Annotated in this window: 56 protein-coding genes (1 of these 56 cut by a window edge); 39 read left to right on the plus strand and 17 right to left on the minus strand. The window is 65.8% G+C overall.

The genetic code is table 11. The features are described 5' to 3' along the window. Both hemB and AC3WPZ_RS11740 read left to right on the plus strand, forming a co-directional pair. Positions 1–982: porphobilinogen synthase (hemB, locus tag AC3WPZ_RS11735; protein ID WP_492439662.1), on the plus strand; the 982-nt coding region annotated here is incomplete at its 5' end. 20 nt (positions 983–1,002) lie between these two features. Beyond that, entirely contained in the window at positions 1,003–2,112 is a 1,110-nt protein-coding gene (locus tag AC3WPZ_RS11740) for a magnesium transporter CorA family protein (protein WP_492439664.1), read from the plus strand. Between the two features lie 4 nt (positions 2,113–2,116). Here the strand turns inward: AC3WPZ_RS11740 and AC3WPZ_RS11745 are convergent, their stop codons facing one another. The 4 genes from AC3WPZ_RS11745 to AC3WPZ_RS11760 are packed head-to-tail and all read right to left on the minus strand — an operon-like array spanning position 2,117 to position 4,996. Then, on the minus strand, positions 2,117–2,767 hold the full coding sequence (locus tag AC3WPZ_RS11745; protein ID WP_382322834.1) for a glutathione S-transferase family protein: 651 nt from the start codon (positions 2,765–2,767) through the stop codon (positions 2,117–2,119). A 5-nt stretch (positions 2,768–2,772) separates the two neighbouring features. Beyond that, entirely contained in the window at positions 2,773–3,678 is a 906-nt protein-coding gene (locus AC3WPZ_RS11750) for an amidohydrolase family protein (protein ID WP_492439666.1), read from the minus strand. 4 nt (positions 3,679–3,682) lie between these two features. Further along, a complete protein-coding gene (locus tag AC3WPZ_RS11755; protein ID WP_382322832.1) occupies positions 3,683–4,366 on the minus strand; it encodes a dienelactone hydrolase family protein in 684 nt (227 codons plus the stop codon). A gap of 30 nt (positions 4,367–4,396) precedes the next feature. Further along, positions 4,397–4,996, minus strand: coding sequence for a 2-hydroxychromene-2-carboxylate isomerase (locus tag AC3WPZ_RS11760; RefSeq protein WP_382322831.1), 600 nt, complete (start codon positions 4,994–4,996; stop codon positions 4,397–4,399). 96 nt (positions 4,997–5,092) lie between these two features. On the opposite strand from AC3WPZ_RS11760, the gene AC3WPZ_RS11765 reads away from it, so the two are divergent. Then, complete coding sequence (locus tag AC3WPZ_RS11765) at positions 5,093–5,842, plus strand: SDR family oxidoreductase (RefSeq protein WP_492439740.1); 750 nt, start codon at positions 5,093–5,095, stop codon at positions 5,840–5,842. Position 5,843: 1 nt separating this feature from the next. Then, the gene (locus AC3WPZ_RS11770) at positions 5,844–6,335 is read left to right on the plus strand and encodes a MaoC family dehydratase (protein ID WP_492439669.1); all 492 of its coding nucleotides are present in this window, start codon (positions 5,844–5,846) and stop codon (positions 6,333–6,335) included. Between the two features lie 4 nt (positions 6,336–6,339). Here the strand turns inward: AC3WPZ_RS11770 and AC3WPZ_RS11775 are convergent, their stop codons facing one another. Then, entirely contained in the window at positions 6,340–8,361 is a 2,022-nt protein-coding gene (locus AC3WPZ_RS11775) for an acyltransferase family protein (protein WP_492439671.1), read from the minus strand. 191 nt (positions 8,362–8,552) lie between these two features. Between AC3WPZ_RS11775 and AC3WPZ_RS11780 the strand changes: the two genes are divergently transcribed. After that, positions 8,553–9,173: a MarC family protein gene (locus AC3WPZ_RS11780; RefSeq protein WP_382163174.1), complete on the plus strand. Its 621-nt coding sequence runs from the start codon at positions 8,553–8,555 to the stop codon at positions 9,171–9,173. On the opposite strand, the gene AC3WPZ_RS11785 is transcribed toward AC3WPZ_RS11780, so the two are convergent. From AC3WPZ_RS11785 to hpaR, 10 genes are all read right to left on the minus strand, one after another. Beyond that, complete coding sequence (locus AC3WPZ_RS11785) at positions 9,162–10,169, minus strand: 2-dehydropantoate 2-reductase (protein ID WP_492439673.1); 1,008 nt, start codon at positions 10,167–10,169, stop codon at positions 9,162–9,164. The two genes, AC3WPZ_RS11780 and AC3WPZ_RS11785, sit on opposite strands and share 12 nt — an antisense overlap. 4 nt (positions 10,170–10,173) lie before the next feature. Then, positions 10,174–10,968, minus strand: a complete 795-nt coding sequence (locus AC3WPZ_RS11790) for a class II aldolase/adducin family protein (RefSeq protein WP_492439675.1) — start codon at positions 10,966–10,968, stop codon at positions 10,174–10,176. A 12-nt stretch (positions 10,969–10,980) separates the two neighbouring features. After that, positions 10,981–11,799: an aldolase/citrate lyase family protein gene (locus AC3WPZ_RS11795; protein ID WP_492439677.1), complete on the minus strand. Its 819-nt coding sequence runs from the start codon at positions 11,797–11,799 to the stop codon at positions 10,981–10,983. Between the two features lie 17 nt (positions 11,800–11,816). Beyond that, the gene (gene hpaH, locus AC3WPZ_RS11800; RefSeq protein ID WP_382163182.1) at positions 11,817–12,644 is read right to left on the minus strand and encodes a 2-oxo-hept-4-ene-1,7-dioate hydratase; all 828 of its coding nucleotides are present in this window, start codon (positions 12,642–12,644) and stop codon (positions 11,817–11,819) included. A gap of 4 nt (positions 12,645–12,648) precedes the next feature. Then, positions 12,649–13,095: a 5-carboxymethyl-2-hydroxymuconate isomerase gene (locus AC3WPZ_RS11805; RefSeq protein WP_382163184.1), complete on the minus strand. Its 447-nt coding sequence runs from the start codon at positions 13,093–13,095 to the stop codon at positions 12,649–12,651. Positions 13,096–13,106: 11 nt separating this feature from the next. Continuing rightward, the gene (gene hpaD / locus AC3WPZ_RS11810) at positions 13,107–14,030 is read right to left on the minus strand and encodes a 3,4-dihydroxyphenylacetate 2,3-dioxygenase (RefSeq protein ID WP_382322824.1); all 924 of its coding nucleotides are present in this window, start codon (positions 14,028–14,030) and stop codon (positions 13,107–13,109) included. Positions 14,031–14,342: 312 nt separating this feature from the next. After that, positions 14,343–15,818, minus strand: coding sequence for a 5-carboxymethyl-2-hydroxymuconate semialdehyde dehydrogenase (hpaE, locus tag AC3WPZ_RS11815; protein WP_492439680.1), 1,476 nt, complete (start codon positions 15,816–15,818; stop codon positions 14,343–14,345). An 8-nt stretch (positions 15,819–15,826) separates the two neighbouring features. Continuing rightward, on the minus strand, positions 15,827–16,600 hold the full coding sequence (locus AC3WPZ_RS11820) for a fumarylacetoacetate hydrolase family protein (protein WP_382322823.1): 774 nt from the start codon (positions 16,598–16,600) through the stop codon (positions 15,827–15,829). Beyond that, entirely contained in the window at positions 16,597–17,247 is a 651-nt protein-coding gene (locus tag AC3WPZ_RS11825; protein WP_492439682.1) for a fumarylacetoacetate hydrolase family protein, read from the minus strand. Before AC3WPZ_RS11825 ends, AC3WPZ_RS11820 begins: the two co-directional genes overlap by 4 nt. Next, positions 17,244–17,735 carry a homoprotocatechuate degradation operon regulator HpaR gene (gene hpaR, locus AC3WPZ_RS11830; protein ID WP_291116086.1) on the minus strand — a complete coding sequence of 164 codons (492 nt, stop codon included), beginning with the start codon at positions 17,733–17,735 and terminating at the stop codon, positions 17,244–17,246. Before hpaR ends, AC3WPZ_RS11825 begins: the two co-directional genes overlap by 4 nt. Before the next feature lie 78 nt (positions 17,736–17,813). On the opposite strand from hpaR, the gene AC3WPZ_RS11835 reads away from it, so the two are divergent. Then, positions 17,814–18,875: an NAD(P)H-dependent flavin oxidoreductase gene (locus AC3WPZ_RS11835; protein ID WP_492439685.1), complete on the plus strand. Its 1,062-nt coding sequence runs from the start codon at positions 17,814–17,816 to the stop codon at positions 18,873–18,875. Here the strand turns inward: AC3WPZ_RS11835 and AC3WPZ_RS11840 are convergent. After that, complete coding sequence (locus tag AC3WPZ_RS11840) at positions 18,850–19,929, minus strand: hypothetical protein (RefSeq protein ID WP_492439687.1); 1,080 nt, start codon at positions 19,927–19,929, stop codon at positions 18,850–18,852. The genes AC3WPZ_RS11835 and AC3WPZ_RS11840 overlap by 26 nt on opposite strands. Positions 19,930–19,958: 29 nt before the next feature. Between AC3WPZ_RS11840 and radA the strand changes: the two genes are divergently transcribed. The 33 genes from radA to AC3WPZ_RS12005 all read left to right on the plus strand — a co-directional run bounded on the left by radA (position 19,959) and on the right by AC3WPZ_RS12005 (position 53,773). Continuing rightward, positions 19,959–21,335, plus strand: coding sequence for a DNA repair protein RadA (radA, locus tag AC3WPZ_RS11845; protein WP_492439689.1), 1,377 nt, complete (start codon positions 19,959–19,961; stop codon positions 21,333–21,335). Between the two features lie 60 nt (positions 21,336–21,395). Beyond that, positions 21,396–21,830: a glycerate kinase gene (locus AC3WPZ_RS11850; protein ID WP_492434703.1), complete on the plus strand. Its 435-nt coding sequence runs from the start codon at positions 21,396–21,398 to the stop codon at positions 21,828–21,830. 52 nt (positions 21,831–21,882) lie between these two features. Further along, the gene (locus AC3WPZ_RS11855) at positions 21,883–22,833 is read left to right on the plus strand and encodes a branched-chain amino acid transaminase (RefSeq protein WP_291116073.1); all 951 of its coding nucleotides are present in this window, start codon (positions 21,883–21,885) and stop codon (positions 22,831–22,833) included. Positions 22,834–22,843: 10 nt separating this feature from the next. Further along, positions 22,844–23,050 carry a zinc-finger domain-containing protein gene (locus AC3WPZ_RS11860; protein ID WP_382322817.1) on the plus strand — a complete coding sequence of 69 codons (207 nt, stop codon included), beginning with the start codon at positions 22,844–22,846 and terminating at the stop codon, positions 23,048–23,050. Between the two features lie 102 nt (positions 23,051–23,152). Beyond that, positions 23,153–24,253: a dTDP-glucose 4,6-dehydratase gene (rfbB, locus tag AC3WPZ_RS11865; RefSeq protein ID WP_492439691.1), complete on the plus strand. Its 1,101-nt coding sequence runs from the start codon at positions 23,153–23,155 to the stop codon at positions 24,251–24,253. Continuing rightward, positions 24,250–25,164: a Wzz/FepE/Etk N-terminal domain-containing protein gene (locus AC3WPZ_RS11870; RefSeq protein WP_492439693.1), complete on the plus strand. Its 915-nt coding sequence runs from the start codon at positions 24,250–24,252 to the stop codon at positions 25,162–25,164. Before rfbB ends, AC3WPZ_RS11870 begins: the two co-directional genes overlap by 4 nt. A gap of 6 nt (positions 25,165–25,170) precedes the next feature. Beyond that, complete coding sequence (gene rfbD, locus AC3WPZ_RS11875; RefSeq protein WP_492439695.1) at positions 25,171–26,052, plus strand: dTDP-4-dehydrorhamnose reductase; 882 nt, start codon at positions 25,171–25,173, stop codon at positions 26,050–26,052. Between the two features lie 7 nt (positions 26,053–26,059). Further along, a complete protein-coding gene (gene rfbA / locus AC3WPZ_RS11880) occupies positions 26,060–26,956 on the plus strand; it encodes a glucose-1-phosphate thymidylyltransferase RfbA (RefSeq protein ID WP_492439697.1) in 897 nt (298 codons plus the stop codon). 2 nt (positions 26,957–26,958) lie between these two features. Further along, positions 26,959–27,510 (plus strand): dTDP-4-dehydrorhamnose 3,5-epimerase, encoded by a 552-nt coding sequence (gene rfbC / locus AC3WPZ_RS11885; RefSeq protein ID WP_492439742.1) that lies wholly within the window; start codon positions 26,959–26,961, stop codon positions 27,508–27,510. A 38-nt stretch (positions 27,511–27,548) separates the two neighbouring features. Then, positions 27,549–28,556, plus strand: a complete 1,008-nt coding sequence (gene pseB / locus AC3WPZ_RS11890) for a UDP-N-acetylglucosamine 4,6-dehydratase (inverting) (RefSeq protein WP_492439699.1) — start codon at positions 27,549–27,551, stop codon at positions 28,554–28,556. A 3-nt stretch (positions 28,557–28,559) separates the two neighbouring features. Beyond that, on the plus strand, positions 28,560–29,732 hold the full coding sequence (gene pseC, locus AC3WPZ_RS11895; RefSeq protein ID WP_492439701.1) for a UDP-4-amino-4,6-dideoxy-N-acetyl-beta-L-altrosamine transaminase: 1,173 nt from the start codon (positions 28,560–28,562) through the stop codon (positions 29,730–29,732). 2 nt (positions 29,733–29,734) lie between these two features. Further along, on the plus strand, positions 29,735–30,583 hold the full coding sequence (locus AC3WPZ_RS11900) for an aldo/keto reductase (RefSeq protein WP_492439744.1): 849 nt from the start codon (positions 29,735–29,737) through the stop codon (positions 30,581–30,583). After that, positions 30,580–31,347: a cytidylyltransferase domain-containing protein gene (locus AC3WPZ_RS11905; protein WP_492439703.1), complete on the plus strand. Its 768-nt coding sequence runs from the start codon at positions 30,580–30,582 to the stop codon at positions 31,345–31,347. Before AC3WPZ_RS11900 ends, AC3WPZ_RS11905 begins: the two co-directional genes overlap by 4 nt. After that, positions 31,344–32,537: an N-acetyl sugar amidotransferase gene (locus tag AC3WPZ_RS11910; protein WP_492439705.1), complete on the plus strand. Its 1,194-nt coding sequence runs from the start codon at positions 31,344–31,346 to the stop codon at positions 32,535–32,537. The genes AC3WPZ_RS11905 and AC3WPZ_RS11910 overlap by 4 nt, the downstream gene beginning before the upstream one ends. Continuing rightward, positions 32,513–33,196, plus strand: a complete 684-nt coding sequence (gene hisH, locus AC3WPZ_RS11915; protein WP_492439707.1) for an imidazole glycerol phosphate synthase subunit HisH — start codon at positions 32,513–32,515, stop codon at positions 33,194–33,196. Before AC3WPZ_RS11910 ends, hisH (AC3WPZ_RS11915) begins: the two co-directional genes overlap by 25 nt. After that, a complete protein-coding gene (gene hisF / locus AC3WPZ_RS11920) occupies positions 33,190–33,981 on the plus strand; it encodes an imidazole glycerol phosphate synthase subunit HisF (protein WP_492439709.1) in 792 nt (263 codons plus the stop codon). The genes hisH (AC3WPZ_RS11915) and hisF overlap by 7 nt, the downstream gene beginning before the upstream one ends. Continuing rightward, positions 33,981–34,523: a GNAT family N-acetyltransferase gene (locus tag AC3WPZ_RS11925; protein WP_492439711.1), complete on the plus strand. Its 543-nt coding sequence runs from the start codon at positions 33,981–33,983 to the stop codon at positions 34,521–34,523. Before hisF ends, AC3WPZ_RS11925 begins: the two co-directional genes overlap by 1 nt. A 36-nt stretch (positions 34,524–34,559) precedes the next feature. Then, positions 34,560–35,846: an aminotransferase class III-fold pyridoxal phosphate-dependent enzyme gene (locus tag AC3WPZ_RS11930; protein WP_492439713.1), complete on the plus strand. Its 1,287-nt coding sequence runs from the start codon at positions 34,560–34,562 to the stop codon at positions 35,844–35,846. 4 nt (positions 35,847–35,850) lie between these two features. Beyond that, positions 35,851–36,897: a UDP-2,4-diacetamido-2,4,6-trideoxy-beta-L-altropyranose hydrolase gene (gene pseG / locus AC3WPZ_RS11935; RefSeq protein WP_492439715.1), complete on the plus strand. Its 1,047-nt coding sequence runs from the start codon at positions 35,851–35,853 to the stop codon at positions 36,895–36,897. After that, a complete protein-coding gene (gene pseH / locus AC3WPZ_RS11940; protein WP_492439717.1) occupies positions 36,894–37,409 on the plus strand; it encodes a UDP-4-amino-4,6-dideoxy-N-acetyl-beta-L-altrosamine N-acetyltransferase in 516 nt (171 codons plus the stop codon). The genes pseG and pseH overlap by 4 nt, the downstream gene beginning before the upstream one ends. Then, positions 37,406–38,470: a pseudaminic acid synthase gene (gene pseI / locus AC3WPZ_RS11945; protein ID WP_492439719.1), complete on the plus strand. Its 1,065-nt coding sequence runs from the start codon at positions 37,406–37,408 to the stop codon at positions 38,468–38,470. Before pseH ends, pseI begins: the two co-directional genes overlap by 4 nt. 100 nt (positions 38,471–38,570) lie before the next feature. Next, complete coding sequence (locus AC3WPZ_RS11950; RefSeq protein ID WP_492439721.1) at positions 38,571–39,803, plus strand: lipopolysaccharide biosynthesis protein; 1,233 nt, start codon at positions 38,571–38,573, stop codon at positions 39,801–39,803. Further along, positions 39,803–41,086, plus strand: coding sequence for a hypothetical protein (locus AC3WPZ_RS11955; RefSeq protein WP_492439723.1), 1,284 nt, complete (start codon positions 39,803–39,805; stop codon positions 41,084–41,086). The genes AC3WPZ_RS11950 and AC3WPZ_RS11955 overlap by 1 nt, the downstream gene beginning before the upstream one ends. A gap of 468 nt (positions 41,087–41,554) precedes the next feature. Continuing rightward, positions 41,555–42,781 (plus strand): hypothetical protein, encoded by a 1,227-nt coding sequence (locus AC3WPZ_RS11960; protein WP_492439725.1) that lies wholly within the window; start codon positions 41,555–41,557, stop codon positions 42,779–42,781. Then, on the plus strand, positions 42,778–43,908 hold the full coding sequence (locus AC3WPZ_RS11965; RefSeq protein WP_492439727.1) for an N-acetyl sugar amidotransferase: 1,131 nt from the start codon (positions 42,778–42,780) through the stop codon (positions 43,906–43,908). Before AC3WPZ_RS11960 ends, AC3WPZ_RS11965 begins: the two co-directional genes overlap by 4 nt. Further along, positions 43,905–44,519, plus strand: coding sequence for an imidazole glycerol phosphate synthase subunit HisH (hisH, locus tag AC3WPZ_RS11970; RefSeq protein ID WP_492434663.1), 615 nt, complete (start codon positions 43,905–43,907; stop codon positions 44,517–44,519). Before AC3WPZ_RS11965 ends, hisH (AC3WPZ_RS11970) begins: the two co-directional genes overlap by 4 nt. A gap of 4 nt (positions 44,520–44,523) precedes the next feature. After that, complete coding sequence (locus tag AC3WPZ_RS11975) at positions 44,524–45,300, plus strand: AglZ/HisF2 family acetamidino modification protein (protein WP_492434662.1); 777 nt, start codon at positions 44,524–44,526, stop codon at positions 45,298–45,300. Next, positions 45,297–47,450: a bi-domain-containing oxidoreductase gene (locus AC3WPZ_RS11980; RefSeq protein ID WP_492439729.1), complete on the plus strand. Its 2,154-nt coding sequence runs from the start codon at positions 45,297–45,299 to the stop codon at positions 47,448–47,450. The genes AC3WPZ_RS11975 and AC3WPZ_RS11980 overlap by 4 nt, the downstream gene beginning before the upstream one ends. A gap of 1 nt (position 47,451) precedes the next feature. Further along, the gene (locus AC3WPZ_RS11985) at positions 47,452–49,098 is read left to right on the plus strand and encodes a heparinase II/III family protein (protein WP_492439731.1); all 1,647 of its coding nucleotides are present in this window, start codon (positions 47,452–47,454) and stop codon (positions 49,096–49,098) included. Further along, positions 49,095–50,291, plus strand: coding sequence for a glycosyltransferase family 4 protein (locus AC3WPZ_RS11990; RefSeq protein ID WP_492439733.1), 1,197 nt, complete (start codon positions 49,095–49,097; stop codon positions 50,289–50,291). The genes AC3WPZ_RS11985 and AC3WPZ_RS11990 overlap by 4 nt, the downstream gene beginning before the upstream one ends. Beyond that, a complete protein-coding gene (locus tag AC3WPZ_RS11995) occupies positions 50,288–51,250 on the plus strand; it encodes a UDP-glucose 4-epimerase family protein (RefSeq protein ID WP_492439735.1) in 963 nt (320 codons plus the stop codon). Before AC3WPZ_RS11990 ends, AC3WPZ_RS11995 begins: the two co-directional genes overlap by 4 nt. Further along, a complete protein-coding gene (locus tag AC3WPZ_RS12000) occupies positions 51,247–51,807 on the plus strand; it encodes a sugar transferase (protein WP_492434657.1) in 561 nt (186 codons plus the stop codon). The genes AC3WPZ_RS11995 and AC3WPZ_RS12000 overlap by 4 nt, the downstream gene beginning before the upstream one ends. Before the next feature lie 52 nt (positions 51,808–51,859). Further along, positions 51,860–53,773, plus strand: coding sequence for a polysaccharide biosynthesis protein (locus AC3WPZ_RS12005; protein ID WP_382163263.1), 1,914 nt, complete (start codon positions 51,860–51,862; stop codon positions 53,771–53,773). A 316-nt stretch (positions 53,774–54,089) separates the two neighbouring features. Here the strand turns inward: AC3WPZ_RS12005 and AC3WPZ_RS12010 are convergent, their stop codons facing one another. Beyond that, positions 54,090–54,847, minus strand: partial view of a HAMP domain-containing sensor histidine kinase gene (locus tag AC3WPZ_RS12010; RefSeq protein ID WP_492439738.1) — the 3' portion only. The gene runs 496 nt beyond the window's last position; the window shows 758 of its 1,254 coding nt (coding positions 497–1,254); the start codon falls outside the window, past its right edge; the stop codon is at positions 54,090–54,092.

The following is a 54,847-nucleotide window of genomic DNA, read 5'->3' on the forward strand; positions in this document are numbered from 1 at the left end:
CCCCCACAGCCGCCCCCGCCGCCTGCGCCGGGATGCCTTTTCCCGCGACCTGGTGCGTGAGCACCGCCTCAGCCCGGCCGACCTGATCTACCCGGTGTTCGTGCTGGATGGCCAGAACCGGCGCGAAGCCGTGGCCTCGATGCCGGGCGTGGAGCGCCTGAGCCTTGACCTGCTGTTGCCAGTGGCCGAGGACTGCGTGGCGCTGGGCATCCCGGCCATGGCGCTGTTCCCGGTGATCGACCAGTCGCTCAAGACGCCGGACGGCCAGGAGGCCCTGAATCCGGACGGGCTGGTGCCGCGCGTGGTGCGTGAGCTGAAGAAGCGCTTCCCGCAGCTCGGTGTGATGACCGATGTGGCGCTGGACCCCTACACCAGCCACGGACAGGACGGCGTGCTCGACGAGCACAACTACATCCTGAACGACCCCACGGTGGAGATCCTGGTGAAACAGGCCCTGACGCAGGCGCAGGCGGGCGTGGACATGGTCGCACCCAGCGACATGATGGACGGGCGCATCGGCGCCATCCGCACCGCACTCGAGGCCAACGGCCTGGTGCACACGCGCATCATGGCCTACAGCGCCAAGTACGCCAGCGCCTTCTATGGCCCGTTCCGCGACGCGGTCGGTTCGGCCACCAACCTGGGCAAGGCCGACAAGAAGGTCTACCAGATGGACCCGGGCAACTCCAACGAAGCCTTGCGCGAGGTGGCGCTGGACCTGGCCGAAGGCGCCGACATGGTGATGGTCAAACCCGGCATGCCCTACCTGGACATCGTGCGCCGGGTCAAGGACGAGTTTGGCGTGCCGACCTTCGCCTACCAGGTCAGCGGCGAGTACGCCATGCTCAAGGCCGCCGCCCTCAACGGCTGGCTGGACCACGACGCGGTGATGATGGAAAGCCTGCTGGCCTTCAAGCGCGCGGGCGCCGACGGCATGCTCACCTACTTCGCGCGCGACGCGGCGCGCCTGCTGCGCGGCTGACACCAGGCACCCACCCCACCATGCGCATCTTCCACGTCCTGCCCGGCTCGGTGAACGAATCCGGCGCCCTGCCCATGGTGTTGCCGGAGAAAGGCTACATCTGGATCGCCTGCGGGCGGCGCGAGTTCGAGCTGGAACAGGGCGCGGTGCAGTCCACCCTGCAGGTGCTGTGCGGCATGACGCTGGTGGACCTGCACATCGCCGACCTGCTGAACAACCAGCTGCCCTCGCACTACGACTACACCTCGCAGTACGACATCCTGGTGTTCCGCCGGCTGGCCGCCGGCCACAGCGAGACCGACCTCGCCCACCCCGGCGAGGTGCTCACCCAGTCCGTCAAACGCGGCGGCCCGCCCGTGCTGCGGCGCATCGACACCAGCCCGGTCGGCTTCGCGGTGTTCGACCGCGTGCTGCTCACGGTGCACCCCGTCGGCTGCCAGGCGCTGGAGCAGTACGCCATGCGGCTGCTCTCGGCCGCCACCGCCGCTTCGCGCGCGGCCGGCGTGCACCTGCCGCCCAGCCCGGCCGACCTGATGCTACGCATCGTCAACCAGATGGTCGACGGCTACCTCGCGCTGCGCCGCGAGCTCACGCGCCAGCTCGACCACTGGCAGACCGAACTGCTGATGCCCAAGGCCCGCTTCAGCAACTGGGGTTCGCTGCTGGACGCGCGCATCTCGCTGCACCAGCTCGACGAGATCTGCGAGGACCAGCGTTCCGCCATCCAGGACTGGAACGAGAACCTCGCCACCTGGGAGCCGACCGACGCGATCGGCGGGCAACGCGGGCTGGAGCTGCTCAAGGTGCGTTCGCGCGATGTGCTCGAGCACATCGAGCGCGTGGTGCACCACGTGCGCCGGCTGGAGCAGAACGCGGAAACCGCGGTGCAGATGCACTTCTCGGCGCAGAGCAACCGCACCAACGACATCATGCGCACGCTCACCGCGCTGACCGCCATCTTCCTGCCGCTGAACCTGATCGCGGGCATCTTCGGCATGAACTTCCAGTTCATCCCGCTGCTGCACCAGCAGACCGGCTTCTGGTGGGCCATCGGCTCCATGGCACTGACCGCCGTGGTGCTCGGCGTGCTGTTCTGGCGCAAGCGCTACCTGGTGCGCACAAGCCGCTGAAGCCTCACACGTAAGGCGGCGCCAGGCCCTCATTGGCCAGCACCCGCTGCACCGATGGCCTTGCCAGCATGCGCTGCAGGTACGGGCCCAGGTGCTGACGGTCCCGCGCCGGCGCGCTGGGGAAGTTGCGCGTCCAGCGGCACAGCGTGAACACGTAGGCATCGAGCAGCGTGAACTGCTCGCCCATGAACCATGGACCGCCACGGCGTTCGATTTCGGCATCCAGCTGGTTGAGCAGCGGCCCCACGCGGGCCTGGGCGTTGCGCTGCACTTCCGCGGCGACCTCGGTGTGCCCGGTATCGGCCCAGCGCTCGGGGTAGAAGTAGACGATGAGCGTGGCCTGCAGGGTGTTGGTCAGCCACATGAGCCACTTGTAGGCATGGGCACGGTCGCGCGTGTCCATGGGTGGCATCAACGCGGCCTTCGGGTGCGTGTCGCTCAGGTGCAGGCAGATCGCGGCCGTTTCATACAGCACCAGATCACCGTCGACCAGCACCGGGATCAGGCCGTTCGGGTTGAGCGCGAGGTAGGCCGGCGTCTTGTGCCCACCGTTCTGTTTGTCGACCAGCACGCGCTCGTAGGGCACGCCGATTTCTTCGAGCAGGATGTGCGGCACCATCGCGGCGCTGCTGGGGGCGAAGTGCAGTTGGATCATGGGATTCAAGGGGTGGGTGGGGGCACGCCAAAGAGCTTCGCGCCATTGTCCCAGGCGATGCGCCGCGCCACGTCGGCCGGCAGCCCGCCCAGCCAGGTGCGGTAGCCCTTCATGAGCTCGTCGTAGTACAACCAGCGCTGGTTGATCCAGGTGTCCGAGCCGATCAGGAAACGGTCCGGGTACTTGAGCAGCAGCGCGCGCCATTCGGGGCAGAGCTGGCCGTCGGCGCAGGTCAGGCCGGGGCGGTACGACAGCTCGCCCACCAGGCGCGGGTAACGCGCGAAGAGTTCGTCCACCCGCGCCACCGGCGTGCCACCGATGCCGGTGTGGGCCCAGATCAGGAGCGACCTGCGGCCCTTGGAAGGCGTGTTGGCCATCAGCAAGTCGATCGCCGCATCGTCCACGTGCGCGAGGATGGCAAGGTCCTTCTCTTCGGCCAGGGCCATGAGCTGTTTGGCCACCGGGCCATTGGCGTTGGCGCTGTCGTACAGGTGGAATTCGCCCAGGCCGCGGTAGCGCCCGGCGGGCGTGCCGCGCTGGAGTTCGGCGTTGACCATCTCGACGATGGTAGGGTCGCGGAACCAGTTGTTGTAGTCGGCGCGGTCGCGGTACAGGCGCACGAAGGGCACGACCGCGACACCGGCCTTGCGCGTCTGCTCGCGCGCACTGGCCAGCGCCTTGGTGCCGTCGTTGGGCCGCGAGTTGGCAACGATGGCGCGCACCCCGTTGCGCTGCATGCGGTCGAGCACATCGGCCATGGGGTGCGGGCAGCCCGGGGCCGGTGTGTCGTGCGTGCAGGCTTCGTTGTTGTAGTGCAGGTGCGCGTCGAACAGCGGGCCGCTGTAGTCGGCGGCCGCCGCGCCCGCGCAGGCCCCGATCAGCAGCCCCAGCGATGCCGCGGCGCGCCACACGGTGTCAGCCCAGGTGTTGCGCGAAGAAAGCCAGCGTGCGCTCGCGCGCCAGCTTGGCCGCCGCCTCGTTGTACGAGCCGCGCTGGTCGCAGTTGAAGCCGTGGTTGGCGTCGTACACATGCACCGTCACGCCGGGTTGGGCCTTCTTGAAGGCCTCCACCGTGTCGAGCGGAATCCAATGGTCCTGCGCGCCGAAATGCACCATCACCGGCACGGTGGGCCGGCGCTCGAGCTCCGCGCCCACCGTCATGCCGCCACCGTAGTACGGCGCGGCGGCGGACAGTCCCTGCAGCGCGCTGGCCGAACGCCAGGTGAGCAGGCCGCCCCAGCAGTAGCCGAGGATGCCGACCTTGCCGGCCTGCGCCGCGTGCTGGATCGCGGCCTGGATGTCGGGCATCACGCCCGGCGCCGGCAGGCCTTCCACGGCGGCCTTGAGCTCCATGCCGGCCTTCATGTCGGCCTCGGTGTAGCCGAGTTCCACACCGGGCTTGGCGCGGTGGAAGGTGTGCGGCGCGACCACGAAGTACCCATCGGCCGCGTAGCCGTCGGCCACCGAGCGGATGTGCGAGTTCAAGCCGAAGATTTCCTGCAGCAGCACCAGGCCGCCCTTGGCCTTGCCGCTGGGCTGGGCCACGTAGGCCGGGCATTTGAAGCCGTCGGCGGAGGTGAGTTCGATCGTCTGACCCATGGTGTTTCTCCTGTTGTCGGGTTGAAAAAGTCAGGCGCGCAGCCGGCGCGCCACGAAGTCGAGGCGGTCCTGGCCCCAGAACAGTTCACCGTCGATGACGTAGCTGGGCGCGCCGAACACGCTGAGGTCGATGGCGGCCTGCGTGTGCCCGTCGTAGCGCGCCTGCACCTCGGGCTGCCGGGATTGCGCCAGCCGCGCGGCATCCAGACCGGTCTCGGCCAGCAGGGCCGCCAGCGTGGCGTCGTCGGCGATGTCGCGCTGCTGTGCCCAGACGGCGGCCAGCACCGCGCCGGTCAGGCGCATCGCGGCCTCGTCGCCGTCGTGCTGGGCCACGGCGGTGATCAGCCGCGCGGCGGGGTCGCCCGCCACGGGAAAGAAGCGGGGCTCGGGGTGGAGCGGGATGTCCAGCGCCTCGCTGAAGCGGCGCAGCTCGAGCAGGCGGTAGGCCTGGCGCTGCGGCGCGCGCTTCTGCAGGGGCAGCCCGCCGGACAGCGGGAAGATCTTGCCCAGGTCCATGGGCCGCACGCGCACGGCCGTGCCGGTCTCGCGCAGCAAGGCCGCAAAACGCGCGTGGCCCAGGTAGGCCCAGGGGCTTTGCGGGACGAAGTAATAGTCGACTGTGCGACGCATGTCGGTCTCCTGTCGCTGTTGTAATGGCAAGCTCGGTGGCGAGCCCGTGTTGTACGCGATGCCACCACATTCTGCAGGAGACGGGTTATGGCTGAGATGACAGGCCGGGCGCTGCTGGTCACCGGGGGCGGGCGCGGCATCGGCGCGGCCACCGCCCGGCTGGCCGCGCGGCAGGGCTGGGCGGTGGCGGTGAACTACACCGCGAACTCGCTCTCGGCCGACGAGGTGGTGCGCGCGATCCGCGCCGAGGGCGGCACGGCCATGAGCGTGCAGGCCGATGTGGCGGACGAAGAGCAGGTGCTCGCGATGTTCGCGAAGATCGACGCCAAGCTCGGCCGCCTGCACGGCCTGGTGAACAACGCGGGCGTGGTCGACGTGACGGCCCGCGTGGACGAGATGAGCGTGGCGCGCTGGCGCCGCATGTTCGACATCAACGTGATCGGCTCGATGCTGTGCGCGCGCGAGGCGGTGCGCCGCATGAGCACAAAACACAGCGGCGAAGGCGGGTCCATCGTGAACCTCTCCAGCGCGGCCTCGCGCCTGGGCTCGGCCGGCCAGTACGTGGACTACGCGGCGGCCAAGGGCGCGATCGACGCCTTCACCATCGGCCTGGCGCGGGAAGTGGCCAGCGAGGGCGTGCGCGTCAACGCGGTGCGCCCGGGGCTGATCGAGACCGGGATCCACGCCTCGGGCGGCCTGCCCGACCGGGTGCGCGACCTCAAGCACCAGGTGCCCATGCAGCGCGGCGGCCGGGCCGAGGAGGTGGCGCAGGCCATCGTCTGGCTGCTGTCCGACGCCGCGAGCTACACCACCATGACCCTGATGGACGTCTCTGGAGGACGCTGACATGACCACGACCACAAACACCCCCGACACCTCGCACATCAAGTACTGGTGGGAAGACCTGCAGGTCGGCGAGACACGCGACCTGGGCACCATCACGCCGACCGAAGAGGAGACGGTGGCCTTCGCGCGCCAGTTCGACCCGCAACCCTTCCACCTCGACGCCGAGGCCGCCAAAGCCTCGGTGTTCGGCGCGCTCAGCGCCAGCGGCTGGCACACCTGCGCCATGGCGATGCGGCTGATGGTGACCAACTTCCTCAACGAAAGCTCCAGCCTGGGCTCGCCCGGCCTGGAGAGCGTGAAGTGGCTCAAGCCGGTGTTCCCGGGCGACACGCTGCGGTTGCAGCACACGATCCTGGAAAAACGCCCCATGAGCAAGCGCCTGGACGTGGGCCTGGTGCGCACCACCTGGGAGATGTTCAACCAGCACGGCGACAAGGTGCTGTACATGGAGGGCTACGGCATGTTCCGGCGCCGCGAGCCGGGCACACCGTGATCGGTCAACTTCCTTTGGCCGAAGCAGCACTGATCGCAGTGCCACGCTCGGCGGGGGGAACGTCCCCCAGCATGGCGCCAATGGGGGCCTCCAGCAAGGACACCCCGTAACGCGACAAATGGTCGTCGTCCGAGTAGCGACTGGCGGCCTGTGTTCCGATGCGGCAAATCTGGGGCGTGCACAGAAGGTCGTCAAAAGAGATCACATGGATCGCGCCCCGATTTGCTGCGCTCGCCATCGCGGCGTCGACATAAGACTGCAACCTGCGATGTTGTTCAACCGGAATGGAAATGGCTGCGAGATGGTCATCGTTTAGCCGCTGGCTCACCGCCGCACGGCTGTAGGCCAGCCTTGCATTTTCCAGTTGCTGCGGCACTTGGCGAACCAGGTAGATTTCGGACCCGATTCCGCGATAACGCTCCACGGTGGCAGTCAAGCCGTGCTCAAATGCGGCCCGAGACGTTGCCTGCACCGGGTCTGAATGGGCAGTCGTGCCTAGGAGACTGAATTCCTTTCCCGCATACCCACCATCGGTGTAGTAAGTCCAACGAGCCACCAGGATCACCTTCTTGATGCCCTGCGCCTTGACGTACTCAAATATCCGCTCGTTCAAGGCGTGACAATTCCGGATGTCCTGATCGGCCCGCAGCGCATATACCTCCAACAGGGGAGGACAGCCACTTGCGCCGGCAAAGGCACCGGCCAAATTCAACTGTTTCGCCACCCGATCAAAGCTCTCGTGCAACGCATGGGCATGGGAATCACCCATCAGGAAAAAGGCCTCAGGAGCCTCCTGCTTGCCCAATCGGCAGAGCCAGTTGTCGTTTTGGTGGACGAGGTCCGCATCAAAACAATGTGCAGGAATGTTAGGGGCTTTCAGACTGTCCAGAACTTGGTCGGACAAGAGCTTCCGATGCACGACCTGAGCCTGGCTGTACAGGAAAAATCCTGCGCCAAAAACCAGCGTGGTACCGAGGAAGAATGCGCCATAGGCTCGTCGCACGTCGCCATCACCGCTCCTGTCGGAGAACGCCTTGGCACGCCTGACGGGGTTTTCCACGAGATGGCGGGTCAGCCACGCCAACACTACCATCAGCAGGCACAGCCAGACCACCTGCACAACGGTCAAGTCACCGCCCAAGCGCAAGCGGGCGAAAACCAGCACCGGCTGGTGCCACATGTACATGGCGTAGCTCAGCAGTCCCACGTAGACCACCGGCTTCATCGACAGCAACGACCCTGTCCAGGTCGATCGGCTGGCGCACGCAATGATCAGCGCCGCGCCCACCGTGGGCAAGATGGCATAGCGCCCTGGAAAGGGAGTGCTCTCGTCAAAGGCAAAAACGGCCATCGCGATCATCATCAGGCCCAAGAGGCCCAGCACTTCGGCCACATGGCCGCCGCGCAATGATCGCGCGGTCAACGCGGGCGCTGCCGCCAGGAGAGCACCCGTGAGCAGTTGCCAGGCGCGGGTGAAGATGAAGTAATAGGCAGCAGACGGATGCCTTCTTGACGCCCAATCGGCCAGTCCGAAACTAAGCATGAGACACCCCGCCAGAATCCACGGGAGCGCCCTCCGGTTGAACTTGAAAAGCCCCAGCAGAATGACCGGGAAGAGCAGGTAGAACTGCTCCTCTACCGACAGGCTCCAGGTGTGCAGCAAAGGTTTGAGTTCGGCCGCCGAGTCGAAATAGCCGGACTGCCCCCAGAAAACGAAGTTGGACAGGAACACGGACGTGGAAGCCAGTGTCTTGCCGAACTCGGCCAGCTCTTCAGGGAGCATCCAGAGCCATGCAAATGGAATGCAAGCCACGAGCACCAAACCCAACGTGGGCGCGATTCGGCGAATGCGGCGTTCATAGAAGTTCAGGAAACCGAAGCGCCGATGATCTGCTTCCTCAAGAATCAACGTGGTGATCAGGTATCCGCTGATGACGAAGAAGACATCAACACCCACATAACCGCCAGAAAATCCGGCCAGGCCAGCGTGAAACAAGATCACAGGAACAATCGCAATGGCGCGCAAACCATCGACTTCTGGCCTGTACTGCATAGAAATGGCTGTTTATGTTGAGGGATGACGTCACGACCCACGATCTGCGGGAAACCCTGCACATGGCCGTTGGCGGCCATAGCATAGCGGCGTGCTGGCAACACAGCGCCTAGGCGGTTGCGCCGATTGTCACAGCCATTGGCCTTTGGTAGAGAATCGCCGGCATGGATTTCAAGCCGCTCATCACCCTGCTGGCGATCGTCAACCCGCTGGCGATCGTGCCCTTCTTCATCCACTACACGCAGGGCTTCTCGCGCCAGCAGCGGCAGCGCACGGTGATGATCTCGGCCTTCAGCGCCTTCGCGGTGATCGCCACCTGCGCCGTCATCGGCCTGCAGATCCTGGAGTTCTTCAGCATCTCGCTCGCGAGCTTCCAGGTCGGCGGCGGCATGCTGCTGCTGACCTCGGCACTGTCCATGCTCAACGCGCGGCCGGCGGAGGCCAAGGCCACCGACCAGGAACTGAGCGACACCTCGGCGCGCACCTCCATCGCGGTGGTGCCGCTGACCATCCCGCTGCTCACCGGGCCGGCCACCATGTCCACCGTGGTGATCTACGCCGACCAGGCCAAGACCTTCTTCCAGCACGCCGCGCTGGTGGGTTACGGCGTGGTGATCGCCCTGGCCACGGCCATCTGCTTCACCTTGGCCGAGCCGATCGCGCGCTTCCTGGGCCAGACCGGCATCAACGTGATGACGCGGCTGATGGGCCTGATTCTGGCCGCGCTGTCGGTCGAGGTGATGGCGACCGGCCTGGTGAAGCTGTTCCCAGCGTTACTGGGCTGAGGGGTAGAGGTTCAGCGTCTGCGCCTGCAGGCGCGAGAGGCCCAGCAGCGCGTCGGTGAACGGCGTGGGCACGCCGGTGAGCTGGCCGAGTTCGCGCACCACGGTCACCAGGGCGTCGAGTTCCACCGGCTTGTGCGCCTGCACGTCCTGCAGCATCGAGGTCTTGAACGCACCGAGCTTGAGCGTGACCGCGTGGCGGTCTTCGGGCTGTTGGTCGATCGGGATGCCGATGCGCGCCCCGATGTCCTTGGCCTCGAGCATGACGCGGCTGATGAAGTCGCGCACCAGTGGGTCACCCAGGATGCGGTCGGTGGTGGCGCCGGTGAGTGCGCTCACGGGGTTCACCGTCATGTTGCCCCAGAGCTTGTACCAGACGTCTTTCTGGATCTGCGGCGACACCGTGGCGTTGAGCCCCGCGCGCCGCAGCAGCTCGGCCAGGGCCGCCACCCGCTCGCTGGACTCGCCCGAAGGCTCGCCAAGAATGAGGCCGTTGCCGAAGTGGTGGCGGATCACGCCGGGCGCGTCCACCGAGCAGCTGGCGTGCACCACGCCGCCGATGACGTGGCGCGCCGGGATGCAACGCTCGATCTCGCCCTCGGGGTCCACCGTTTTCAGGCGCGTGCCGGCGCGCTCGCCGCCAAAGCCGTTGAAGAACCACCAGGGCACGCCGTTCATGGCGGTGAGCACCACAGTGTGGCGCCCGATCAGCGGCGCGATGCCGCGCGCCAGGTCGGGCAGCGAGGGTGCCTTCACGGCCACGATCACGAGGTCCTGCACGCCCAGGGTCACGGCGCTGGCGGCGGCCTGCACCGGCGCGCCCTGCAGCTGGCCGTCCTGGTGCAGCTGCAGGCCATCGCGCTGCAGGGCCGCGAGCGTCTCGCCGCGCGCGAGCGCGCTCACGATGCAACCGGTGTGCGAGAGCCGCACGCCGAGCCAGCCGCCGATGGCGCCCGCGCCGACGATGGCCACACGCTGAAAGTCAGAGGAAGAGGTCAAGGGATCACTCCAGGTAGCTGCGGTCCAGGCGGTTCACCTGCCGGACCAGCGCGTCGAACACGTCACGGCCGGCGCCGTGATGGGGGTTGAACTGCAGCGCATCGCGCGTGCATTTTTCGGCGATGCCCTCAGGCACTGGCAGGGCCGCCTGCGCGCCGCCCATCGAGAACGTGGCCATCTGGATTTCGCAGGCGCGCTGCAGCGTCCAGAGAATGGCGAAGGTCTGTGGCAGGGTGGCGCCCCAGGCCAGCAGGCCGTGGTTGCGCAGGATCACGGCCGGGCGGTCGCCGATGCTTTTGAGCAGGCGCGGCGCTTCGTCCGCGTGGATGGTGATGCCTTCGAAGGTGTGGTACGCCACCATGCCGTGCAGCTGCGCGGTGTAGAAGTTGGTCTGCTGCAGGCCGTCCTTCAGGCAGGCGACGGCCACGCCGGCGGTGGTGTGGGTGTGCATCACGCAGTGCGCACCGGGCAGGCCGTCGTGGATGGCGGCATGCACCGTGAAACCGGCCGGGTTGACCGGGTGCGGCGAACCGTCGAGCACGTCGCCCTGCAGGTTGATCTTCACCAGGTTGCGCGCGGTGACCTCGCTGTAGTGCAGGCCGAAGGGGTTGATCAGGAACTGCTTGTCGTCCCCACAGACGCTGGCGGGCAGGCGCAGCGTGATGTGGTTGTAGATCATCTCGGTCCAGCCCAGCATGGCGAAGACGCGGTAGCAGGCGGCGAGCTCGACGCGCGCGGCCCATTCGTCCGGGTGCATGCCGGCGGGCGTGGCGGTGGTGGTGGGCAGGGCGGCGTTCATGGGGGTGGTCTCCTAGTACACACTGCCCTTGGCCTGGGCAGGCACGGCGGGCGCATCGGTCTTGAAGCGCGCGGCCAGGGCGCTGGTCTGGCGCGCGAGGATCTGGGTGTCCAGCCCCACGGCCACGAACACCGCGCCCAAGGCGAGGTAGTGGCGCGCCTGGGCCTCGTCGGTGGTCAGGATGCCGGGCGCCTTGCCGGCGCGCAGGATGCGCGCGATAGCGTCCTCGATCGCGACCTGCACCTCGGGGTGGCCCGGGTCGCCCACGTGGCCGAGCGAGGCGGAAAGGTCGGCCGGACCGATGAAGACGCCGTCCACGCCGGGCGTGGCCGCGATGGCATCAAGCTGCTGCAGGGCCTCGCGCGTCTCCGCCTGCACCAGCAGGCAGACCTGGGCGTTGGCCTCTTTCGCGTAGTTCGGGTAACGGCCCCAGCGCGAGGCCCGGGCGCCGGCCATGCCGCGAACGCCGCCCTGGCCGTCGTTCTGCGGGTAGCGGCAGGCGCGCACCAGCTGGGCCGCCTGCTCGGGCGTGTCCACCATGGGCACCAGCAGGGTCTGCAGGCCGACGTCGAGGTACTGCTTGATGATCGCCGCATCGCCCACGGGCACGCGCGCGATGGCGTGCGAGCCCGGGTAGGCGGCGATGGCCTGGGCCTGCGACAGCAGGTCCAGCAGGCCGTTGGGCGAGTGCTCGCCGTCGATCAGCAGCCAGTCGAAGCCGGCGCCGGCGCAGATTTCCGCGCTGTAGGGGTTGGCCAGGCCGAGCCAGAAGCCGATTTGCGCGCGGCGCTCGGCGAGCGCCTGTTTGAAGGGGTTGACGGGGGTTTGCATGGGGTGGGGAGAGAAATTCAGACGAACTGGAAACGAAGGCTGCCGAGCGGGCCGTAGTCGGCCTCGAACAGGTCGCCCTGGCGGGCCGCGACCGGCCGCGTGAACGAGCCGGCCAGCACGATCTGGCCAGGCTGAAGCGATTCGCCCCAGGGCGCGAGCTTGTGCGCGAGCCACGCGATGCCGACCGCCGGGTGGCCTTGCACCCCGGCGGCCAAGCCGGTTTCTTCCACCACGCCGTTCTGCCGCAGGATGGCGCCGCACCAGGGCAGGTCGAGGGTGAACGGGTCGGCGCGGTAACGCAGATCGCCCTCGCCGATCACGATGCCGGCGTTGGCCGCGTTGTCGCTGATGGTGTCGAACACCTTGCGCATCACCTTGGTGTGGCGGTCGAACTGCTCGATGCGCGCATCGATGATCTCGATGGCGGGCGTCACGTACTCGGTGGCCGCGAGCACGTCTTCCACCGTCACGTCCTTGCCCTGCAGAGGCGACTTGAGCACGAAGGCGAGCTCCACCTCCACGCGCGGCGCGATGAAGCGCGACGTCGGGATCTGCAGCACCTCGCCCGCCGAGGCGGTGAAGCGCATGCTGTCGAGCAGGGTGCCGTAGTCGGGCTCGTCGATCTGGCTGGAGATCTGCATGGCGCGGCTGGTGAGGCCGATCTTGTGGCCGATCACCTGCTTGCCGGCGGCCACCTGCAGGCCCACCCAGGCACGGCCGACGCGGTAGCCGTCGTCGACCGTCATGCCGGGAAAGCGTTTGGAGAAGTGCTCCAGCGGCACGCGGCTGCGTTCCGAAGCGTCGAGCTCGGCCGCGAGCCGCTGGATGAGGGTGTCGTCGAGCATGGGGTCAGCTCCGGTTGAACAGCGGGTGCAGGGAACTGGTCTTGGCGTCGAACACCTCGTGGCCCTCGTCCACTTGCACGGTGATGCCGATGGCGCGCGTGGCGAGCTGCACGGCGAAGTGCGCCTTCACCACGGCCTGCAGCGCCTCGCCCACGCGCTGGTGGGTGACGGCGCTGCGGCCCTGGGCCATGCGCACGTTCATGTAGACGAAGGCGTAGTCGCCCCCCAGGCCGGCGGCGATGCCGGCCGCGCCGCCGTCCGAGATGGCGCTGTGCGCCGCCGGGTAGGCCAGCACGCGCGTGCCACCGGTGGGGAAGACCTGCTTGTCGGCCTCGTCGCGCACCGCGAGCATGGCGTCGCACAGCTCGCGGCAGAGCGCGCCCATGTCGGTACCGCCTTCGCTGGCGGGCTTGTCGAGGTTGGGGGTGTAGAGGATGACGAGGTGCGGCATGGGTGGCGTTCTCAGAGTCGGGAGACGGCCTGGTATCCCTTGGCCGACGAGGCCTGTGCGGCGGGGATGGCCGCGCCGGTCTGCGGCGTGACGGGGAAGACGGCGTTGATCTGGCCGGTGCCGGAGGCGCCGAAGTACGGGGTGATGACCTCGGCCTGGCCGTCGTAGTCGCTCCAGCCGAGGGCGCCGAGCATCATGGCGGTGTCGTGCATGAAGCCTTCGCCGTGGCCCTTGGCGGCGTACTCGGGCAGCATTTCGCAGAAGGCTTTCCACTCGCCCTGCTCCCACATCTCGACGACGCGGCGGTCGAGCGTTTCGAGGAAGGGGGTCCAGATCTTGAAGGCGAAGTCGGGCGCAAGGCCGTTCTGCGCGAAGCGGTGGCTGAGGGAGCCGCTGGCGAAGAAGGCGACGGTGCCGTCGTAGTGGTCTTCGACGGCCTTGCGCATGGCCCAGCCGAGGCGCGCGCTGTCGTTGAGGTAGTGCGACTGGCACAGCGCCGAGACCGAGACGGCCTTGAAGTGCTGGTCGGCGTTCATGTAGCGCATGGGCACGAGGGTGCCGTATTCGGGGCCGAGGGTGGTGGCGTCGTGGGCCAGGGTTTCGACGCCGTGCTGGTTGCACACCTTGGCGAGCAGCTGGCCGAGTTCGGGGTTGCCCGGGATCTCGAACGGCATGTTGCTGATGAAGTGGGGCAGCTCGTTGCTGGTGTAGGTGCCCTGGAAGTGGGGCGCGCAGTTGAGGTGGTAGCTGGCGTTGACGAGCCAGTGGGTGTCGAAGACGACGATGGTGTCGACACCGAGTTCGCGGCAGCGGCGGCTGATTTCCACGTGGCCGTCGATGGCGTCCTGCCTCGTGCCCTTTCTCGGGCCGTCGAGTTCGCTCAGGTACATCGACGGGACGTGGGTGATCTTTGCGACGAGTGCTAGTTTGCCCATGATCGGTCCTCTGGCTTTTTGTAGATGCTCCGTGGGTTTGCCAGTGGGGGTGGCCGCCGCAGCGAAGTAAAGGGGGAGGGCTGGGCGCAGCCCAGACCGGAGGACATGAGCGGAGGCGGCCACCCCCACTGGCAAACCCACTGCGGACCGCGCGCTCGACGGAGCTTGTGTGCCAGCGCCGTTTCGGATCGGGCGGGCAGGGCGTTCTGCGCAGCGGGGTAAAGGAGGAGACGGCACCAGCCGTCGGGGGACACCCGCGGAGCAGAGCGCCCTGCTCGTTCGATCCCGCCCACCCGTTGGAGCGAAAGCATTTCAGACACCCCAGTGGGGAATGTGATGCGACCCGAGAGACACAGCGACGTTCTTGGGCTCCAGGAACACCTCATAACTCCAGGTACCCCCTTCGCGCCCCGTGCCGCTCGCCTTGGTGCCACCAAACGGCTGGCGCAGATCCCGCACGTTCTGCGAGTTGACGAAACACATGCCCGCCTCCACGGCCGCCGCCACCCGGTGCGCACGCCCCAGGTTCTCCGTCCACACATAGCTCGAAAGACCGTACTGGATGTCGTTCGCCAGCTCGATCGCATGCGCCTCGTCGCGGAACGGAATCAGGCATGCCACCGGGCCGAAGATTTCCTCCTGCGCGATGCGCATGCGGTTGTCCACGTCCGCGAACACCGTCGGCCACACGTAGTTGCCCTTGGCCACGCGCGAGGACAGCTCCGGCGCGTACGACGGCCGGTCCAAGCCGCCGCACAACATCGTGGCGCCCTCCTTCGGGCCCAGCTCGATGTAGCTGCGCACCTTGGCCAGGTGCGCCTGGCTGATCATCGGGCCCACGATGGTCTTCTCGTCCAGCGGATCGCCCACCGTGATGCGCTTGGCGCGCTCCACGAACTTCGCCACGAAGTCGGCGTAGATGCTCTGCTGCACCAGGATGCGGCTGCCCGCCGTGCAGCGCTCGCCGTTGTTGCTGAAGATCATGAACACCGCCGCGTCCAGCGCACGGTCCAGGTCCGCGTCGTCGAAGATCACGAATGGGCTCTTGCCGCCCAGCTCCATGCTGAACTTCTTCAAGCCCGCGCTCTGCACGATGCGGTTGCCCGTGGCCGTGGAGCCGGTGAAGGAGATCGCGCGCACGTCCGGGTGCGCGCACAGCGGCTCGCCCGCGTCCTTGCCGTAACCGTGCACCACGTTGAGCACACCCGCCGGAATGCCCGCCTCCAGCGCCAGCTCGCCCAGGCGCGCGGCCGTCAGGGGCGACAGCTCGCTCATCTTCAGCACCGCCGTGTTGCCGAACGCCAGGCAGGGCGCGACCTTCCAGGTCGAGGTCATGAAGGGCACGTTCCACGGGCTGATGAGCGCGCACACGCCCACCGGGTGGAACAGCGTGTAGTTCAGGTGCGTGGGCGTGGGGTAGGTGTGGCCATCCACCCGCGTGCACATCTCGGCGAAGTAGTGGAAGTTGTCGGCCGAGCGCGGCACCAGCTGCTTGCCGGTCTGCGCGATCACCTGGCCACAGTCGTTGGTTTCGGTCTGCGCGATCGCGGGCACGTTCGCCGCGATCAGCTCGCCCAGCTTGCGCATGAGCTTCGCGCGCTCGGTGGCCGGCAGGCCAGCCCATTTCGGGAACGCGTCCTTCGCGGCCTGCACGGCGGCGTTGATTTCCGCCGCGCCGCCCGCGCTGACCTCGGCCAGCACGTCCTGCGTGGCGGGGTTGAGGGTCTCGAAGCTCGCGGCGCTGGCCACGGCCTTGCCGTTGATGAGGTGCTGGATCGTCGTCGTCATGCTGCGGTTCAGGGGTGTTGGGTGATGGTGTTGACGAGGTCGCCGATGCCTTCGATGGACGTGACGATCACGTCGCCGGGCCGGCAGTCGACCACGCCGTCGGGCGTGCCGGTGAGGATGAGGTCGCCGGGTTGCAGCGTCATGAAGGCGCTGAAGTACTCGATCAGCGTGGGCACGTCGAAGATCATGTCGCGCGTGCTGCCCTGTTGCGTCACCTCGCCGTTGACGGTGGTGCGCAGCGCGAGGTTCATCGGATCGGGCACGTCGGCCGCGTCCACCAGCCAGGGGCCGATGGGCGTGCAGGTGTCGCGGTTCTTGGCGCGCAGGTTGGGTCGGTACCAGTTTTCCAGCACGTCGCGGATGACGTAGTCGTTCGCCACCGTGTAGCCGCCCACGAAGTCCAGGGCGTCGGCCCTCTTCACCCGCTTGGCGGTGCGCCCGATCACCACCGCGAGCTCGCACTCGTAGTGCATGAAATCCACGCCGGGCGGGCGCCGCGTGAAGCCGCGGTGGCCGGTGAGCGAGGCCTCGCCCTTGACGAAGGCCAGCGGTTCCTCGGGCGCCTTGAAGGCCAGTTCCTTCGCGTGGTCGGCGTAGTTCAGGCCGAGCGCGAGCACGGTGCGCGGGCGCTGCGGCGGCAGGGGCTGCAACGGTGGCAGCCAGACCACGTCGTCAAAGGCCACGCGGCGGCCTTTCAGGGCCGGTGTGAGCAGTTCGAGCTGGCCGTCGGACTCGATGGCGTCGTGGACCGCGCCGGCCCAGGCGATGCGGGCGCGCTTCATGCGGCCACCTCCTGTGTGAAGCTGTGCAAGGTGGGCGCGAAGCCCGGGGCGGTGATCTCCACCGTGTCGCCCGGGTGCACCAGCGGGCGCGTGCCGTCGGCCAGGCAGTCGGAGCCCAGCATCAGCACGTCGCCCGGCCGCAGGGTCATGAACTCGCTCACGTCGGCCAGCAAGGTGGCGGCGTCGCGCAGCAGTTCGGCCAGGACCGTGGTCTGGCGGTGCACGCCGTTGATGTGGAGCTCGATCTGAAGTGCGGCCAGTCCGGCCAGCCCGCCGAGCCGCGCGAGCGGCACGCACTCGGCACCCACACCGAGGAAGCCGTCCACACAGCGCGCCTTGACCGGCGGGCGGTAGTAGCTCTCGTGCGCGATCGCCACGTCGTTGAACAGCACCGCGCCGAACACGCCGCCTTCCCCCATCACCACGCCGAGCGAGGCGGCCACCTGCACCGCCGCGCCATCGGGCAGTGCGATGGCCTGGCCGTGGGGCGTGAAGGTGTTGGCGGTCTTGATGTAGAGCACCGGCGCTTTCGGCGCGGCCTTGTACGGCGCCTCGCTCATGCGCGGCGCCCACAGCGCGTGTTCGCGCTGGAAGTTGAGCAGGGTGCCGTAGACCGTGCCGGCCGGCATCCAGGAAAGGGGGTTCATGCGGCGTCGTCCTCCAGGCCATCGGCCTCTTCGGTGTTCAGGGGTTGTTCGAGCGCGATCACCTCGTCGAGCAAGGCGTACAGCTGTTCCAGGCGGGCCTTGCCCAGGCGCTGCTCCATCCAGGCGTAATGCGCCTCGATGGTGCTGGAGAGGCCCTTCACCAGCTTGAGCCCGGCGGGCGTGGCGCGCACCACGGTGCGCCGCGCATCCTGCGGGCAGCGGCTGCGCGCGATCAGGCCGTCACGCTCCATGCGGGTCAGCACACCGGTAAGGCTGGGGCCGAGCAGAAAGGCCTCGCGCGCCACGCGCCCGGTTTCCACCCCGCCGGGCAGCTGGGCGTGTTCGCCCAGCACGCGCAGCACGCGCCACTGCTGGTCGGACAGGCCGTACTCGCGCAGGCTGGGCCGGGTGTGCAGCATCACGGCCTCGCGCGCTTCGAGCAGCAGTCGGGGCAGGTTGCGGTGGATGAAAGGGGTGGCGTCGTCCATTTATTTAATATATTAAATGATTATTTTGGAAACAAATCAAGGGTTTACCCGAGACGGCGGCGCGGTGAGAATGCGCGCATGAACGCACTCACTACCCTGCTCGGTACGGAATACCCCTTGATCCAGGCGCCGATGGCAGGCGTTCAAGGCGCGGCCCTGGCGGTGGCGGTGAGCAACGCGGGCGCGCTGGGCTCGCTGCCCTGCGCCATGCTTTCGCCCGAGGCGATGGACCGCGAGCTGACGGCACTGGCCGCCGGCACCGAGCGGCCGTTCAACGTCAATTTCTTCTGCCACGTGCCGCCCGAGGCCGACGAAGCGCGCGAAGCAGCGTGGCGCGCCTGGCTGGGCACCTACTACCGCGAAGCGGGGCTGGACATCGATGCCGTGCCGACTGGCCCGGGCCGCGTGCCATTCAACCGTGCGGCGGCCGACATCCTCGAACGCTTCCGGCCCAAGGTGGTGAGCTTCCATTTCGGCCTGCCTGACCTGGACCTGCTGGACCGCGTGAAGGGCTGGGGCAGCGTGGTGCTGTCCTCGGCCACCACGGTGGAAGAGGCGCGCTGGCTGGAGGCCTTCGGCGTGGACGCCATCATTGCCCAGGGCATCGAGGCCGGCGGCCACCGGGGCATGTTCCTCACGGACGACCTCACGACGCAGGCCGGCACGTTCGCGCTGCTGCCGCAGATCGTGGCGGCCGTGGGCGTGCCGGTGATCGCGGCCGGTGGCATTGCCGATGCGGCGGGCGTGGCCGCGGCGATGGCGCTGGGCGCCTCGGGCGCGCAGGTGGGCACGGCTTTTCTGTGCTGTCCCGAAGCCACCACCAGTGCGCTGCACCGCGCGGCGCTGCAGAGCGAGGCGGCACACCACACCGCCCTCACCCACCTGTTCACGGGCCGCCCGGCGCGCGGGATCGTCAACCGCGTGATTCGCGAACTCGGGCCCATGAACCCGGCCGCGCCGGCCTTCCCACTGGCCACCGCGGCCATGGCACCGCTGCGCGCGCATTGGGAGGCCAAGGGCAGCGGGGACTTCTCACCGCTGTGGTCGGGCCAGAACGCGAGTGGCTGCCGGGAGGTGCCGGCGGCGGAGCTGGTGCGGGAACTGATTCAGGGGTTCACGTCAGATCGCGCTGCGCGTTGAGCCAGCGCTTGAGCCGCGCGGGGTCCCCCGCCTGCTCGAGGTCGCGCGCCAGCTGCGCCAGGGCGGCTTCCAGCGCGCGGGTCTGATCGATCCGGTTCTGCAGCAAGGTGTTGGCGTTGGGTGAGACACCCTCGGGCAGGTCGAACTCGACGGCCAGCGCGCTCTGCCGCCCGGCGCGCTCACGCTCCAGCGCCGCCACCTGGGCCTTGAGCAGGAGCGTGAGCGAGGCCAGGCGCTCGTCGGACAGCTGCTGACCGGCAGCGGGGTCGGCGAGTTCGGCGCGGGCCTGGATCTGCAGCAGCGCGACCAAGTCGCGTTGTTCGTAGGCGGCGTTGGCTTCGCTCATCAGGGCCGTCTTGCGCAGCCGCGCCTGCGGGTCGGTCTCGCGGTCGGGGTGCAGGGCACTGGCGAGCTGGCGGAACAGGCGGCGCAACAAGGTGTCGGCATCGTGCTGCCCGGTCTGGCGCGCCGCGGCGCCAGGCTTCTTGCGTTCGCGCCGGGCTTGCGCGGCCTCGCGGCGTTGCTGCTGTGCGTCCTCCTGCGAACGCCGCAGGCGCTCCATGCCGGCGCGCAGCAGTTGTTCGGCGCTGAGGTTCTGGCCCTCGTCGTCCAGTGGCTCGCCCAGCACCGCCTCCAGGCGCTGGCGCAGCGCATTGGCCGAGTCCTGTTTGAGTTGCGCCAGGGTGCGTGGGCTGTGGCGGTCGTGCAGTTCGCGCATCGCGGCGTCCCCTGCTTCGGCCAGGTCGCGCGCCAGGCGGCAAAGCACCGCCCGCGCGGTGTCGGCCTGCACGCGGCTCAGCAGCTTGCCTTGCAGGTGACCGTCCAGCGCCAGGGCCAACGCGCGCTGGTCCTGGGCCAGCTGCCGGCGCAGTGGATCGACCGCGCGGTGGCGTTCCTGGCGGTGCTGCTGCGCGAGCGCCTCCATCTCGGCCAGCTGGCGCTTGAGTTTGTCGATGCGGGTGAGCTGCAGGTTGTAGGCGCGCGCGGCGCCCGACAGCGCTTGCGCGCCAGGCGGCAGCACTTGCAGGGCAGCGGCGGGAACAGATGGGGACATGAGGGTGTCGACTATATTTGCCCGGCACCATGGCCAAAGACAAAACCCAATACATCTGCAACGAATGCGGCGGCACCAGCCCCAAGTGGCTGGGCAAATGCCCGCACTGCAACGCCTGGAACACCCTGGTCGAATCGGTCGCGGAATCGACCGCACCGGCCAAGAACCGCTTTGCCTCGCTGGCGAAGACGGCCGAGGTCACCACCCTGGCCGACATCGAGGCCACCGACGTGCAGCGCACGCCCACTGGCCACGACGAGCTGGACCGCGTGCTGGGCGGCGGCATCGTGGAGGGCGGCGTGGTGCTGATCGGCGGCGACCCGGGCATCGGCAAGTCCACGCTGCTGCTGCAGGCGCTGGACTCGCTGCAGCGCGCCGGCCTGAAGACGCTCTACGTGACCGGCGAGGAAAGTGGAGCCCAGGTCGCCCTGCGCTCGCGCCGGCTTGGGCTGGACGGCTCGCAGGTCAGCGTGCTGGCCGAGATCCAGCTCGAGAAGATCCTCGCCACGCTGGAAGCCACGCGGCCCGCCATCGCGGTGATCGACTCGATTCAGACCGTGTACTCCGAGCAGCTCACCTCGGCCCCGGGCTCGGTGGCGCAGGTGCGCGAGTGCGCGGCCCACCTCACGCGCGCGGCCAAGGCCAGCGGCACGGCCATCGTGCTGGTCGGCCACGTGACCAAGGAAGGCGCCCTCGCCGGCCCGCGCGTGCTCGAGCACATGGTGGACACGGTGCTGTATTTCGAAGGCGACACCCACAGCAGCTTCCGCCTGATCCGCGCGATCAAGAACCGCTTCGGCGCGGTGAACGAGATCGGCGTGTTCGCGATGACGGAAAAAGGCCTCAAGGGCGTGAGCAACCCGAGCGCGATCTTTCTCTCGCAGCATTCCGAGCCGGTGCCCGGCAGCTGCGTGATGGTGACGCTGGAGGGCACGCGGCCCATGCTGGTGGAGATCCAGGCACTGGTGGACAGCGGCGGCCCCAGCCCCCGGCGCCTGTCGGTCGGCCTGGACCGCGACCGCCTGGCCATGCTGCTGGCGGTGCTGCACCGCCACGCGGGCGTGGCCTGCATGGACCAGGACGTGTTCGTCAACGCGGTCGGCGGCGTGCGCATCAGCGAGCCGGCGGCCGACCTGGCGGTGATGCTGGCCATCACCTCCAGTCTGCGCGGCAAACCGCTGCCCAAGGGCTTCCTGGCCTTCGGCGAGGTGGGCCTGGCGGGCGAGGTGCGCCCCGCGCCACGCGGCCAGGACCGGCTCAAGGAAGCCGCCAAGCTGGGTTTCAGCGTGGCCGTGGTGCCCAAGGCCAACCTGCCGCGCAAGAACGACAAGGCCTTCGAGGGCCTCACGGTGCACGGCGTGGACCGGATCGAGGAAGCCATGGAACTGGCGCGCAGCCTGGCCTGAGCCGGGCCATCCGTACTTGCCGCAAACGGCCCGCCCCGGCCAGCAACGACAATCCCCTTTATGCGATTCCAGAAACTGCTTTACCTCGCGGCCGGCCTGGGCCTGCTGTATTTGTCGCACCGCACCTACGGCTGGCCCGGGGTGGCCGCCGTCGGCGGCGGCCTGACCATGTGGCTGCTGCTGCACTTCACCCGCCTCATGACGGTGCTCAAGCGCGCGTCCGACCGCCCCATCGGCTACGTGGACAGCGCGGTGATGCTCAACGCCAAGCTCAAGCCCGGCGTCACCCTGATGCACGTGATAGCCATGACCCGCTCGCTGGGCGAGCGGTTGTCCGAAGAAAGTGTGCAACCCGAGGTCTACCGCTGGCGCGACAACGGCGACTCGACCGTGACGGCGGAATTCCTCAACGGCAAGCTGCAGGGCTGGAAGCTGCACCGCCCCGCCACGGATGAGGCCCCGGCGGCACCGGAGGGTGGCAGCCCGACACCGTAAAATCATGGGTTTGGCAGCCGGACTGCCCCACGAACAACCCAAGGACCCCCACATGAGCCCCATCGTTCCCTCGATGTCCGACCGCGACGGCAAGATCTGGATGGACGGCCAGATGGTGGATTGGCGCGACGCCAAGATCCACGTGCTGACCCACACCCTGCACTACGGCTGTGGCGCCTTCGAGGGCGTGCGCGCCTACAACACCCAGGGTGGCACCGCGATCTTCCGGCTCGAGGAACACACCGAGCGCCTGTTCAACAGCGCCAAGATCCTGCGCATGAAGATCCCGTTCACGCAGGACGAGGTGAACGAGGCCCAGAAGGCCGTGGTGCGCGAGAACAAGCTCGAGAGCTGCTACCTGCGCCCGCTGACCTGGATCGGCGACAAGAAGCTGGGCGTGTCGCCCAAGGGCAACACCATCCACCTGATGGTCGCGGCCTGGGCCTGGGGCGCCTACCTGGGCGACGAAGGCCTCAAGCGCGGCATCCGCGTGAAGACCAGCAGCTACACCCGCCACCACGTCAACATCACCATGACGCAGGCCAAGGCGGTGAGCAACTACAGCAACTCCATCCTGGCCAACATGGAGGCCACCGACGAGGGCTACGACGAGGCCCTGCTGCTGGACTCCAGCGGCTTCGTGAGCGAAGGCGCCGGCGAAAACATCTTCGTGGTGAAAAACGGCGTGATCTACACGCCCGACCTCTCGGCCGGCGCGCTCAACGGCATCACCCGCAACACGGTGTTCCACATCGCCAAGGACCTGGGCCTGGAGATCGTGCAGAAGCGCATCACCCGCGACGAGGTCTACATCGCCGACGAGGCCTTCTTCACCGGCACCGCGGCCGAAGTCACCCCGATTCGCGAACTCGACCGCATCGAGCTGGGCAAGGGCGACTACGTGGGCAGCCGCGGCCCAATCACCGAGAAGATCCAGAGCGCGTTCTTCGACATCGTCAACGGCCGCAACCCCAAGTACGCCCACTGGCTGGCCAAGGTCTGAGGAACACGCCATGAGCAAAGCAGCCGTCGAACTCAAGGCCTCCGACCTCAACGCCCATGGCGGCGTGTTCTGCCCCAGTCCGCTGGCCGACATGAAGCTGTGGAACAGCCACCCCAAGGTCTACCTAGACGTGGCTGTCACGGGTGAGGCGAAATGCCCGTATTGCGGCACGGTGTACCGCCTGAAGGCGGGCGAGACCGTTTCACACGGTCACTAATGGAACAGGGCGGTCGCCCGGAAGCCCCGGGAGACCGAAGATAATGCGGTGGGCAGAGTGCACCTGAATGGTGCCTACAGACCAACACCCAAGGGATAACCGATGATTCTCGTCACTGGTGGCGCCGGCTTCATCGGCGCCAACTTCGTGCTCGACTGGCTGGCGCTCCACCACGAGCCCGTCATCAACCTCGACAAGCTCACCTATGCCGGCAACCTGGAAACCCTGGCCAGCCTGCAGGACGATGCACGCCACGTGTTCGTCCAGGGTGACATCGGTGACCACGCCCTGCTGACCCGCCTGCTGGCCGACCACCGGCCGCGCGCGGTGATCCACTTCGCCGCCGAGAGCCACGTGGATCGCTCCATTCACGGTGCGGAAGACTTCATCCAAACGAACGTCGTCGGCACTTTCCGCCTGCTCGAAGCGGTGCGCGCCCACTGGAGCGGCCTGCCCGACGCCGACAAAGCCGCCTTCCGCTTCCTGCATGTGAGCACCGACGAGGTGTATGGCAGCCTGGCGCCCGACGCGCCCGCCTTCACCGAGACCCACGCCTACGAACCCAACAGCCCCTACTCGGCCAGCAAGGCCGCGAGCGACCACCTGGTGCGCGCCTGGCACCACACGCACGGCCTGCCAGTGGTCACCACGAACTGCAGCAACAACTACGGCCCCTACCATTTCCCCGAGAAGCTGATCCCGCTCATGATCGTCAACGCGCTCGCGGGCAAACCCCTGCCGGTGTACGGCGACGGCCTGCAGGTGCGCGACTGGCTGTACGTGAAAGACCACTGCAGCGCGATCCGCCGCGTGCTCGACGCCGGCACGCCGGGCCAGACCTACAACGTGGGTGGCTGGAACGAGAAACCCAACATCGAGATCGTGCACACCATCTGCGCCCTGCTCGACGAACTGCGCCCACGCGCCGGCGGTGGCTCGTACACCGCGCAGATCACGCACGTGAAGGACCGCCCTGGGCACGACCGCCGCTATGCCATCGACGCGCGCAAACTGGAAGCGGATCTCGGCTGGAAGCCGGCTGAGACCTTCGAGACCGGCATCCGCAAGACCGTGCAGTGGTACCTGGACCACGCCGACTGGGTGGCGCACGTGCAGAGCGGGGCTTATCGGCAGTGGGTGCAGACGCAATATGGAGCGCCCTTGTCCACCTCCGATCAACCACCCTCCATCGACCCCAAATGAACGAATCTTCCAACATCTCCCCGGACGCAAGCTCCATTGACCTGCTTGATGTGCTGCTGACGCTGGCCGAAAGCGCATGGCTGATTTTGGCGGGTGCCGTGCTGGCTGGCGGCCTTGCACTCGGGGCCACTTTCCTCGCGCCGACTCGCTACGAAAGCGTCGTGGTGGTCAGTCCATCGCCGGACCTTCCGTTCAGGGGAGAAGACGCCACGCTCAAGGCCCTGAACGACGCCATACTCAACCTCCCTGCGCTACTCGCTGCACCGGCTGTGATGGCCGAAGCACTGGAACGCACGGGCATCGAGGCCTCGCAACTGCCCGCTGAGCCCATGACCCTCTCGCCCGCTCGTGCCGATGGCTCTTTCAAGCTGCGGGTAGCCGCACGCACACCGGAGCAGGCGCAGCAGCTCGCTTCTGCGATCCTTCATGCAGCACACCAACGGTCCAAGCTGGTGGATGAACGTCTCAAACAGGTCGATGCGGAGGTCAAGGCACTGCGGGATCAACTGGTGGCGCTGAAGCTTACCCATCAGAAGCTCCAAACCTTCATGAAGGAGGCGCTGAGTCCCGCGGAGTTTGGAAGCCTGGCCAATGCAGAGGCCATGAATATCGCCTACACGACAACGGTGCAGCACCAATTCGACGTCGGCCAAAGCCGGCTTGAAACATTGACGGTCGGGCGGGCCCGGCTCGAGGCACTGTCCGAACGGTCAATGAGCCAAGGCCCGAGCCTTGCGACCCCCGCCCCGGGCTCCTCGCGCACGATCGCAGTCGTGATGGCCGCAATCGGTGGGGGCTTCGTGGTGGCTGTTTTTGCGCTGATGCGCCGCTCGTACAGAAGCGTGACCGTGTCTCCCAGCAACCACGCGCGCTGGAAAGCGTTGACGGCCCGCTACCTCGGCAAACGCTAAGCCGCCATGGTCAAACTGCTTTTGCTGGGTGCCAACGGACAGGTGGGCTGGGAGCTCCAGCGCAGCCTCGCGCCGCTGGGCCCTCTGGTCGCATTGGGCAGGTCCGCGGCGGACCTCAACGACCACGACCACATCCGGCATCTGATCCGTCTGCATCAACCGGCGGTGCTCATCAATGCGGCCGCCTACACAGCGGTGGACCGCGCCGAGGGCGAATCCCACCACGCCACCACGATCAATGCGCAGGCGCCTGGGGTGCTGGCACAGGAAGCACGTCGGATTGGCGCGTTGCTGGTGCACTTCAGCACCGACTATGTGTTCGACGGCGCCGGCACCACACCATGGCGAGAGTCTGACCCCACCAATCCCATCAATGCGTACGGCCAGACCAAGGCCGCCGGAGAGTTGACCATCCGCGACAGTGGAGCCGAACATCTGATCGTTCGGACAAGCTGGGTGTACGCGGCGCGCGGTGGGAATTTCCTGAGGACGATGGTGCGGCTGATACAGGAAAGGGAAGAACTGAATGTGGTCGATGACCAAGTGGGTGCCCCCACCGGGGCCGAGCTGATCGCAGATGTCACCGCCTATTTGATCGAACGCGCTCTGCGCGATGCCTCCGTCAGGGGCACGTACCATCTGGCCGCGGGGGGGGAAACCAGCTGGCACGCATACGCCCGCTTCATCCTGGAAACCGCCCGGACTCTGCAACCCACATTGCAGACCAAGACCCGGACGATCACCGCCATACCGACATCGGCCTATCCGACGCCCGCCCGACGCCCACTCAATTCGCGGCTGGACACCCACCGCTTGCGCCATACTCTCGGGTTGCATCTTCCCGACTGGCAAACCGGCGTGCGGCGAACGCTCGAAGAAATTCTCTGAGGGCCACATGACACAGCGCAAAGGCATCATCCTTGCAGGCGGTTCGGGCAGCCGTCTTCACCCCGCCACGCTGGCCATCAGCAAGCAACTGCTGCCGGTCTACGACAAACCGATGATCTACTACCCGCTCAGCACCTTGATGCTGGCGGGCATCCGGGAAGTGCTGATCATCAGCACGCCGCAGGACACGCCTCGTTTCCAGCAACTGCTCGGCGACGGCAGCGCGTGGGGTCTCCACCTTCAATACGAGGTGCAGCCCAGCCCGGACGGGCTCGCGCAGGCATTCATCATCGGCGCGAGCTTCCTCGGCGACAAACCCTGCGCCCTGATCCTGGGCGACAACCTGTTCTATGGGCATGATTTCGCCACCCTGCTTCGGAATGCCGACGAGCAGACATCGGGATCTACCGTGTTCGCCTACCACGTGAACGATCCTGAGCGCTACGGCGTGGTGGCCTTTGATGCCCAGGGAAAGGCCCAGAGCATCGAAGAGAAGCCCGCCGAACCGCTCAGCAACTATGCGGTTACCGGTCTTTATTTCTACGACAGCCATGTGGTGGACGTTGCCCGAGCGGTCAAGCCCAGCGGACGCGGCGAGCTGGAAATCACGTCGGTCAATCAAGACTACCTGCGCCGCGGTCAGCTGAATGTGCAGATCATGAAACGCGGCTACACCTGGCTCGACACCGGGACCCATGACAGCTTGCTCGATGCCGGTCAGTACATTGCCACCCTTGAACGGCGGCAAGGGCTCAAGATCGCCTGCCCCGAAGAGATCGCCTGGCGGAATGGGTGGATCGACGATGGGCAACTGCACAGGCTTGCCGAACCGCTGGGCAAGAACGGGTATGGCCAGTACATGCTGAGCCTGCTGCGCGAGCAAAACGCGGGGAAATGGCCATGACCCTGACCGTGATCGAAACAGCGTTGCCCGGTGTGCTCATCCTGGAGCCCAAAGTATTCGGGGATGAGCGAGGCTTTTTCATGGAAAGCTTCAACCAGAGGGCCTTTCAGGAGGCCACGGGCTTCCAGGTGAACTTCGTGCAGGACAACCACAGCCGCAGCGGCCGGGGGGTGTTGCGCGGCCTGCATTTCCAGCGCGCGCCCTGCGAGCAAGGCAAACTCGTGCGCGTGACGCGCGGCTCTGTCTTCGATGTCGCGGTGGACATACGACCCGCATCGGCCACGCACGGAAAATGGATCGGGATTGTGATCTCCGAGGATAATCAGCGTCAGTTGTGGATTCCCCCGGGTTTTGCGCATGGCTACCTGGTGTTGAGCGACTCGGCGGACTTCCTCTACAAGGCCAGCGACTATTACTCCCCTGCACAAGAAGGGGTGCTGGCATGGAACGATCCTGCTGTCGGTATCGAGTGGCCCATCAATGGGTCACCGACTCTCTCCCCCAAGGATGCACGCGGCCACGCCCTAGGTGAGTTGCAGCGCCATCCTGCCTGACGTTCCTGCCATTGCCCAAGACCATCTATAACCCCAACATGCTCAACGACACCTCCATTCTGATCACCGGCGGAACTGGCTCCTTCGGCAAAGCGTTCGTCAAGACCGTGCTCACCCGGTATCCCCGTGTGAAGCGACTCGTCATTTACTCCCGCGACGAACTCAAGCAGTTCGAAATGCAACAGGCCTTCTCCGACAGCGAATACCCGGGATTGCGCTATTTCATCGGCGATATCCGAGACGAGGCGCGCTTGCGGCGCGCGCTGGAGGGCGTGGACGTGGTGGTCCACGCAGCGGCACTCAAGCAGGTTCCGGCCGCCGAGTACAACCCGTTCGAATGCATCAAGACCAACGTGCTCGGGGCTCAGAACCTGATCGAGGCGTGTCTGGATGCCGGCGTCAAGCGCGTGGTCGCCCTGTCGACCGACAAGGCGGCGGCCCCCATCAACCTGTACGGCGCCACGAAGTTGTGCTCGGACAAACTGTTTGTCGCGGCGAACAACATCCGCGGTCGCCGCGACATCCGGTTCAGTGTCGTGCGGTATGGCAACGTGATGGGCAGCCGGGGCTCCGTCATTCCCTTCTTCCTGGAGCGCCGCAAGACGGGCGTGCTCCCCATCACCGATGCGCGGATGACGCGCTTCAATATCTCGCTGCAGGAAGGCGTGGACATGGTGCTGTGGTCCATCGAGCACGCCCTCGGCGGTGAGGTGCTGGTGCCCAAGATTCCGTCCTACCGCATCACCGACGTGGCCAGCGCGATCGCGCCGGAATGTCGTCAGGAGATCGTGGGCATCCGCCCGGGCGAGAAGATTCACGAAGAGATGATCACGGCGAGCGACAGCTTCAACACCGCCGACATCGGCCGCTACTACGCCATCCTGCCCACCTCAGGCTCGATCGAGATGGAGCGCTACTGCGAGCCCTTCCAGGGCCGCAGGGTCGAACCGGGATTTGCCTACGACAGCGGCTCCAACCCCGAATTCCTGTCTGTGGACGCGCTGCGCGATCTGATCAACGCCCATGTGCTGAATCCAGTGGTTTGAACCATGTCTGAATTCATTCCCTACAGCCGCCAGGACATCGATGCCGCGGACATCGACGCGGTAACGTCTGCCCTGCGCGCAGACTTTCTGACCCAAGGTCCGCGCATTGCCGAGTTCGAGTCAGCGTTCGCCGCGCTGCAGGGCTGCGAACACGGCGTGGCCGTGAACAACGCGACATCCGGGCTGCACATCGCCTGCCTCGCCCTGGGCGTGGGCCTCGGTTCGCGAGTATGGACAACGCCCAACAGTTTTGTTGCCTCGTCCAATTGCGCGCTCTACTGCGGCGCCACGGTCGACTTCGTCGACATCGACCCAGCGAGCCGCAACATGTGCATGCGGCAACTCGAACACAAGCTACAGGCAGCGCAGCGTGCTGGCAACCTGCCCGACGTGGTCATTCCCGTGCACTTCGCAGGCTTTGCGTGTGACATGCATGCCCTGTCCTCTCTGGCGAACCGCTTTGGCTTCAAGGTGCTTGAGGATGCCTCGCATGCGACTGGCGCATCGTTCGATGGCGCGCCGATCGGCAGCCGTTTCGCGGACGTTTCCGTCTTCAGCTTTCACGCGGTGAAGATCATCACGACGGGCGAAGGCGGTTTGGTCACCACCCAGTCGCGGGACATTGCGGAACAACTCCGCCTGCTTCGCACGCACGGCATCACGCGCGACACGTCGCTCTATGAGCATCCGGCGGACGGTCCCTGGTACTACGAGCAGCACACCCTGGGCTTCAACTGCCGCATCACGGACATCCAGGCCGCTCTCGGCCTGTCGCAGCTGAAGCGGCTGCCGAAGTGGAGAGAGGCGCGCACCCGCCTGGCCGACCGCTACGACGACTTGCTGCAAGGCCTTCCCCTGCGCCTGCCGCCGCGCAGCGACGACCGAGTCTGCTCCTGGCATCTGTACGCGATCGAGCTCGGCGATGGGTCCCCGGCAAACCGCAGTACCGTGTTCGAACAGATGCGGGCTGCGGCCATCGGGGTGAACGTGCACTACATTCCGATCCATCTGCAGCCCTACTACCGCCGGCTGGGATTCAAACCCGGTGACTTCCCGATGGCGGAGCGCTACTACCAGCGCGCGATATCGCTTCCTCTCTTTCCCGCACTGAGCGATCAGCAGCAGGAGCGCGTGGTCGAAGTGCTGAAAACCGCCCTCACGCCACCGCGTCGTTGAGCATGCAGCTGGTTCTAGGCACGGTTCAGTTCGGCCTCCCCTATGGCATTGCCGGGCGGGACAGCAGGGTGTCGGACGCCGAGATCCGGTCCATCCTGAAGATGGCCTGGGACAGCGGCATCCGGCTGCTCGACACGGCGCCGGCCTACGGGGACATCGAGGCGCGACTGGACGCGCTGTGCGGTGGACTGGACTACAAGGTGGTCACAAAGCTCGGTGGGAGCACCCCCGCCGCAGACCCGCCGGACAACGACAGCGTTCTCATGTCGCTGGAACGAAGCCGGCAGCGCCTGGGAAACCGGCTGGAAGGGGTCTTGTTTCACAACGCGGCCGACCTCCACGGCAAAAGCGGCACCCATCGCTGGTCCATCGCCAGGCAATGGTGCGCCCAGCAGGGGATTCGCCTGGGTTGTTCCGGCTACGGTGCGCATGAATTGGCGGCACTGCACCAGCAGCATGCGATGGATTTCGTGCAACTGCCGGGCAATGCCTGGGATCAGCAAGTGGACCAGCATGCCATTGGCACGCCGCAGGTCCATCTGAGATCCTGCTTCCTGCAGGGCCTGTTGCTCATGCCCGCCGAACAGGCCATGGCTCGGCTGCCCGCTGCGGCGCCGGCACTCCAGCGCTGGCACACCTGGCTGCGCCATCGGGCGCTCACCCCTGTTGTGGGGGCCCTCTCCGTGGTGCAATCGTTCCAGAATGTCACCCATTGCCTCATCGGCGTTGACAGCGCGCAGCAGCTGGCGGAGATTGCGCAAGCTTGGGCGGACAGCTCACCCTTGCCGGCAGACGCCTTGCGAGAGAACTCACCCGACATCATCGACCCCCGGCGTTGGAGGCCCAAATGATTGAAGCCACCGCGTTTATCCAGGCACGCTGCTCCAGCTCCCGCTTCCCCCACAAGGTCGTGGCACCGCTGGGCGGAACGACGCTGATCGAATTCATGGTGGCGCGCGTGCGCCGCGCCCGGCGCATCGGGCAAGTGGTGGTGATCACCAGCACGGAAGCCAGCGACGATCCCCTGGTCGAGGTGCTGGAGCGTGCGGGCATCCCCTATCACCGGGGCAGCCTGCAGGATGTGCTCGGGCGATTCGTGTCCGCTTCACAGCAATACCCGGCAGCAGCCTACGTGCGACTTACCGGTGACTGCCCGCTGGTGGATCCGCAGCTGATCGATGCCTTGATGGCCGGCCTCGAAGAAAGCGCCGCCCAGTACGCGTCCAACGTGGATCCGCCGACCTTCCCTGATGGCCTGGACATCGAGTGTTTTCTGGCCGACACGCTCGCCCAGACCCACCGAATGGCACAGCGCGGCCCGGAACGAGAACACGTGACCCTGTGGATGCGCTCGGACGCCGCTGGCCTGCGGCGCTGGAACCTGCGCGCTCCGTGCGACATGTCGGCCATACGGCTGACCGTCGACTATCCCGACGACCTGCGCGTTGTTCGCCATGTTGTCGATCGCCTGGCCTCGCCCGTTGAAGCAGACCTGTACGACTGCCTGCGCGAACTCGGCGCGATGCCCGAGCTGTTGACGACCAATTCCCACCCCCGCAACGAGGGCCTCGATATCTCGTTGCGCCAAGAATCAGCCACCAGGAGCCCACTATGAAACGCTGCACCCGATGCGGACTGCCCGAAACCCACGAGACCATCGCCTTTGACGACCACGGCGTGTGCAACATCTGCCGGCAGCACGAGTACAAGAAGGACGCCATCGACTGGACGGCCAACAAAAAGGCGCTTGGTGAGCTGATCGAAGAGCACCGCGGCAAGTTTGCCTATGACTGCATCGTCCCCTTCAGCGGAGGAAAGGACAGTACCTGGACGCTCTACTACCTCGTCAAGGAGTTCGGGGTCAAACCCTTGGTCGTGCGCTTCGACCACGGTTTCCTGCGCCCCAATCTGGACGAGAACGTCAAGAAGACCATTCGACACCTCGGGGTCGACATGCTCAGCTTCACGCCAAACTGGAAGGTCGTGCAACGCCTGATGCTGCAATCCTTCCTGGAAAAGGGCGACTTCTGCTGGCATTGCCATACGGGCATCTTCTCGTACCCCATGTGGACCGCGCTGGAGAAACAAGTTCCGCTGATCTTCTGGGGTGAGCCCTCGGCCGAGTACACGGCGTACTTCAGCTACGGGCAAAAGGAAGAGGTGGACGAAAAGCGCTTCAACCGCTATGTCAATCTAGGCATCAGCGCGGACGACATGTTCGTTCGGTTGGGCGGCAACGTCGATCTGCGGGATCTCAAGCCTTACTCCTACCCGCCGCTCAAGGATCTGCGTGCGCTGAACTACCGTTCGGTGTGTCTGGGCTCCTATATCCCGTGGGACGTCAAGACGCAGTCCGAAATCATCCAGCGAGAGCTCGGCTGGCAAGGCGATCAGGTGGAGAACGTGCCGCCCCAGTACCAGTACGAAAAGATCGAGTGCTACATGCAGGGCGTGCGGGACTACATCAAGTACATCAAACGCGGCTATTCGCGCCCGACCCACCTCGTGGCCCTCGACGTGCGCAACGACCGCATGAGCAAGGAAGAGGGGCAACACCTCGTCGACACCTACGAAGGACGCCGCCCCCCCAGCCTGGACCTGTTCCTCGAATTCGTCGGCTTGAGCGAAAAGGAGTTCCTGGAGGTCGCGATGAGCCACCAGGTCTCGCCCTATGTGCACGACCCCGCCAGCACGAAACCGGGCGAGCGCACGCGCGACTACGACCGGTGGAATCGGGATGGCGCCATGGCGCGCATCGACGTGAACGAGATCATGGAGCAATGGCGCGCCCGCAAGGCCATGTGAAGACCGTGGCGACCCCGAACCGCACCCCGCACGTGGGGATCATCGACTACCAGGCCGGCAACGTACTGTCCATCGTCAACGCCTTGCTGCATCTGGACGCCAGGGTGACCGTTGTCAAGGACATCGCCCAGATTGAACCGTTGACGCATCTTTTGTTGCCCGGTGTGGGCGCGTTCGGACATTGCGCCACCAAGCTGCGCGAGAGCGGGCTGCTTCCCGTAGTGGAAAAGTGGGCCATCCATGACCGGCGGCCCCTGATGGGCATTTGCGTCGGCATGCAGCTCATGGCCCGCTGGAGCGAGGAGTTGGGTCACCAGAGCGGCCTCGGCTGGTTCGGTGGCACCGTCGAACGCCTGCCGGACGATGTCCAGGGATGTCGCGTGCCCCATGTGGGCTGGAACACGGTGTCCTTCCAATCCGCATTCGGTGATTTCAAGGCGGGAGAAGCCGCCGACTTCTACTTCGACCATTCGTTCGCTTTCACCGGCGTCGAACACGGATCGGTGGTGGGCACCTGCTGGCATGGCCGCTCGTTCCCGGCGCTCATTTCGATGGGGTCCATTGTGGCGGCGCAGTTCCACCCCGAGAAGAGCCAGACGGCGGGCCTGCGCCTTCTGGCCGGATTCCTGAACGTTCAAGCAGAGCGGACCGCATGCTGAAAAAGCGCCTGATCCCCAAGCTGCTGATCCAGCATCGCCGTCTGGGCCCTCAGATCCGCCCGGTGCTGGTGACCACCAAGGGTTTTTCTCGCGCCATCGATGTCGGCGATCCCGTGTCGCAGGCCAAGATCTACGAAGCGCAGCTGGCCGACGAACTGATCGTCCTGAACATCGACAGAACGCCCATTCGCGACGACGAGGTCACCCTCGGGTTGATCGAACGGCTGGCCAGTGAGACGTTCATGCCTCTGTGTGTGGGCGGCGGGGTTTCCTCCGTGAAGGACTTTGGGCTGCTGCTGTCGCGCGGAGCGGACAAGATCAGCATCAATACGGCCGCCATGAACGAGCCGGAGCTGATAACTTCGGCCGCCCGAGAACTCGGCGGCCAATGCGTCGTCGTGTCGATCGACTACAAGGTGGACGACCAGGGCCTGGCCTGGGTCCACGATCCGTCGGCTTGCTGGTCGGCGCCCCGATCCCTGAAAGACTGGGCCATGGAGGCGGTTGACCGCGGCGCCGGAGAGCTCCTCCTGTGTGACGTCGAACGCGATGGCTCCGGCCTGGGCTTGAGTTGGCAAGCCGGCTGCGAGGTGTCGCAATCCGTCAAGGTGCCCGTGATCCTGTCGGGTGGCTGCGGACGGGCGGAGCATTTCGTGGAAGGCTTCCTGGGCGGTGGTGCCGAAGGTGTGGCCGCCGGCACCTTCTTCTCCCTCAGGGATCAGAACCCCATGCAAGCCCGCGCTCACATCCGCAACGCCTTGATACCCATTCGCATGGAAACGTGATGCTGCTGCCTGCCTCCCCCCGCTGGAAAAACGACAAGGTTGAGGTGTTCCTGCTGGATGCCTCGCACGTCGGCGCTCCCTATGTCGATTGGCTGAATGATCCCCAAGTCAATCGGTTTCTGGAAAGCCGCTTCACCCGCCACGATATCGCCAGCACCTGTAACTTCGTCGAGAACTGCCGCACAGACCCGAACACCCTCTTCTGGGGCATCCGCGCCCATGCCATGGGGGCCGCGCACATCGGCAACATCAAGCTTGGACCCATCGACGCCCATCACGGCACCGGCGACGTGGGCATCCTGCTGGGAGAGCCCGCCTCCTGGGGACGGGGATTTGCACGCGCGGCGATCGCCTGCGTCGTGGACATCGCCCGGCACGAACTCGGCTTGCGCAAGCTCACCGCAGGCTGCTATGCCTCCAACGCAGGCAGTGTCAAGGCCTTCACCTCGGCAGGATTCGCCGTGGAAGGCGGGCGACCCGCCCAGTTTCTGCTCGACGGTCAGTCCGAGGATCTGATTCAGATGGGCCATCTCCTGCGCTGAGTTTCTCCCCTCCACCACCCACCCTCCAAGGCAACCATGCACCGCTATCACCACTCTGAAACCATGCTGGCACGGTCCGAAAAGGTCATCCCGCTCGGTAGCCAGACCTTCAGCAAAAGCCGGACGCAGTACCCGCACGGTGTCTCGCCCTTCTTCATGCAGCGGGCGCAAGGTTCGCGGACATGGGACTTGGACGGCAACGAGTACATCGATTTCGTCAGCAGCCTTGCCTCCGTGACGCTTGGCTACAAGGATCCAGATGTCGACGCAGCGGTCAAGGCACAACTGGAAGAAGGCATCATCTTTTCGCTGCCCCACCCCATCGAAACCGAAGTGGCCGAACTGATCTGCCAGATGGTGCCTTGCGCCGAGATGGTGCGGTTTGGCAAGAACGGCTCCGACGCAACTTCTGGCGCGGTGCGGGTGGCGCGTGCCTTTACGGCCCGGGACCGTGTCGCGACCTGCGGTTACCACGGCTGGCAGGACTGGTACATCGGTTCAACGGCACGCCACCGCGGCGTTCCGCAGGCAGTGCGGGACCTAACCCACCCATTTGCCTTCAATGATGCGGCCAGCCTCGAGAAGTTGCTGTCCGCACATCCCGGCGAGTTCGCCGCCGTGGTTCTGGAGCCGATGAACGTGGCGTATCCCACCAGCGAGTTCCTCAACCGCGTGCGCGATCTCGCCCATGCGCACGGTGCCCTGCTGATCTTCGATGAGACCATCACGGGTTTTCGCTTTCACAAAGGCGGCGCGCAGGCCTTTTTCGACGTGACTCCCGATCTGGCCACGTTTGGCAAGGGCCTGGCCAACGGCTATCCAGTTTCAGCGGTGACGGGTCGACGCGAGGTTATGCGCCTGATGGAAGAGGTCTTCTTTTCGTTCACCTTTGGTGGCGAAACGCTCTCGCTGGCGGCGGCCCGGGCCACACTGACGAAATTGTCGCGCGAACCTGTTCTCGAACGCCTGACGGCCGTGGGCGAACGCATCATCAAAGAGAGCACGGCGCTCATTGAAGCCCACAAGCTCGGTGACATTTTCCATGTCAGCGGCCACCCCACCTGGAGTTTCATGAACATCCAGAACGCACGGGGTGCCACATCGTTCGAGATCAAAACACTGTGGATGCAGGAACTGCTTGCGCGCGGCATTCTGTCGGTCGGTACCCACAACGTCAACTACGCTCACAGCGACGCGGATATCGACCGACTGCTGGCGGTGTACACCGAGGTGCTGCCAATGATTGGACGCACACTCGACAGCGGCACCCTCGCGAACAGCCTGAAATGCCAGCCCCTCGTGCCTTTGTTCAAGGTGCGATAACTGAATGCCTAAGGCCGTCTTCCGCGTCGATGCCTCGCTGCAGATTGGCACGGGGCATGTCATGCGCTGCGTGGTGCTCGCCAATGCGCTCGCACAGGCGGGCTGGCGCAGTGAATTTCTTATGCGCGAAGAGCCGGGCCATCTGGCGGACTGGGTCATCGAGAACGGGCATCGCGCGACGCTGCTGTCCAGCGCCGGAGCCGTTACCGACGCACAACCGGTGCTTGACGCCGTTCGCGGCAAGGCCTTGTTTGACTGGCTGGTGATCGACCACTACGGGCTCGACAAGACCTGGGAAGACCAAGTTCGGGGGATGGCAGCTCGCCAGCTGGTGGTGGACGATCTGGCCAACCGCCCGCACCACTGCGACGTGCTGCTGGACCAGAACGCAGGCCGAACGCCGGATCACTATGCGTCGCTGCTCCCACTGGCGACACAGCGCCTCCTTGGCCCTCAGTACGCACTGATGGCGCCTTCTTTTCGGGCACTCAGAGACACGGCCATCGCGCGACGCGATCGGTCAACCCCTCCCTTGCGATTGCTCGTGAGCATGGGAGGGGTTGATCGGGACAACCACACCGACCGGGTGCTGACCGCCGTGAACACCCAGGGGGGGGCCATGCCGTCGTTCATCGACGTCGTATTGGGCAGGCACGCACCACATATCGACCAAATCCGATCCCGGCTCGCAACGATGCGTGTGCCCACCCGCCTGCATGTGGATACGCGGTCCATGGCCCAGCTCATGTGCGACGCGGATCTGGCCATCGGCGCCGGCGGCGTTTCCGCGCTCGAACGCTGCATCCTGGGTCTGCCCACCATCTGCGTCGCCGTTGCCGACAACCAGGTACCCGGCTCCATGGCACTGGACAGGGTCGGCGCCGTTCACTACATCGGCACCCTCGGTGGCAGCGACACCCCGTTGATCGAGGCCTGGCAACAGCTGCAAGCCATCGACATCCGCCAACCTATTTCGCAGCAGTCCAGCCGCGTGTGCGACGGTGAAGGTGCGAGCCGGGTGGCACTGCTCATGAACGAAGGCCTTCGATGACCGCCACTTCCGTTCGCCCGATGACCCAGGCGGATCTCGACCAGGTTCTGACCTGGCGGAACCACCCGGATGTACGACGCCACATGTTCGATCCGCAGGAGATCGCCACGGAGGACCACCATGCCTGGTTCGCCCGGCATGAGAAAGACCCGTTGCGCCATCTGATGATTTTCGAGATCGATGGCCGCCCCTCAGGATTCGTCCAGCTGCATGAACGCCGCGGACAGGGTGCGGGGGAGTGGGGCTTCTACGCTGCGCCCGAGGCCGCCCGAGGCTGCGGCAGGCTTCTGGGCGCGGCCGCAATCCACCATGCCTTCCAGGTTCTGGGCTGGCACAAGCTCAGTGGTTCGACTCTGGCATCCAACGAGCGATCGATCCGCATGCACCTGGCGCTTGGTTTCCAGTTGGAAGGCCGCCTGCGCGAACACCATTTCGATGGCGAAGAGCGTTTGGACGTGTGCAATTTCGGGCTGCTGCGTTCCGAGTGGTCCGTCAAAGAGGCAGAGAGATGAAACAACACCCCGAGATTGAAATCGCTGGCCGCCCTATTGGCGCCGCTCACCCGCCGTACGTGATCGCTGAGCTTTCCGCCAACCACAACGGCAAGCTCGAAACCGCAATCGCCCTGCTCGATGCCGCCAAGGCAGCGGGGGCCGATGCGGCCAAGATCCAGACCTACCGTGCCGACACGATCACGCTGGATTCCGACGCCCCCGAATTCATCATTCAGGGCGGTCTTTGGCACGGCCGCAAGCTCTTTGACCTGTACGAAGAAGCGCACCTGCCCTGGGACTGGCATCGCCCCTTGTTCGACCACGCGGCGGCCATCGGAATCACGCTCTTCAGCTCGCCTTTTGACGCCACGGCGGTCGACCTGCTGGAGAGCCTGGGTGCGCCCGCCTACAAGATCGCCTCGTTCGAGGCGGTCGACCTTCCGCTCATTCGCTATGTTGCGTCCAAAAACAAGCCGATGATCATTTCAACCGGCATGGCCGACGCGGAGGAAATCGAGGAGGCCATCGAGGCAGCGCGTTCTGGCGGATGCCGCCAACTCTCAATATTGCACTGCGTCAGTGGCTACCCCGCGCCTGCCGAGGACTACAACCTCAGAACCATCCCCGATCTGATCGACCGTTTCGGACTGGTGACAGGGTTGTCGGACCACACCCTGGACAACACCACCGCCATCGCCAGCGTCGCCATGGGCGCATCGGTGATCGAAAAGCACTTCACGCTCGACCGTGATGGCGGTGGCCCTGACGACAGTTTCTCGTTGCAACCAGCCGAGATGGAAGCCCTGTGCAAGGGGGCGAAAACGGCATGGCGCGCGCTGGGCCAAGTCGACTACGGGCGCAAGTCAAGCGAACAAGGCAATGCGCAATTCCGGCGCTCCTTGTACTTCGTCAAGGCGCTGGCAGCTGGCGCTGTGGTCACCCCGGACGCGGTGCGCAGCGTCAGACCCGGCTTTGGGCTGGCCCCCAAGCTGCTCGATAGGGTGCTGGGCAGTCGCACCCGCACTGCCGTGGCCGCCAACACACCTGTCACCTGGGACGTGCTGGTGTCGCGTGAGTAATTCCTCTCAAGTCACCACACGAGCGACGGACTCGGTCCGTCGCTTCGCGGTTTACAGCACGTTGTACGCTGGAGCGTCACTGGCCCAGAAGGGCCTCATCATGCTGCTGATGCTGTGGCTCGCTCGCGTGCTCAGCACGGAGCAGTACGCCGCCTTCGGTCTGCTGTACGCCGTTCAGACCGGATTTTCGACCCTGGTGACGGCAGGCATCGTGGAGCAGGTCGTGGCCCAGCGACACAGTGCGTCCGGCCCGCTGGGCACTGACCGCACCGCTTGGCTTGGCACTCCCCGCAACCTTTTCGCGGTTCAAACAGGGGGGTTGGCATTGGTGACCATCATCGCCATGTTTGCCGTTCCCAGCAGTTCGACCTTGCAGTTTCACGAGTCCCTGTGGGCGTTGGCCGGCGGCAGCATCACCGCCCTGGCTTTGCTGTGGGCCAGCCTCGCGCGGCTCGATCACGACCACAGGACGTCCCTGATTTTCGGGGCTGGCGTACCCGCCATCGGAACGCTGGGCGCCTGGGCGGCCGTGGTATGGCGGCCGGACAATGGCGCCTTTTTTCTGGGATACGCGGTGGGCGCCGGTGTAGCGTTGGCCGCGGTTCTCGCGCGCGCCCGAATCAGCGCCGACACCTCGCCCGCACCGCCACTGGGAAGGGGGTTGCGCCAGAACACCCCGTACCTGGTGGTGGGCTTGATGATGTGGATGAGTGGCTATGGAAACCTCTGGATCATCGACCGGTGGTTTTCAAGTGAGGTCGTTGCGCAGTACACGCTGGCCTTCACCCTGGCTGCCGTCACGCAGATCGCGGCCAATGCCATGAACCAGGTCTGGAGCCCCCGGCATTACGACCTCATCCGCTCACGGCCGCCCAGAGAAGTCGAGGACAAATGCAAGCGCTACTACCTCGCGCTGGGCCTGGTGGTGAGTGCGGTTGCGGTCGCGCTGTTTTATGGCCTGACGCCGGCCCTGGAACTCGGGGGGGGCAACCTCTCCAGCTACACCGCCATCCGACATGGTCTGCTGTGGCTTTTCGCCGGCTACGCGCTCTCAATCCCCTGGTGGCACGCTCAGAATCTGTTCGTCGTGCACGGAGCCGGAGATTCGCTGATGCAGGTGTTGACGTGGTCCACTGCAGCGGGGGTCTTGGTTTGGCTGGCGGCCATGCAGTGGCTGGGCGTGTGGGGCCTCTACGTGGGCTACGCACTGATGATGGGGATCCGTTCGCTCGCTGTGTGGTGGATCGCACACAAGCGCTGGGGCACCGAGTTGCGCTGGGAAGGCCCTGCGTTGGCCTGCCTGATCCTGTTGGTATGTGGAGCGACCGCCTGATGGACCGCAAACTGTTGAAGAAGATCCTTCGCGACATCTGGCGGATCGACCGTGTCGCGTACCCCAAGGTGCGGGTGCTCACCGTCGCCCACGATACCGATCGCAGCTACCGGCATGCGGGGAAATGGTATGCCCCCATGATCGACACCCTCGAGGACGATCTGCGTGCGCGAAACGTGCCTTGTGTCAGCGTGGCCCGCGTCATCTCGGAGATCAAGGGAGACAAGGCCTACGGAGTGGTTCTTTCCCCGGAGGGCGGTTTCGCGCGCGCGCTGATCGGAAAACGGCTCAAGGGCCTGCTTCGCCGCAAGACATATCCGTTCTCTCACCAGGAGCGCGCGGTCTGGCGCGACGTGCTGCTGGCCACGGGTGCGCGTTTCGCGCTGGCCATTCAGCCCTCGCGGGAAATGTGCAGCGCCTGCCACGAGCTGGGCGTGTGGGTGGCCGATGTACAACACGGCGTCATCGGACAGGCGCACCCGTGGTACGGGGCCGCGTTTCGTCGCGACGATCCGCGCGAGCAGTTGCCTTCGGCCTTCCTTGTATGGGATCAGGAAAGCGCTGACGTGATCCAGAGCTGGGCGGGGTCTTCGGGCCCCGAGGTACACGTGGTGGGCAACCGCTGGCTGAGCCGTTTCATCCAATCGTCGCCAGACGATGGCTTGGTGCAGGATGCCCTGACCCGCTTTTCAGCCGCATCGCCGCAGGGCGATGAGAAACCGACCATTCTGGTGACCCTGTCATGGGGCACGGTGGACATCCCCAACGGCTTCATCACCGACGCCTTGTGCAAGGTCATCCAGCAGACCTCCAGCCAATACCGCTGGATGCTGCGCCTGCACCCCAACCAGGTCAATGGCTTTGCCACACATGAAGGAGACCGCTTTCCAGGGTTCTTTGAGCGTGAACTGAAGGGCCACGCGGATTGGCGAGCCGCCACCGAGGCGCCCCTGCCCGCCGTGCTGCGCATGACCGACCTTCACATCTGCTGGAACAGCTCTTCATGCATCGAAGCGGCGATGCTGGGCATACGCTCCGCCTTGCTCGACCCCGAGTTGCGGGAAGGCGGACAATGGTCAGCGTACTACTCGACCTACAGGACCATGGGAATGGTCACGCTCGTCGACGACGTCGGGCAAGACATCAAGGCGTGGATTTCAGACTCGCTGCGCCTGCCCAAACTGCCGCCCACCCAACAGCGCGACGACGAATGCTATGCACGGCTCCTGAATGAGATGGCCCGGGGGCTCCAAGCCCCTGTCGACATGACGAAGCTTTCATGAGTCCACTGCAAATCCAGGCCATCGGGCCCAATCGGTTCAACCGTCAGTTTCTGTTCAACCTGTTGTACGTGTCGTCACTGCCCCGGCTCTACATTGGATCAAGGATGCGAAGCGGCTCTGGGTTGTCTGGCTGGCACTCTACGGGGTCTTCAAGACGCTCATCGGGGAGTATCAAGCCAATGCCAGTAACGCCACCCATCCACTGGCCCTCGGCGTGCTCGCCCTAGTGGTTCTGAAAGCCGCCTTCCCAAACCAGCTTAAGCGGGGCGTTGTGGCCTCCTTCATCCAGCGCAACGACCTTTTCTACGGACTCTACCTTGTGCACATACCCGTCATCAATCTCCTGCTCTACCTGGGGTGGTCGCCCCTGGGACGGGATATCGCCGCCGCTGTGAGCGTGAGCCTGCTGCTGGCGCTCACAGCTGGTTCTATGTTGAGCGTCCCGCGCTGCGCCGAAAAATCTGACCGATGAGCACGCCCAATGCACTGACCCGTTCTCCCGGGACCGTACTCACGGTCTCGCGGCTGTTCTTCTTCATGGGGGTGGTCATCGCCTGCCTGGCCTCCAATCGGCCCGTGTTCTTCGTGTTGGGGGCCCTTCTCTGCGGCGTGTTCGCGCTGACCGAATCCGCCGCCCGCCGTTGGGAAGCCGCTGCGGTGATGAAGCTCTGCTGCTTCGCCCTGCTTTTCGTGCCTGCGTTCCTGAAACCCGGCATGGGCTTTTCACCGGTGTTCTATGTGTTTTCGACCGCAGCCACGCTGTTGGCCGCCATCGCCTTGGCGCAATATCCCACTGCGGTGCTCGCGCGCGCGTTCCGATGGGTGTACGTCGCCTGCGTGAGCGGCATTGCGGCGGGCCTGCTGGTGCACGCGGGAGAGCGAGAGGCCCTGGGCCAGCTGCTGCCGGGCGTCAGCGTCAACGGCATTCCGTCCTACCTGCTGGTCTTGCAGGTGGGCGTGAGTCTGAGCTTTTTTGCCTGTCACGGCCGGTTGCCTCTGTTGTCCCCATGGATTACGGGCTGGGTGGCCTTCCTGGGTATCGGACGAGGCTCCTTGATCGTGGCCGGACTGATCATCTGCGCCACGCTGGCATTCAACCTGCGCGGCAAGGCCACCCGCCGACATCAACAACTGCTACGCATCTTGCTGGGGATAACCATCCTGGTCCTGGCCGCGCTTGTCGGCCCCCAGACCTACGACTGGATTTCCGCGCGCACCAAACTGTCGGCCGGCCTGGTGGATACGCATCGCACAGACATCCTCCTCGCCTATTGGGGCAAACTGGACATGGTGTCCTGGCTTCTGGGCGCTGATTTTTCGGGCACCATCATCGACAAGCTCTACAACGGCAATCCTCACATCGCCTTTCTTCGCACGCATGCCTTCTTCGGCCTTCCCTTGACCCTGCTTGCACTGCTGAGCCCATGGATCGTTTGGTGGAGCCACATCTCCCAGCGCCAGAAATGGGTTTACACCTGCTTTTGCGGGTTGCTGGTGCTGCGCGCGATGACAGAACCCATTCTGTTCCCCACGCTTCTGGACCTGATCTACTTCACCGTCCTTTTTCTGCCCTTTCGACGCGATACCATCTCACCTCACCGGGTTGCCGGGACAGGCATACCGCCTGTCCCTGAGCGCCCGTTCCCGCTCCCCTCCGACGAGCGGACCACGCCGTCCATCCATCCATTCCGATGAAGCGCCACCAGATCTGCTCTCAATGCGTCATGGACACGTCCGACGCCCAAATCACGTTCGACGACCAAGGCGTCTGCGACCATTGCCGCACCTACGAGCGCGATGTCCTGCCCAACTGGCACACGGACGAACGCGGCCACAGGGCGCTGCAGGAACTCATCACCGAGATCAAGACACGAGGCAAGGGCAAGGATTTCGACTGCATCATCGGCCTGAGCGGCGGCATCGACAGCTCGTACCTGACGCACGTCGCGACGGAGTACGGCCTGCGGCCGCTCGTCTTTCACGTGGACGCTGGCTGGAACTCCCAGATCGCCGTCAACAACATCGAGAAGCTGGTTGACAAGCTGGGGCTGGATCTCTACACCGAGGTGATCGACTGGGAGGAAATGCGCGACCTGCAGCTCGCGTTCTTCAAGTCGGGCGTGCCCCACATCGACACGCCGCAGGATCATGCGTTCTTCGCGACGATGTACAAGTTTGCCGAGGAGCACGATGTCAAGTACATCCTGACCGGTGCGAACTACTCGACCGAGTGCATCCGCAATCCGATCGAATGGATGTATTACCAGTCCGATGCCATCCAGCTCAAGGACATCCACCGGCAGTTCGGCACGCGCCCCCTGGTCAACTACCCCACCACCTCGATCCTGCGCCACAAGATCTGGCTGCCCTACATCAAAGGCATCAAGGTTGTCCGCCCCCTGAACTCCGTGCCGTACGACAAGGCCAAGGCGATGCAGCTGCTGGCCGACGTGTATGGCTGGCAGCCCTATCCCCAGAAGCATTTTGAATCCCGCTTCACGCGCTTCTACGAGGGCTACTGGCTGCCGCGCAAGTTCGGCTACGACACGCGCAAAGTCCAGTTTTCCAGCCTGATCGTGACCGGGCAGATGACGCGCGAGGAAGCGCTGCGACAGCTGGAGCAGCCCGCGCTGGACGACGCGACGATCCGGCAAGAGTTCGAGTACGTGGCCACCAAGCTGGGCATCCCGACCGAGGAGTTGCAAGGCTACTTCGATGCGCCGAACAAGACATTCCGGGACTACCGCTCGCAGGAAAGCATCTACAACTTCGGCGCACGCGTGATGAAGATGCTGGGACTGGAGCGCGGGGGCAAGCGTTGATCGCCATCGTCGACTACGGCCTGGGCAACGTGCATGCCATCGCCAACATCTACAAGCGCCTGGATCTGCCATGCCGCCTGGCCCGTCAGGCTGAGGATTTCGCCGATGCGGACCACATCGTGCTACCGGGCGTGGGCGCCTTCGACTGGGCCATGGCCAGACTCAACAGCTCCGGCATGCGCGAAGCGCTGGACGACGCCGTGATCCACCGTAGGAAGCCTGTGCTGGGCATCTGCGTGGGCATGCAGATGCTGGCCCACCGAAGCGACGAGGGCTCCACGGCGGGTCTTGGATGGATCGATGGGGAGGTGAAACACCTTGACCCGGGCCCCGCGCACGCGCCGAGGCAACTGCCTCACATGGGATGGAACGACGTCAAACCGCTGGACGCGCGAGGGCTGTTCGCCGGATTCGACGAAAGCGCCCGGTTCTACTTCCTGCACTCCTACTATTTCGTGCCGCACGATTCGGCCGATCGACTCGCCGAATCCGACTACGGCGCGCCCTTCGCCTGCGCGGTGCGCCATGGCCATGTCCACGGCGTGCAGTTCCACCCCGAAAAGAGCCATGCGTGGGGCATCCAGCTTCTGAAGAACTTTGCCGCTCTCTGATTCCATGCTCAGACCACGCATCATCCCCTGCCTGCTGGTCCACAAGGGTGGACTCGTCAAAACCATCGGCTTTGAACAGCCCAAGTACGTCGGCGACCCCCTGAATGCCGTGCGCATCTTCAACGAGAAGGAAGTCGACGAGCTGGTGGTGCTGGACATCGACGCCACCCGCGAAGGCCGGGAGCCCGACTATCGGCTGATCGGCAGCCTCGCCGCCGAATGCCGGATGCCGCTGGCATATGGCGGCGGTGTGCGCACGATCGATCAGTTCGAGCGGTTGGTGAGCCTCGGTGTCGAAAAGGTGTCGGTCGGGGCGGCCGCCGTTCGCACGCCCGAACTGATCACGGAGGCGGCTCGCCGCGTCGGCAGCCAGAGCGTGGTCGTCGTGATCGACGTGAAACAGGCCAACGGCCAGCACAAGGCCTGGACCCACAACGGCACCCAGCCTGTGGCCGCGTCGCCGGTCGAACTGGCCCGCATGGCCCAGGCCAACGGTGCGGGCGAGATCGTGCTCAATTCCATCGACCGCGACGGACGCATGCAGGGCTACGACCTGGACCTGCTGCGCCACGTGCGCGCAGCGGTGTCGCTGCCCATCACCTGCCTGGGCGGTGCGGGATCCTTGAATGACCTGTCGGGTCTGATACAGGAGTTCGGCGTGATCGGCGCGGCGGCGGGCAGCCTGTTCGTCTTCAAGGGCAAATACAGGGCGGTGCTGATCAACTACCCCTCACGGGCGGACAAGGATGCGTTGGTGAAGACCGCAAGAGGAACCGCATGAAGCAGGTGCTGCAAGACCTGTCCAATGGACAGACGACCGTGGTGGAAGCCCCCACACCCCAGCCGGGCCGGGGCCAGTTGCTGCTGAGGACCACGCGCACGCTCGTCTCGGCGGGCACCGAACGCATGCTGGTCGACTTCGGCCGCGCCTCCTACATCGACAAGGCGCGCCAGCAACCCGAAAAAGTCAGGCAAGTGCTCGACAAGGTGCGCACCGATGGCCTGCTCACCACGGTGGAGGCCGTGCGATCCAAGCTCGGTCAGCCCATCCCGCTGGGCTACTGTCATGTGGGCGTCGTGCACGCGATCGGGCCAGGCGTCGAGGGTTTCCAGGTGGGGGACCGTGTGGTCTCCAACGGGCCTCACGCCGACATGGTCCTGGTGCCCAAGAACCTGTGTGCCCGGGTCCCCGACGCGGTGAATGACGACCAGGCCGCTTTCGTGGTGCTGTCGAGCATCGGGCTGCAAGGCATCCGGCTGGCGCAACCCACGCTGGGCGAGTCGGTGGCCGTGATCGGTGCCGGCCTGATTGGCCTCATGACCATCCAGTTGCTGGTGGCTCAGGGTTGCCGGGTATTGGCCATCGACCTCGACGACAGCAAGTTGGCCCTGGCGCGCCAGTTGGGCGCCGAAACCTGCCATGCGGGCGCGGGCGAAGATCCGATCGCGGCAGGCCAGGCGTTCAGCCGCGGACAGGGCATGGACGCCGTCCTGATCACGGCGTCCACCTCGTCGAGCGATCCGGTGACGCAGGCGGCGCGCATGAGCCGCAAGCGTGGGCGCATCGTGCTCGTGGGCGTGACCGGGCTTGAACTCAACCGGGCGGATTTCTACGACAAGGAACTGAGTTTCCAGGTCAGTTGCTCCTATGGTCCGGGACGCTACGACCCGGTCTACGAACAACAGGGGCATGACTATCCCCTGCCGTTCGTGCGATGGACGGAGCAACGGAATTTTCAGGCCGTGCTGGACCTGATGGCCAGCGAGCGACTTTCCGTCGAACCGCTGATTTCGCACCGCTTTGCCTTCGAGGACGCGCCAGCCGCCTACACGGCCCTCACGGACGATCGCACGGTGCTGGGCATGCTGCTGGACTACCGTTCGGAGCCCGCCTCGCGGCTTTCTACCCGGATCGAAGTCAAACGGACCGTTGCTCCGCCCCAACCTGGCGAACCCGTGATCGGCTTCATCGGCGCCGGCAACTACGGCGCCCGCGTGCTGATCCCGGCCTTCCAGGCCGCCAACGCCCGCCTGCATACCATCTGTTCCTCGGGTGGGGTGAGCGCCGTGGTTCAGGGTGGCAAGTCGGGTTTCGAAGTGGCGTCCACCGACGTGCAGGCCATGCTGGAGGACCCCGCCATCAACACCGTCGTCATCGCTTCGCGCCATGACAGCCATGCGTCCCTGGTGGCGCGCGCCCTGCAGGCAGGCAAGTCGGTGTTCGTCGAAAAACCGCTGTGTCTGACGCTGGCCGAATTGCAGGACATCGAAAGTGCTCTCGAATCGCGCGCCGATGGGGCCCGTGGCGTGTTGATGGTCGGCTTCAATCGCCGGTTCTCACCCCATGTGACGAAGCTCAAAGCGTTGCTCGACACGGTGCACGAACCCAAATCGTTCATGGTCACGGTCAATGCCGGGCGCATTCCCGCCGAGCACTGGACGCAGGATCCTGCCGTGGGTGGTGGCCGCCTGATCGGCGAAGCCTGCCACTTCATCGATTTGCTGCGCTTCCTGGCGGGATCCCCGATCACCGAGATCCGTGCCACGGGCATGGGCGTGCGCGCCGGCAAGGCCACCACGCGGGACACCTTCACCATCACCCTCGAGTTCGAGGACGGCTCGCTGGGCTCCATCGCCTACCTGGCCAATGGGTCGGCGGCCTTTCCCAAGGAACGCATCGAGGCCTTCGCCGCCGGCCGCGTGCTGCAGATCGACAATTTCCGTGCCCTGAAAGGCTATGGTTGGCCGGGCTTCGGCTCGACGAAGAGCTGGCGCCAGGACAAGGGCCAGAACCAGGCCGTTGCCCGCTTCCTGGCCTCGGTGCGTGGTGGTGAGGCGCCGATCCCGCAGGACGAGATCCTCGAGGTGGCCAGGCGGACCATCGAAGCCGCTGGGCAGATACAAGGCGGCGGAGCCTCTTACTCAGGCTGACATGCCAGTCCTCCGAAAAGTCCGACGCTACTGGGAAACGCTGCGCCATCTGCGATCACCGCAGATCTGGGGCCGCCTGGTGCACCGCTGGCACTCACCCAGCCCGCCGCCGGCGGCACCGGCGCCGCCGCGCGCGCAGCCGGGCGCCTGGGTGGCGCCCGCGCGCCGCCTGCCCAGCCTCACCGCTGCGGGCCACTTCGTCTTTCTCCATGCCGAGGGTGATCTGGAGAAGGACGGATGGGACGGCCCCGGGCAGGAAAAGCTGTGGCGCTACAACCAGCACTACTTCGACGACCTCAATGCCCACGGGGCGGCATCGCGCGCACCCTGGCACCAGGCGTTGCTGACGGACTGGATCCGCCGCAACCCACCTGCCAGCGGCACGGGCTGGGAGTCGTACCCGACCTCGCTGCGCATCGTGAACTGGATCAAATGGTCACTGGCGGGCGGCGCGGCGGACGCGGCCTTTCTCGACAGCCTGGCCACACAGACCCGCTGGCTGTCCCGCCGACTGGAAACGCACCTGCTGGGCAACCACCTTTTTGTGAACGCGAAAGCCCTGGTGTTCGCCGGCCACTACTTCTCGGGTGACGAAGCAGCTCGCTGGCGACGCACTGGTCACGAGCTGCTGCGGCGTGAGATCCCGGAGCAGATATTGCCGGATGGTGGTCAGTTCGAGCGTTCGCCCATGTACCACGCGCTGGCGTACGAGGACATGCTGGACCTGTACAACATCGAGCGCTGTTTTGCCACCGACGCCGGCGGGCCGGATGGTCACCAGCGGTTGGTGCGCATGGCCTCCTGGCTTCACGCCATGAGCCACCCCAACGGCGAACTGGCGCTGTTCAACGACACGGCCGAAGGCATTGCACCTTCGGTGCAGGAGCTCGACGCCTACGCACAACGACTCGGCCTGGAGCCGCCACCTGACCCGCACACCGTCCATCTCGACGACAGCGGTTATATCCGGCTGGAGAAGGGACGTGCGGTCGCGCTGTTCGACGTGGGCCCTGTGGGGCCCGACTACCTGCCGGCCCACGCGCACGCCGACACCCTGAGCCTGGAACTGTCCCTGGGCGGCACACGCGTGCTGGTCAATTCAGGGACGTCCCTCTACGCCGAAGGCCCGGAACGCTCGCGCCAGCGCGGAACGGCGGCACACAACACCGTCTTGGTCGATGGGCAGGATTCCAGCGAAGTGTGGAGCAGCTTTCGCGTTGCCCGCCGCGCCCGCCCTCTCAACGTGCGCCTCGAACAGCAGGCGGATGTGCAGCGCGCCAGTGCCGCCCACGATGGTTATGCGCGGCTGCCGGGCAAGCCCGTGCATGTGCGCAACCTGACCCTCACCCCGGGCGGCTGCGTGGTGGAGGACCGCCTGGAAGGCGGGTTCCGGCATGCGCAGTCCCGTTTTCATTTCCACCCCGACGTGGTGGTGTCCGCCGATGCGCAAGGCCATCAAGGCCTCTGCCGGCTCCCCGACGGCGACGCGGTGCGCTGGCGCAGCCAGGGCGCGAGCTCTGCCAGGGTGGAGGCGTCCACCTGGCATCCCGTGTTCGGCGCCGCGATCCCCAACCAATGCCTCATCCTCGACTGGAGCGATCGGCAATGCACCGTTGAGTTCCACTGGGATGGCGCCAGCGGCGGATGATCACCATGCATGTGCTGTTGTTGAGTTTCTACTTTCCGCCCGACCTGTCTGCGGGTTCGTTTCGCATGGAAGCGCTGGTCAAGGCCCTGCGCGCCCGGCTGCCCGAGGGCGTCCGGATCACGGTGATCACCACGCGGCCGAACCGTTACGACAGCTTCGACGCCCAGGCTCCCGCCCTGGAAAGCTTGGGCTCACTCACCGTACACCGCATCGACCTGCCGCCGCATCGCAGCGGCATGCTCGATCAGGCCAGGGCGTTTGCCACCTTTGCCTGGCGGGCAAGGGCACTGGTGGCGAGGGAGCGCCCGGACATCGTGGTCGCCACCACCTCACGGCTCATGACGGGCCTGCTGGGCGCCTGGGCGGCGCGGCACCATGCGGTGCCCTTGTACCTGGACATCCGCGACATCTTCGTCGACACCATCGGCGATGTGCTGTCGCGCCGTCTCTCGTGGTTGCTCAAGCCGGTGTTCTCGGCGCTGGAGCGCTGGGCGGTCCGCTCGGCCACCCGCGTCAACCTGGTGTCGCCGGGGTTTTTGCCGTATTTCCAACCGCGCTATCCCGACCGCTCGTTCTCGTTGCTGAGCAACGGTGTGGACGATGCCTTTCTGGAACACCGCTACGACCAGGCCCCGCCAGCGGCATCACCACGGCCCATCCGTGTGCTGTACGCGGGCAACCTGGGAGAAGGCCAGGGCCTCCATCACATCCTGCCGGAGCTCACCCGGGCGCTCGGCGACGAGGTGCACTTCACCGTGGTGGGCGACGGCGGCCGCCGCATGCAACTGGTGTCCGCGCTCGACGCCCTGCCCCAGCACTGGGTGACCTTTCTCAAACCGGTCAAGCGCTCCGAGCTGGTCATGCTGTATGGGCAGGCCGACGTGCTGTTCGTGCACCTCAACGACCTGCCCGCGTTCGAAAAGGTGTTGCCGTCCAAATTGTTCGAATATGCCGCCACCGGAAAGCCCATCTGGGCCGGTCTGGCGGGGTTCCCCGCCTGTTTCGCGCAGGAAGAGGTCGAGAACACGGCCGTCTTCCCGCCGTGCGATGCACAAGCAGCCATTGCGGCGTTCCGCGCATTGCGTCTGCAGACCTGTGATCGCAGCGGTTTCGTTGACCGTTACCGCCGCACCCACATCATGGACCGCATGGCCGATGAAATCGCGCAACTGGGATCGGGCCCGTCGTCATGAGCACACCCCGCATTCTGTTGACGGGTGGCACGGGCTGGGTGGGCAGCGCCTTGACCCGGACCCTTCTCGCCCGTTCCTGCGACACGGTCCTGGGTGTGCGCAGCGAGGCACCGCTGCCCCTGGCTGGCACCCGAACGGTACGGCTTGGCCCGCTGGGCGCTTCGCTGCAATGGCCGGTGGAACTGCGCGATCGCCAGGTCGTGGTCCACCTCGCGGCCCGTGTGCACGTGATGAACGAGCGTGCCGCCAACCCGTTGCAGGCGTTTCGTGAGGCCAACACCGTCGGCACCCTGCAACTGGCCCGCTTGGCCGCCCAGGCGGGCGTGCGCCGTTTCGTCTTCGTGAGTTCGGTCAAGGTCAACGGCGAGTCCACGACAGCGGGAGTGCCCTTCACCGCCAACGATGTCCCGGCACCGCAGGACCCCTACGGCATCTCCAAGGCCGAAGCCGAAACAGGCCTGCGACAGATCGGCCAGGAGACGGGCATGGAGGTGGTCATCGTCAGGCCGCCCCTGGTCTATGGCCCGGGTGTCAAGGCCAACTTCGCCAGCCTCCTGCGGGTGTTAGGGCGAGGCGTGCCCTTGCCCTTGGGCCTGGCGACAAACAACCGCCGCAGCCTCGTGGCGCTGGACAACCTGGTCGATCTGCTCATCACCTGCATCGACCACCCGGCCGCAGCGAACCAGACCTTTCTGGTCAGCGATGGCGAAGACCTGTCCACCACGGCCCTGCTTCGTCGCATGGGCCAAGCCATGGGCAGACCCGCACGGCTGCTGCCAGTGCCACCGGCGCTGCTGAGATGGGGTGCCGCGGCCGTCGGCAAGCGCGATGTGGCGCAACGCCTTTTCGGCAACCTGCAGGTCGACATCACCCACACACGAGAGACACTCGGCTGGACACCACCCATCAGCGTCGATGAAGGTCTGCGGCGGGCCGCGGCAGGCAGGGAGCAAGGATGAAGCGCCTCTTCGATCTGCTGCTGGCGCTGTGCGCCGCCACCGTTCTTCTCGTGCCCGTGGTGCTGGTGGCTCTGGCCGTGCGGCTCACATCCCCCGGGCCGGCGCTCTACTGGTCCAACCGCGTCGGCCGCCACAACCGCATCTTCCGCATGCCCAAGTTCCGCAGCATGCGCACCGACACGCCTGCGGTGGCGACCCACCTGCTGACCGATCCGGCCAAGTACCTCACACCCATCGGCCCGTTCCTGCGCAAGAGCAGCCTGGACGAGCTGCCCCAACTCTGGAGCATTCTCAGGGGCGACATGAGCTTCGTGGGCCCTCGCCCCGCGCTGTTCAACCAGGACGACCTGATCGCCCTGCGCACGCAGCAGGGTGTGCACGAGCTGGTCCCTGGCTTGACAGGCTGGGCCCAGGTGAATGGCCGCGACGAGCTGCCGATTCCTCAGAAGGTGGCGCTGGATGCAGAATACCTGCAGCGCCAGAGCCTGGGATTCGACCTGCAGATACTCTGGATGACGTTTGTCAAAGTGCTGCGCCGGGATGGTGTGGCCCACTAAAAGAATGAAAAACAGGGACCATCGAAGCCAAGCCGCCGCCACGCTTCTGCACATGCCACGGGCCGCCAAGCGCCTGTCCGCGGTGCTGGTGGACATTGCATTGTGTGCGCTCACCGTCTGGCTCGCGCTTTGCCTGCGGCTGGAGCACTGGGTGCAACTGACCCCCGCGCATGTGCTGGCCATCATGGGAGCGGTGCTGATCGCCCTGCCCCTGTTCATCCGCTTCGGCCTGTACCGCGCCATCTTCCGCTACGCCGGATGGAATGCCATGGTCAGCCTGGCGCAGGCCATGGTGCTGTACAGCTTGTTCTATGCCACGGTGTTCACCGTGATCGGCATTCCAGGCGTGCCCCGCACCGTGGGCGTGATCCAGCCCCTGCTGCTGCTCGTCACCATCGGATTCAGCCGCCTGGTGGTGCGCTACTGGCTGGGCGGCCTGTACCGCACCATGCTGCAGCGCGAGCATCTGCCAGGCATCCTGATCTACGGCGCCGGCGTGGCGGGACGGCAGCTCGCGGCAGCGCTCTCGCGCGGCAGCGAACAGCGCCTGCTCGGTTTCATCGACGACGACGACCAGCTGCAGGGCAACAGCCTCGATGGCCGCACGGTGCACGACCCGGCCGAGCTGGTGCGGCTGATCCCCAATCTGGGCGTGACGGACGTGCTGCTCGCGCTGCCCTCGATCACGCGCCAGCGCCGTCTGGACATCCTCGACACCCTGCGCCACCTGCCCGTGCACGTGCGAACCCTGCCCGGCATGTCCGACCTCGCGGCGGGCCGGGTGACGATGAGCGACGTGCGCGAGCTCGACATCGAAGACCTGCTGGGCCGCGATCCGGTCACGCCCAACACCGCGCTGCTCCACAGCCTGATCCAGGACAAGGTGGTGGCGGTCACGGGTGCGGGCGGCAGCATCGGCAGCGAGCTGTGCCGGCAGATCGCTGCCTGCGGGCCGCACATCCTCCTGCTGGTGGAGAACAGCGAATTTGCCCTCTACCAGATCCACCGCGAACTGGAAGCGCTGTTCGACAACGAGGCCTCCGCGCCAGGCGTGCAACTGGTGCCTTTGCTGGCCTCGGTGCAGGACGAAGCCCGCATCGCGCAGATCATGCAGGCCTGGCGGCCCGACACGGTGTACCACGCCGCGGCCTACAAGCACGTGCCGCTGGTGGAGCACAACCCGGTCCAAGGCCTGCGCAACAACGTCTGGGGCACCTGGGTGTGCGCGCGCGCCGCGCAGGCCGCCGGCGCCGCCAACTTCGTGCTGATCAGCACCGACAAGGCGGTGCGCCCCACCAACGTCATGGGCGCGAGCAAGCGCCTGGCCGAAATGGTGTTGCAGGCGATGGCCGCCGAGCCCGGTGGCGCCACCACGTTCGCCATGGTGCGCTTCGGCAACGTGCTGGGCTCCAGCGGTTCGGTGGTGCCCTTGTTCCGCGAGCAGATCAAGAACGGTGGGCCGATCACGCTGACCCACCCGGACATCACGCGCTACTTCATGACCATTCCCGAAGCCGCTCAGCTGGTGATCCAGGCCGGCGCCATGGCGCATGGCGGCGACGTGTTCGTGCTGGACATGGGCGAGCCTGTGCGCATCATCGATCTGGCCCGGCGCATGGTCGAACTCTCGGGCCTGCAGGTGAAGAGCGAGCAGAACCCCACTGGCGACATCGAGATCCAGATCACCGGGCTGCGACCGGGCGAGAAGCTGTACGAGGAGCTGCTGATCGGCGACAACCCTCAACCCACGCAACACGCTCGCATCATGAAGGCACAGGAAGACATGCTGCCCTGGAGCGAGCTGCAGGCCTTGCTGAAGTCGCTGGAAGAGGCCATGGAGTCGAACGACGTGACCACCTTGCGGGCCCTGTTGCAGGCTTGCGTGCAGGGCTACCAACCCACCGGTGAGGTCGTCGACTGGCTGCACTCCTCTCCCGGGAGCAGTCTGGAATCCACCCGCGCCTGAACAAAAAAAAGCCACCGCAGGGTGGCTTTTGAAAGTCCTTGAAGGGACGTCGTTGGGAGACCAGATTCAAACGTTTTTCATGACGTGTGGTGTTTGCCGGATCCGTTGTTCTGATGTTGTGACAGCATCGATGCGAATTGTGCGCTGCGGCACTGTTTTCGACCATCCCCCATTTGTGGGAACCGGGCCGTTTTCTTGGTGAATAAAACCCAAAAACCCCCGCGGAATCCAAGGACAGCCTCGTGATCGACATCCGTGCGCGCGAAATCTGCGCCCGCTCAGCAGACCAGCGGTAGCTGGCCTGCCTCGCCATCCGTCAGACCGGCAGATCCACCACGAAGCGCGCGCCGCCGCCGGGACGGTCCTCGCAGCGCACGCGGCCCCCGTGGCGCTCGATGATCGTCTTCACCAGCGACAGGCCCAGGCCCACCCCGCCTTCGCGTTCACTGGCGCCGGGCAGGCGGTAAAAGGGCTCGAAGATGCGCGCGCGTTGATCGGCGGGCACACCGGGACCCCGATCCTCCACCCAGAGTGTCACGCGCGGCGCGCCCTGCCCCGGGGCGGACATGGGCGCAAAGATGCTCAGGCGCACCTGCGAATCGGCCGACGCGCCGACATGGCCATGGCGGCGCGCATTTTCCAGCAGATTGCGCAACACCCTGCGCAGCAGGCGGGCCTGGCCGTGCACCAGCACGGGCGTGGCACCGGCGGCGATCTCCAGGTCGGCACCGGCGCGCGCGCATTCTTCGGCCGCCAGGCCCACCAGGTCGACCTCTTCCGTGGGGCCGAGCGCGCTCGCGTCGCGCGCGTCGATCAGGTCCAGCCGGCTCGCCAGCAGGATCTCGTCGATCAGCTGGTCGAGTTCTTCGATGCTGCGGGCGATCTCGGCGCGCTGCGGCGCCCTTGCGTTGTCCTTGTCGAGCAGCTCCAAGCCCATGCGGATGCGGGCCAATGGCGAACGCAGTTCGTGCGAGGCATTGGCCAGCAAGGCCTTGTGCGATTGCAGCAGTGTCTGCACCCGTTCGGCCGCGGCGTTGAAACGGGTGGCCAGAAACGCGACCTCGTCCTGCCCCT

The organism is Hydrogenophaga sp. FW305-3-2-15-A-LB1, assembly GCF_058787875.1.

What these genes read in the sequence shown, in the direction of transcription:
- AC3WPZ_RS11780 (WP_382163174.1), top strand. Translation starts at nt 8,553, where the DNA reads ATGGATTTCAAGCCGCTCATCACCCTGCTGGCGATCGTCAACCCGCTG.
- AC3WPZ_RS11860 (WP_382322817.1), top strand. Translation starts at nt 22,844, where the DNA reads ATGAGCAAAGCAGCCGTCGAACTCAAGGCCTCCGACCTCAACGCCCAT.
- AC3WPZ_RS11965 (WP_492439727.1), top strand. Translation starts at nt 42,778, where the DNA reads ATGAAGCGCCACCAGATCTGCTCTCAATGCGTCATGGACACGTCCGAC.
- AC3WPZ_RS11770 (WP_492439669.1), top strand. Translation starts at nt 5,844, where the DNA reads ATGACCACGACCACAAACACCCCCGACACCTCGCACATCAAGTACTGG.
- pseI (WP_492439719.1), top strand. Translation starts at nt 37,406, where the DNA reads ATGAAACAACACCCCGAGATTGAAATCGCTGGCCGCCCTATTGGCGCC.
- AC3WPZ_RS11950 (WP_492439721.1), top strand. Translation starts at nt 38,571, where the DNA reads ATGCTGCTGATGCTGTGGCTCGCTCGCGTGCTCAGCACGGAGCAGTAC.
- AC3WPZ_RS11975 (WP_492434662.1), top strand. Translation starts at nt 44,524, where the DNA reads ATGCTCAGACCACGCATCATCCCCTGCCTGCTGGTCCACAAGGGTGGA.
- AC3WPZ_RS11870 (WP_492439693.1), top strand. Translation starts at nt 24,250, where the DNA reads ATGAACGAATCTTCCAACATCTCCCCGGACGCAAGCTCCATTGACCTG.
- rfbA (WP_492439697.1), top strand. Translation starts at nt 26,060, where the DNA reads ATGACACAGCGCAAAGGCATCATCCTTGCAGGCGGTTCGGGCAGCCGT.
- AC3WPZ_RS11755 (WP_382322832.1), bottom strand. Translation starts at nt 4,366, where the DNA reads ATGGGTCAGACGATCGAACTCACCTCCGCCGACGGCTTCAAATGCCCG.
- AC3WPZ_RS11760 (WP_382322831.1), bottom strand. Translation starts at nt 4,996, where the DNA reads ATGCGTCGCACAGTCGACTATTACTTCGTCCCGCAAAGCCCCTGGGCC.
- hisF (WP_492439709.1), top strand. Translation starts at nt 33,190, where the DNA reads ATGCTGAAAAAGCGCCTGATCCCCAAGCTGCTGATCCAGCATCGCCGT.
- AC3WPZ_RS11835 (WP_492439685.1), top strand. Translation starts at nt 17,814, where the DNA reads ATGAACGCACTCACTACCCTGCTCGGTACGGAATACCCCTTGATCCAG.
- AC3WPZ_RS11745 (WP_382322834.1), bottom strand. Translation starts at nt 2,767, where the DNA reads ATGATCCAACTGCACTTCGCCCCCAGCAGCGCCGCGATGGTGCCGCAC.
- AC3WPZ_RS11910 (WP_492439705.1), top strand. Translation starts at nt 31,344, where the DNA reads ATGAAACGCTGCACCCGATGCGGACTGCCCGAAACCCACGAGACCATC.
- pseB (WP_492439699.1), top strand. Translation starts at nt 27,549, where the DNA reads ATGCTCAACGACACCTCCATTCTGATCACCGGCGGAACTGGCTCCTTC.
- hpaH (WP_382163182.1), bottom strand. Translation starts at nt 12,644, where the DNA reads ATGCTCGACGACACCCTCATCCAGCGGCTCGCGGCCGAGCTCGACGCT.
- AC3WPZ_RS12000 (WP_492434657.1), top strand. Translation starts at nt 51,247, where the DNA reads ATGAAGCGCCTCTTCGATCTGCTGCTGGCGCTGTGCGCCGCCACCGTT.
- AC3WPZ_RS11790 (WP_492439675.1), bottom strand. Translation starts at nt 10,968, where the DNA reads ATGAACGCCGCCCTGCCCACCACCACCGCCACGCCCGCCGGCATGCAC.
- AC3WPZ_RS11795 (WP_492439677.1), bottom strand. Translation starts at nt 11,799, where the DNA reads ATGCAAACCCCCGTCAACCCCTTCAAACAGGCGCTCGCCGAGCGCCGC.
- AC3WPZ_RS11930 (WP_492439713.1), top strand. Translation starts at nt 34,560, where the DNA reads ATGCACCGCTATCACCACTCTGAAACCATGCTGGCACGGTCCGAAAAG.
- pseH (WP_492439717.1), top strand. Translation starts at nt 36,894, where the DNA reads ATGACCGCCACTTCCGTTCGCCCGATGACCCAGGCGGATCTCGACCAG.
- AC3WPZ_RS11905 (WP_492439703.1), top strand. Translation starts at nt 30,580, where the DNA reads ATGATTGAAGCCACCGCGTTTATCCAGGCACGCTGCTCCAGCTCCCGC.
- pseC (WP_492439701.1), top strand. Translation starts at nt 28,560, where the DNA reads ATGTCTGAATTCATTCCCTACAGCCGCCAGGACATCGATGCCGCGGAC.
- AC3WPZ_RS11855 (WP_291116073.1), top strand. Translation starts at nt 21,883, where the DNA reads ATGAGCCCCATCGTTCCCTCGATGTCCGACCGCGACGGCAAGATCTGG.
- pseG (WP_492439715.1), top strand. Translation starts at nt 35,851, where the DNA reads ATGCCTAAGGCCGTCTTCCGCGTCGATGCCTCGCTGCAGATTGGCACG.
- AC3WPZ_RS11765 (WP_492439740.1), top strand. Translation starts at nt 5,093, where the DNA reads ATGACAGGCCGGGCGCTGCTGGTCACCGGGGGCGGGCGCGGCATCGGC.
- AC3WPZ_RS12005 (WP_382163263.1), top strand. Translation starts at nt 51,860, where the DNA reads ATGCCACGGGCCGCCAAGCGCCTGTCCGCGGTGCTGGTGGACATTGCA.
- AC3WPZ_RS11825 (WP_492439682.1), bottom strand. Translation starts at nt 17,247, where the DNA reads ATGAACCCCCTTTCCTGGATGCCGGCCGGCACGGTCTACGGCACCCTG.
- AC3WPZ_RS11985 (WP_492439731.1), top strand. Translation starts at nt 47,452, where the DNA reads ATGCCAGTCCTCCGAAAAGTCCGACGCTACTGGGAAACGCTGCGCCAT.
- AC3WPZ_RS11820 (WP_382322823.1), bottom strand. Translation starts at nt 16,600, where the DNA reads ATGAAGCGCGCCCGCATCGCCTGGGCCGGCGCGGTCCACGACGCCATC.
- AC3WPZ_RS11925 (WP_492439711.1), top strand. Translation starts at nt 33,981, where the DNA reads ATGCTGCTGCCTGCCTCCCCCCGCTGGAAAAACGACAAGGTTGAGGTG.
- AC3WPZ_RS11840 (WP_492439687.1), bottom strand. Translation starts at nt 19,929, where the DNA reads ATGTCCCCATCTGTTCCCGCCGCTGCCCTGCAAGTGCTGCCGCCTGGC.
- rfbB (WP_492439691.1), top strand. Translation starts at nt 23,153, where the DNA reads ATGATTCTCGTCACTGGTGGCGCCGGCTTCATCGGCGCCAACTTCGTG.
- AC3WPZ_RS11990 (WP_492439733.1), top strand. Translation starts at nt 49,095, where the DNA reads ATGATCACCATGCATGTGCTGTTGTTGAGTTTCTACTTTCCGCCCGAC.
- hpaD (WP_382322824.1), bottom strand. Translation starts at nt 14,030, where the DNA reads ATGGGCAAACTAGCACTCGTCGCAAAGATCACCCACGTCCCGTCGATG.
- hpaE (WP_492439680.1), bottom strand. Translation starts at nt 15,818, where the DNA reads ATGACGACGACGATCCAGCACCTCATCAACGGCAAGGCCGTGGCCAGC.
- AC3WPZ_RS11805 (WP_382163184.1), bottom strand. Translation starts at nt 13,095, where the DNA reads ATGCCGCACCTCGTCATCCTCTACACCCCCAACCTCGACAAGCCCGCC.
- AC3WPZ_RS11740 (WP_492439664.1), top strand. Translation starts at nt 1,003, where the DNA reads ATGCGCATCTTCCACGTCCTGCCCGGCTCGGTGAACGAATCCGGCGCC.
- radA (WP_492439689.1), top strand. Translation starts at nt 19,959, where the DNA reads ATGGCCAAAGACAAAACCCAATACATCTGCAACGAATGCGGCGGCACC.
- AC3WPZ_RS11850 (WP_492434703.1), top strand. Translation starts at nt 21,396, where the DNA reads ATGCGATTCCAGAAACTGCTTTACCTCGCGGCCGGCCTGGGCCTGCTG.
- AC3WPZ_RS11980 (WP_492439729.1), top strand. Translation starts at nt 45,297, where the DNA reads ATGAAGCAGGTGCTGCAAGACCTGTCCAATGGACAGACGACCGTGGTG.
- hisH (WP_492439707.1), top strand. Translation starts at nt 32,513, where the DNA reads ATGGCGCGCCCGCAAGGCCATGTGAAGACCGTGGCGACCCCGAACCGC.
- AC3WPZ_RS11995 (WP_492439735.1), top strand. Translation starts at nt 50,288, where the DNA reads ATGAGCACACCCCGCATTCTGTTGACGGGTGGCACGGGCTGGGTGGGC.
- hpaR (WP_291116086.1), bottom strand. Translation starts at nt 17,735, where the DNA reads ATGGACGACGCCACCCCTTTCATCCACCGCAACCTGCCCCGACTGCTG.
- rfbD (WP_492439695.1), top strand. Translation starts at nt 25,171, where the DNA reads ATGGTCAAACTGCTTTTGCTGGGTGCCAACGGACAGGTGGGCTGGGAG.
- AC3WPZ_RS11900 (WP_492439744.1), top strand. Translation starts at nt 29,735, where the DNA reads ATGCAGCTGGTTCTAGGCACGGTTCAGTTCGGCCTCCCCTATGGCATT.
- AC3WPZ_RS11960 (WP_492439725.1), top strand. Translation starts at nt 41,555, where the DNA reads ATGAGCACGCCCAATGCACTGACCCGTTCTCCCGGGACCGTACTCACG.
- AC3WPZ_RS11955 (WP_492439723.1), top strand. Translation starts at nt 39,803, where the DNA reads ATGGACCGCAAACTGTTGAAGAAGATCCTTCGCGACATCTGGCGGATC.